General features: G+C 73.0%; 53 protein-coding genes (1 of these 53 running past the window's edge). 27 read left to right on the forward strand and 26 right to left on the reverse strand.

The features are described from left to right. Positions 1-174 precede the first annotated feature (174 nt). Complete coding sequence (locus tag ABZU25_RS23730; protein ID WP_355031562.1) at positions 175-522, reverse strand: hypothetical protein; 348 nt, start codon at positions 520-522, stop codon at positions 175-177. A 210-nt stretch (positions 523-732) separates the two neighbouring features. Between ABZU25_RS23730 and ABZU25_RS23735 the strand changes: the two genes are divergently transcribed. From ABZU25_RS23735 to ABZU25_RS23745, 3 genes are all read left to right on the forward strand, one after another. Then, a complete protein-coding gene (locus ABZU25_RS23735) occupies positions 733-948 on the forward strand; it encodes a hypothetical protein (protein ID WP_355031563.1) in 216 nt (71 codons plus the stop codon). Between the two features lie 233 nt (positions 949-1,181). Next, the gene (locus tag ABZU25_RS23740; RefSeq protein WP_355031564.1) at positions 1,182-2,441 is read left to right on the forward strand and encodes a M48 family metallopeptidase; all 1,260 of its coding nucleotides are present in this window, start codon (positions 1,182-1,184) and stop codon (positions 2,439-2,441) included. Beyond that, positions 2,438-3,562 carry a glycosyltransferase family 4 protein gene (locus ABZU25_RS23745; protein ID WP_355031565.1) on the forward strand — a complete coding sequence of 375 codons (1,125 nt, stop codon included), beginning with the start codon at positions 2,438-2,440 and terminating at the stop codon, positions 3,560-3,562. Before ABZU25_RS23740 ends, ABZU25_RS23745 begins: the two co-directional genes overlap by 4 nt. 13 nt (positions 3,563-3,575) lie before the next feature. On the opposite strand, the gene ABZU25_RS23750 is transcribed toward ABZU25_RS23745, so the two are convergent. From ABZU25_RS23750 to ABZU25_RS23780, 7 genes are all read right to left on the reverse strand, one after another. Then, positions 3,576-4,238, reverse strand: coding sequence for a lysophospholipid acyltransferase family protein (locus ABZU25_RS23750; RefSeq protein ID WP_355031566.1), 663 nt, complete (start codon positions 4,236-4,238; stop codon positions 3,576-3,578). A gap of 20 nt (positions 4,239-4,258) precedes the next feature. Next, positions 4,259-4,843: a TetR/AcrR family transcriptional regulator gene (locus ABZU25_RS23755; RefSeq protein WP_355031567.1), complete on the reverse strand. Its 585-nt coding sequence runs from the start codon at positions 4,841-4,843 to the stop codon at positions 4,259-4,261. A 123-nt stretch (positions 4,844-4,966) separates the two neighbouring features. Next, a complete protein-coding gene (locus tag ABZU25_RS23760; protein WP_355031618.1) occupies positions 4,967-6,625 on the reverse strand; it encodes a bifunctional diguanylate cyclase/phosphodiesterase in 1,659 nt (552 codons plus the stop codon). A gap of 79 nt (positions 6,626-6,704) precedes the next feature. After that, a complete protein-coding gene (locus ABZU25_RS23765; protein WP_355031568.1) occupies positions 6,705-7,514 on the reverse strand; it encodes an SAM-dependent methyltransferase in 810 nt (269 codons plus the stop codon). A gap of 188 nt (positions 7,515-7,702) precedes the next feature. Continuing rightward, positions 7,703-8,371, reverse strand: coding sequence for a response regulator transcription factor (locus ABZU25_RS23770; RefSeq protein WP_007072219.1), 669 nt, complete (start codon positions 8,369-8,371; stop codon positions 7,703-7,705). Between the two features lie 7 nt (positions 8,372-8,378). Continuing rightward, positions 8,379-10,067, reverse strand: coding sequence for a GAF domain-containing sensor histidine kinase (locus ABZU25_RS23775; protein WP_355031569.1), 1,689 nt, complete (start codon positions 10,065-10,067; stop codon positions 8,379-8,381). A 14-nt stretch (positions 10,068-10,081) separates the two neighbouring features. Further along, on the reverse strand, positions 10,082-11,896 hold the full coding sequence (locus tag ABZU25_RS23780) for a long-chain fatty acid--CoA ligase (RefSeq protein ID WP_355031570.1): 1,815 nt from the start codon (positions 11,894-11,896) through the stop codon (positions 10,082-10,084). A 186-nt stretch (positions 11,897-12,082) separates the two neighbouring features. Between ABZU25_RS23780 and ABZU25_RS23785 the strand changes: the two genes are divergently transcribed. From ABZU25_RS23785 to ABZU25_RS23810, 6 genes are all read left to right on the forward strand, one after another. Next, entirely contained in the window at positions 12,083-12,538 is a 456-nt protein-coding gene (locus ABZU25_RS23785) for an SRPBCC family protein (RefSeq protein ID WP_355031571.1), read from the forward strand. 31 nt (positions 12,539-12,569) lie between these two features. Beyond that, positions 12,570-13,274 (forward strand): hypothetical protein, encoded by a 705-nt coding sequence (locus ABZU25_RS23790; RefSeq protein ID WP_355031572.1) that lies wholly within the window; start codon positions 12,570-12,572, stop codon positions 13,272-13,274. Between the two features lie 71 nt (positions 13,275-13,345). After that, a complete protein-coding gene (locus tag ABZU25_RS23795) occupies positions 13,346-14,293 on the forward strand; it encodes an ROK family glucokinase (RefSeq protein WP_355031573.1) in 948 nt (315 codons plus the stop codon). Then, positions 14,290-14,997, forward strand: a complete 708-nt coding sequence (locus tag ABZU25_RS23800) for an endonuclease/exonuclease/phosphatase family protein (RefSeq protein WP_355031619.1) — start codon at positions 14,290-14,292, stop codon at positions 14,995-14,997. Before ABZU25_RS23795 ends, ABZU25_RS23800 begins: the two co-directional genes overlap by 4 nt. A gap of 115 nt (positions 14,998-15,112) precedes the next feature. After that, positions 15,113-16,519 carry an NAD(P)-binding domain-containing protein gene (locus tag ABZU25_RS23805; protein ID WP_355031574.1) on the forward strand — a complete coding sequence of 469 codons (1,407 nt, stop codon included), beginning with the start codon at positions 15,113-15,115 and terminating at the stop codon, positions 16,517-16,519. After that, complete coding sequence (locus ABZU25_RS23810) at positions 16,516-17,334, forward strand: alpha/beta fold hydrolase (RefSeq protein WP_355031575.1); 819 nt, start codon at positions 16,516-16,518, stop codon at positions 17,332-17,334. Before ABZU25_RS23805 ends, ABZU25_RS23810 begins: the two co-directional genes overlap by 4 nt. A 114-nt stretch (positions 17,335-17,448) precedes the next feature. Here ABZU25_RS23810 and ABZU25_RS23815 read toward each other — a convergent pair whose 3' ends face one another. The 3 genes from ABZU25_RS23815 to ABZU25_RS23825 all read right to left on the reverse strand — a co-directional run bounded on the left by ABZU25_RS23815 (position 17,449) and on the right by ABZU25_RS23825 (position 23,765). Further along, on the reverse strand, positions 17,449-18,975 hold the full coding sequence (locus tag ABZU25_RS23815) for a trehalose-6-phosphate synthase (protein ID WP_355031620.1): 1,527 nt from the start codon (positions 18,973-18,975) through the stop codon (positions 17,449-17,451). 158 nt (positions 18,976-19,133) lie between these two features. After that, a complete protein-coding gene (locus ABZU25_RS23820) occupies positions 19,134-19,985 on the reverse strand; it encodes a DUF308 domain-containing protein (protein ID WP_355031576.1) in 852 nt (283 codons plus the stop codon). A 267-nt stretch (positions 19,986-20,252) separates the two neighbouring features. Beyond that, a complete protein-coding gene (locus ABZU25_RS23825; RefSeq protein ID WP_355031621.1) occupies positions 20,253-23,765 on the reverse strand; it encodes an adenylate/guanylate cyclase domain-containing protein in 3,513 nt (1,170 codons plus the stop codon). A gap of 180 nt (positions 23,766-23,945) precedes the next feature. On the opposite strand from ABZU25_RS23825, the gene ABZU25_RS23830 reads away from it, so the two are divergent. After that, the gene (locus ABZU25_RS23830; RefSeq protein WP_355031577.1) at positions 23,946-24,143 is read left to right on the forward strand and encodes a hypothetical protein; all 198 of its coding nucleotides are present in this window, start codon (positions 23,946-23,948) and stop codon (positions 24,141-24,143) included. 73 nt (positions 24,144-24,216) lie between these two features. Here ABZU25_RS23830 and ABZU25_RS23835 read toward each other — a convergent pair whose 3' ends face one another. Beyond that, on the reverse strand, positions 24,217-24,909 hold the full coding sequence (locus tag ABZU25_RS23835) for a Crp/Fnr family transcriptional regulator (protein WP_088988366.1): 693 nt from the start codon (positions 24,907-24,909) through the stop codon (positions 24,217-24,219). A 270-nt stretch (positions 24,910-25,179) separates the two neighbouring features. Between ABZU25_RS23835 and ABZU25_RS23840 the strand changes: the two genes are divergently transcribed. The 5 genes from ABZU25_RS23840 to ABZU25_RS23860 all read left to right on the forward strand — a co-directional run bounded on the left by ABZU25_RS23840 (position 25,180) and on the right by ABZU25_RS23860 (position 28,809). Then, the gene (locus ABZU25_RS23840) at positions 25,180-25,683 is read left to right on the forward strand and encodes a polyadenylate-specific 3'-exoribonuclease AS (RefSeq protein WP_355031622.1); all 504 of its coding nucleotides are present in this window, start codon (positions 25,180-25,182) and stop codon (positions 25,681-25,683) included. A gap of 89 nt (positions 25,684-25,772) precedes the next feature. Continuing rightward, positions 25,773-26,276 carry a pyridoxamine 5'-phosphate oxidase family protein gene (locus ABZU25_RS23845; RefSeq protein ID WP_355031578.1) on the forward strand — a complete coding sequence of 168 codons (504 nt, stop codon included), beginning with the start codon at positions 25,773-25,775 and terminating at the stop codon, positions 26,274-26,276. Positions 26,277-26,447: 171 nt separating this feature from the next. Next, the gene (locus tag ABZU25_RS23850) at positions 26,448-27,476 is read left to right on the forward strand and encodes a 6-phosphofructokinase (RefSeq protein WP_355031623.1); all 1,029 of its coding nucleotides are present in this window, start codon (positions 26,448-26,450) and stop codon (positions 27,474-27,476) included. Positions 27,477-27,548: 72 nt separating this feature from the next. After that, positions 27,549-28,367 (forward strand): pyrroline-5-carboxylate reductase, encoded by an 819-nt coding sequence (proC, locus tag ABZU25_RS23855; RefSeq protein WP_355031579.1) that lies wholly within the window; start codon positions 27,549-27,551, stop codon positions 28,365-28,367. 91 nt (positions 28,368-28,458) lie between these two features. Then, the gene (locus tag ABZU25_RS23860) at positions 28,459-28,809 is read left to right on the forward strand and encodes a DUF2203 domain-containing protein (protein WP_355031580.1); all 351 of its coding nucleotides are present in this window, start codon (positions 28,459-28,461) and stop codon (positions 28,807-28,809) included. Between the two features lie 8 nt (positions 28,810-28,817). On the opposite strand, the gene ABZU25_RS23865 is transcribed toward ABZU25_RS23860, so the two are convergent. Beyond that, positions 28,818-29,489, reverse strand: a complete 672-nt coding sequence (locus tag ABZU25_RS23865) for a class F sortase (protein ID WP_355031581.1) — start codon at positions 29,487-29,489, stop codon at positions 28,818-28,820. Continuing rightward, positions 29,459-30,328, reverse strand: a complete 870-nt coding sequence (locus ABZU25_RS23870) for a DUF4397 domain-containing protein (RefSeq protein ID WP_355031582.1) — start codon at positions 30,326-30,328, stop codon at positions 29,459-29,461. Before ABZU25_RS23870 ends, ABZU25_RS23865 begins: the two co-directional genes overlap by 31 nt. A 424-nt stretch (positions 30,329-30,752) precedes the next feature. On the opposite strand from ABZU25_RS23870, the gene ABZU25_RS23875 reads away from it, so the two are divergent. Then, positions 30,753-32,354: a glycosyltransferase 87 family protein gene (locus tag ABZU25_RS23875; protein WP_355031583.1), complete on the forward strand. Its 1,602-nt coding sequence runs from the start codon at positions 30,753-30,755 to the stop codon at positions 32,352-32,354. 28 nt (positions 32,355-32,382) lie between these two features. On the opposite strand, the gene ABZU25_RS23880 is transcribed toward ABZU25_RS23875, so the two are convergent. Both ABZU25_RS23880 and ABZU25_RS23885 read right to left on the reverse strand, forming a co-directional pair. Then, positions 32,383-33,078, reverse strand: coding sequence for an NADPH-dependent F420 reductase (locus ABZU25_RS23880; RefSeq protein WP_355031584.1), 696 nt, complete (start codon positions 33,076-33,078; stop codon positions 32,383-32,385). A 147-nt stretch (positions 33,079-33,225) separates the two neighbouring features. Further along, complete coding sequence (locus ABZU25_RS23885) at positions 33,226-33,714, reverse strand: glutathione peroxidase (RefSeq protein WP_355031585.1); 489 nt, start codon at positions 33,712-33,714, stop codon at positions 33,226-33,228. A 168-nt stretch (positions 33,715-33,882) separates the two neighbouring features. Here ABZU25_RS23885 and ABZU25_RS23890 point away from each other — a divergent pair, with 168 nt between their 5' ends. From ABZU25_RS23890 to ABZU25_RS23905, 4 genes are all read left to right on the forward strand, one after another. Continuing rightward, the gene (locus ABZU25_RS23890) at positions 33,883-35,514 is read left to right on the forward strand and encodes a glycosyl hydrolase family 18 protein (RefSeq protein WP_355031586.1); all 1,632 of its coding nucleotides are present in this window, start codon (positions 33,883-33,885) and stop codon (positions 35,512-35,514) included. A gap of 182 nt (positions 35,515-35,696) precedes the next feature. Beyond that, positions 35,697-36,209 carry a hypothetical protein gene (locus tag ABZU25_RS23895; RefSeq protein WP_355031587.1) on the forward strand — a complete coding sequence of 171 codons (513 nt, stop codon included), beginning with the start codon at positions 35,697-35,699 and terminating at the stop codon, positions 36,207-36,209. A gap of 87 nt (positions 36,210-36,296) precedes the next feature. Next, positions 36,297-37,703 (forward strand): class II 3-deoxy-7-phosphoheptulonate synthase, encoded by a 1,407-nt coding sequence (locus tag ABZU25_RS23900; protein WP_355031588.1) that lies wholly within the window; start codon positions 36,297-36,299, stop codon positions 37,701-37,703. 20 nt (positions 37,704-37,723) lie between these two features. Further along, positions 37,724-38,758, forward strand: coding sequence for a GntG family PLP-dependent aldolase (locus ABZU25_RS23905; RefSeq protein ID WP_355031589.1), 1,035 nt, complete (start codon positions 37,724-37,726; stop codon positions 38,756-38,758). A gap of 110 nt (positions 38,759-38,868) precedes the next feature. Here ABZU25_RS23905 and ABZU25_RS23910 read toward each other — a convergent pair whose 3' ends face one another. Together ABZU25_RS23910 and pknB are read right to left on the reverse strand one after the other, a co-directional pair. Continuing rightward, complete coding sequence (locus ABZU25_RS23910) at positions 38,869-39,789, reverse strand: deoxyribonuclease IV (RefSeq protein ID WP_355031590.1); 921 nt, start codon at positions 39,787-39,789, stop codon at positions 38,869-38,871. Further along, positions 39,789-41,774, reverse strand: coding sequence for a Stk1 family PASTA domain-containing Ser/Thr kinase (pknB, locus tag ABZU25_RS23915; RefSeq protein ID WP_355031591.1), 1,986 nt, complete (start codon positions 41,772-41,774; stop codon positions 39,789-39,791). Before pknB ends, ABZU25_RS23910 begins: the two co-directional genes overlap by 1 nt. 189 nt (positions 41,775-41,963) lie before the next feature. On the opposite strand from pknB, the gene ABZU25_RS23920 reads away from it, so the two are divergent. Next, complete coding sequence (locus ABZU25_RS23920) at positions 41,964-42,353, forward strand: Rv2175c family DNA-binding protein (protein ID WP_355031592.1); 390 nt, start codon at positions 41,964-41,966, stop codon at positions 42,351-42,353. Positions 42,354-42,444: 91 nt separating this feature from the next. Here the strand turns inward: ABZU25_RS23920 and ABZU25_RS23925 are convergent, their stop codons facing one another. After that, positions 42,445-43,527: a polyprenyl synthetase family protein gene (locus ABZU25_RS23925; RefSeq protein WP_355031593.1), complete on the reverse strand. Its 1,083-nt coding sequence runs from the start codon at positions 43,525-43,527 to the stop codon at positions 42,445-42,447. A gap of 9 nt (positions 43,528-43,536) precedes the next feature. Further along, entirely contained in the window at positions 43,537-43,926 is a 390-nt protein-coding gene (locus ABZU25_RS23930; protein ID WP_355031594.1) for a helix-turn-helix domain-containing protein, read from the reverse strand. Between the two features lie 250 nt (positions 43,927-44,176). Here ABZU25_RS23930 and metF point away from each other — a divergent pair, with 250 nt between their 5' ends. Both metF and ABZU25_RS23940 read left to right on the forward strand, forming a co-directional pair. Next, complete coding sequence (metF, locus tag ABZU25_RS23935; RefSeq protein ID WP_355031595.1) at positions 44,177-45,094, forward strand: methylenetetrahydrofolate reductase [NAD(P)H]; 918 nt, start codon at positions 44,177-44,179, stop codon at positions 45,092-45,094. 44 nt (positions 45,095-45,138) lie between these two features. Next, entirely contained in the window at positions 45,139-45,828 is a 690-nt protein-coding gene (locus tag ABZU25_RS23940; protein WP_355031596.1) for a CDP-alcohol phosphatidyltransferase family protein, read from the forward strand. Between the two features lie 11 nt (positions 45,829-45,839). Here the strand turns inward: ABZU25_RS23940 and crtI are convergent, their stop codons facing one another. The 6 genes from crtI to ABZU25_RS23970 are packed head-to-tail and all read right to left on the reverse strand — an operon-like array spanning position 45,840 to position 51,138. Beyond that, positions 45,840-47,327 (reverse strand): phytoene desaturase family protein, encoded by a 1,488-nt coding sequence (gene crtI, locus ABZU25_RS23945; RefSeq protein WP_355031597.1) that lies wholly within the window; start codon positions 47,325-47,327, stop codon positions 45,840-45,842. Positions 47,328-47,338: 11 nt separating this feature from the next. Next, complete coding sequence (locus ABZU25_RS23950) at positions 47,339-48,466, reverse strand: glycosyltransferase family 2 protein (RefSeq protein ID WP_355031598.1); 1,128 nt, start codon at positions 48,464-48,466, stop codon at positions 47,339-47,341. Then, entirely contained in the window at positions 48,463-49,314 is an 852-nt protein-coding gene (locus ABZU25_RS23955) for a carotenoid biosynthesis protein (protein ID WP_355031599.1), read from the reverse strand. Before ABZU25_RS23955 ends, ABZU25_RS23950 begins: the two co-directional genes overlap by 4 nt. Beyond that, positions 49,311-49,862: a GNAT family N-acetyltransferase gene (locus ABZU25_RS23960; protein WP_355031600.1), complete on the reverse strand. Its 552-nt coding sequence runs from the start codon at positions 49,860-49,862 to the stop codon at positions 49,311-49,313. The genes ABZU25_RS23955 and ABZU25_RS23960 overlap by 4 nt, the downstream gene beginning before the upstream one ends. Beyond that, the gene (locus ABZU25_RS23965) at positions 49,859-50,596 is read right to left on the reverse strand and encodes a monooxygenase (RefSeq protein ID WP_355031601.1); all 738 of its coding nucleotides are present in this window, start codon (positions 50,594-50,596) and stop codon (positions 49,859-49,861) included. Before ABZU25_RS23965 ends, ABZU25_RS23960 begins: the two co-directional genes overlap by 4 nt. A 53-nt stretch (positions 50,597-50,649) precedes the next feature. Beyond that, positions 50,650-51,138 (reverse strand): YbaK/EbsC family protein, encoded by a 489-nt coding sequence (locus ABZU25_RS23970; protein ID WP_355031602.1) that lies wholly within the window; start codon positions 51,136-51,138, stop codon positions 50,650-50,652. A gap of 478 nt (positions 51,139-51,616) precedes the next feature. Between ABZU25_RS23970 and ABZU25_RS23975 the strand changes: the two genes are divergently transcribed. The 4 genes from ABZU25_RS23975 to ABZU25_RS23990 form a co-directional block, all read left to right on the forward strand. Beyond that, the gene (locus ABZU25_RS23975) at positions 51,617-52,066 is read left to right on the forward strand and encodes an SAV_6107 family HEPN domain-containing protein (protein ID WP_007463070.1); all 450 of its coding nucleotides are present in this window, start codon (positions 51,617-51,619) and stop codon (positions 52,064-52,066) included. A 102-nt stretch (positions 52,067-52,168) separates the two neighbouring features. Then, complete coding sequence (locus ABZU25_RS23980) at positions 52,169-52,894, forward strand: hypothetical protein (RefSeq protein ID WP_355031603.1); 726 nt, start codon at positions 52,169-52,171, stop codon at positions 52,892-52,894. Continuing rightward, on the forward strand, positions 52,891-54,453 hold the full coding sequence (locus tag ABZU25_RS23985) for a DNA polymerase Y family protein (RefSeq protein WP_355031604.1): 1,563 nt from the start codon (positions 52,891-52,893) through the stop codon (positions 54,451-54,453). Before ABZU25_RS23980 ends, ABZU25_RS23985 begins: the two co-directional genes overlap by 4 nt. A gap of 78 nt (positions 54,454-54,531) precedes the next feature. Continuing rightward, on the forward strand, positions 54,532-56,411 hold the 5' portion of the coding sequence (locus ABZU25_RS23990) for an error-prone DNA polymerase (protein WP_355031605.1). 1,507 nt of this gene lie beyond the right edge of the window; only the first 1,880 of its 3,387 coding nucleotides appear in the window; it begins with the start codon at positions 54,532-54,534; the stop codon falls past the right edge of the window.

The raw sequence follows: 56,411 nt of genomic DNA on the forward strand, positions 1-56,411 counted from the left end.
TGCCCGCCATCTCGATGTGCTGGTGAGCGGTATACCCCAGAGGTATAAATATGACTCAGAGGTATACCGCTCACTACCGCATCCGCCCCGACGGAGGTGACCGACGGTCACCCCCCGAGCCTGGGTGAGTAACTACACGCCTAGGGTGCGCCGGTCGACCGCGATGGGCGCGCGCTACTCCGAGAAGCGGTCACCAATCTGGATCTCGTCGTACCGAGGTTTCGGTACGCAGGAGTTCCTGCTCCCGCCGCTGTCGGTGACGTAGGTGATCCGGTAGCAGGTCCGCAGGCGGCACAGCTGGCCTTTGCGATTGCAGACGGACGTCGAGGTCGGCTCCTTGCCCGAGACGGCACCCTCGGTGTCACCGCGCGCCAACGACGCGATCAGTCCGATCGCCACGGCGAGAGCGCAGGCGATTCCCACCACCACGATGATCGGTTTTTTTGCCGACTCTCGGCGGCGGCGGGGCTGTTCCTCGCCGCCGGGATGCGCCGACGACGGACGGCCGTCTTCCTCGGTCACCTACCCACCCCCGTGTCACGGCCACCGTATAAGGACGTGGCAACGGCGGCGGGATAGCCCGATTTCGCTGAACTGGAGTCGATCTCGACCCCAAACGGTCGGTCGGACGTGGTTTCTGTCGGACCCGGTGGTTAGCGTCGATGTCACCGATGGTGCTCGGTTGGCGACGACAAGGCGCGAGCTGGCACCGCGAGCCGATCAGGAGGGGCAATGCTCATCGACTGCGACGGGTGCGCACAGCGGGCCGACGGCTGTTCCGGCTGCCCGCTGACCGCCCTGTTCGACGAGACGTCCCCGGCGGCCGGGCTGGTCGCCGCCGAGGTCGAGGCCATCGAGGTGCTCGCCCGGGCCGGCTTCGACGTGGAGGTGCTGGCCGCGCCGGCGCGCTCCGAGGCTCGCCGCCCTGCTGTCCGCCGGATCGCCTGAGCGCCACACCGCGCCCGGAAGCGGGCTCCGCGCGGGCCATAGGATGAGCGGTCACGACGGGAGGACGGCGCGATGAGCGGGACACGACGGGATGACGGCCGGCTCGTCGGCGCTGCGCTCGGCGGCGCTGCACGCGGCGGCTCGGTGTGCGGCGGCTCTGCGCGCGGCGACTCGGTGTGCGGCGGCTCGGTGTGCCGCGGCGGCGAAAAGGCGCGCCGCACGGCGGTGTCCCGTTGACCCCGCGCGGGTGGGCGCTGCTGACGCTGGCCGGGTTGACCATTGCGCTGGTCGTGGTCGCCGCGCTGTTCATCCCGTGGCACCGACCGCCGGCCCCGCGGGCCGACCAGCTCGCCGCGCTGCGTGACCTGCCGGCCGAGCAGGTGGCCAAGGGGCGGGAGTTCCGGGCCGCGCTGCGTCCGGGCGGTTACACCGCGCTCGCCGTGGGGCTGCTTGTCGCTCTCGCGCTCGGGCTGACCCCGCTGGGCAGCCGCCTGGTCGAGCTGGTGGGCCGGCCGTTCGGGGGGCACTGGGCCGCGCAGGCGGTCCTCGGCGGGCTGGCCGTGATGCTCGTCGCCGACCTGGTGACGCTTCCGTTCGCCGCCTGGCGCCAGAGCGTGCTCACCCGCTACGGGTTGAGCACCAACGGCTGGAGTGGCTGGGCGGTCGACCTGCTCAAGTCGTACGCGGTCAGTGCGGTGATCGGCGCGGTGGCGCTGGTCGGCTTCTACGCGGTGATCCGGTTCGCGCCGCGCTGGTGGTGGGCGTTCGGCGCGGCGGGTGCGGCGCTGCTGGTGGTGCTGCTGTCGTTCGTGCTGCCGGTGCTTGTGGAGCCGGTCTTCAACAAGTTCACCCCGATGGAGCAGGGCCCGCTGCGGGCCGAGCTGATGAGCATGGCCGCCCGCGACGGGGTGCCGGTGCGAGACGTGCTGGTCGCCGACGCGTCCCGGCGCACCAGGGCGGTCAACGCGTACGTCTCCGGTCTCGGACCGACCCGGCGGGTGGTCGTCTACGACACGCTGCTGCGCGAGGCGACGCCGGCCGAGGTGACCGCCGTGGTGGCCCACGAGTTGGGGCACGCGAAGGATTCCGACGTGACGGTGGGCACCCTGACCGGGGCGCTGGGTGCCGCGGCCGCCGTGGTGGCGCTCTATCTGCTCGGCTCGTGGGCGCCGCTGCTGCGGCTGGCTGGCGTCGACTCGGTCGCCCAACCACGCGCCTTTCCGTTGCTGCTGGCACTCGTCACGGTGGCCGGGCTGGTCGCCGCGCCGGTGCAGGCGCTGATGTCGCGACGGGTGGAAGCTCGGGCCGACGCACACGCGCTCGCGCTGACCCGTGATCCGCAGGCGTTCGAGTCGATGCAGCGCCGGCTCGGTTCGGTCAACCTCGGCGACCCCGATCCGCCGCGCTGGGAATATCTCTACTCGGCCTCGCATCCGTCCACCGTCGAGCGGATGGCCGCCGCCCGCGCGTACGCCCGGGAGGCCGGCCGATGAGCCGCACGCTGCTGATCACAAACGATTTTCCGCCCCGTCCGGGCGGCATCCAGTCCTTCGTGCACAACCTCGCGGTGCGACAACCGGCCGGCTCGGTGGTCGTTTACGCGTCGAGCTGGCGAGGGGCCGCGAAGTTCGACGCCGACCAGCCGTTCGAGGTGGTCCGGGAGCGCACCCGGGTGCTGCTGCCCACCCCGTTGATCGCCCGCAGGGCGGCACGGTTGGCGCGCGCGTACGACTGCGACACCGTGTGGTTCGGTGCGGCGGCCCCGTTGGGGTTGCTCGCCGCCGGCCTGCGTCGACGGGCCGGCGTCCACCGGGTGGTGGCGCAGACCCACGGCCACGAGGTTGGTTGGGCGGCGCTGCCGGCGGCCCGGCCCGCGCTGCGGCGCATCGGTCGGGGTGTGGATGTCACCACCTACCTCGGCGAGTACACCCGCAGCCGGTTGGCGCGCGTGCTGGACGGGGTGACCGAGCTGCGCCGGCTCGCACCCGGGGTCGACGTGGACACCTACCACCCGACAGTGGATGGCGAGCAGGTCCGGGCCCGGCTCGGTTTGACCGACCGTCCGGTGGTGGTCTGTGTGTCCCGGCTGGTGCCGCGCAAGGGTCAGGACATGCTGATCCGGGCACTCCCGGAGATCCGCCGCCGGGTGCCCGAGGCGGCACTGCTGATCGTCGGCGGCGGGCCGTACCGGGCGACCCTGGAGAAGCTGGCCCGTCAGACCGGTGTGGAGCGGGACGTGGTGTTCACCGGCTCGGTGCCGTCGGCCGAGCTGCCGGCGCACTACGCGGCCGGCGACGTCTACGCGATGCCGTGCCGCACCCGCAACCGTGGTCTTGACGTGGAGGGGCTGGGCATCGTCTACCTGGAGGCGTCCGCGACCGGCCTGCCGGTGGTGGCCGGTGACTCCGGGGGCGCACCGGACGCGGTCCGCGAGGGGGAGACCGGTTACGTCGTACGCGGGCGGGACGTGGCCCAGCTTGCCGACCGGGTCGCCCGGCTGCTCGCCGACCGGGACCTGGCCCGCCAACTGGGCGCTGCCGGCCGGGCCTGGGTGGAGCGGGAGTGGCGCTGGGAGGCGCAGGCGGAACGGATGAGGGCGCTGCTCGTCGGCTGAGCGCCGGCCGCGTTCAGCTCTCCCGGGCCGGCGCGTAGCGCGGCACGTACTCCTGGCCGGTGAGCTTCTGGATCTCCGCCATCACCTCGTCGGTGACCGTCCGGATGTCGCGCGGCCCGTTGATCCGGTCGGCGACCGGGATCGGCGGGCCGAACCGCAGGGTGACCGGATGTCGACGGGGCAGCCGCGCGTCGACGGACAGCACCTCGGCGGTGCCGAGCACGCCGACCGGAATGATCGGCACCCCGGCGTCGCGGGCCAGCCGGGTCATCCCGACGCGGCCCCGGTAGAGCCGCCCGTCCGGGGAGCGGGTGCCCTCCGGGTAGATGGCGACCAGGCCACCGGCGCGCAGCACGGGTATGGCGGCGTCGAGAGCGCGCAGGGCGGCCCGGCCGCCGGCGCGGTCGACCGGGATGGCGCCCATGCCGGCGACGATCCGCCGGTTGAGCCAGCCGCCCGGACCGTGGCCGTTGAAGTACTCGACCTTTGCCCAGAAGGTGACGTGTCGGGGCGTCGAGGTGACGAGAAACCACTCGTCGGCGACGGACAGGTGATTGCCGGCGAGGATCGCGCCGCCGTGTCGGGGCAGGTGCTCAAGCCCTTCCACGTGGGGTCGCCAGCCCATCCGCAGTGCGGTGCCGACGGTCAGCTTGGTGACGTCGTACAGCAGGGGCACGTGTCCTCCGGGGTCGAGTTTCAGGCCGGCGCCGGGCCGAGGTGGGCCTCCAGCGCGGCGCGCAGCAGGGTGTCGTCGTCGGTGGCGCCGGTGGCCAGCGGCAGGCTGCCCCAGGCCCAGAGCTGGGCGATGCCGTGCAGGTTTGCCCAGAGCGCGCCGGCGAGCACCGCCGCGGGCGCGTCGGTGGGCCGACGTACCTGCGCCACCAGGTCGGCCAGGACGGTGAACAGCGGCAGGCTCGTCTCGCGCAGCCGTAGCCGGCCGCTGTCCAGCAGGTCGTGGCGGAACATCAGCTCGAACATGCCGCGGTGGGCCGCCGCGAAGTCCAGGTACGTCCGGGCCAGCGCGGTCAATCGGGTACGCGGGTCCGGGTCGACGTCGCGCATCGTCTGCTCGACGCGGGCGGTGAGGTCGGCGAAGCCCTCCCGGGCGACGGCGGAGAGCAGGTCGACGTGGGTGGGGAAATAACGGCGCGGTGCGCCGTGCGAGACCCCGGCACGGCGGGCGATCTCCCGCAGTGACACCGCCGACTGGCCCTCACGCAGCACCAGGTCCACCCCGGCAGCCACCAGCCGCCCCCGTAGGCCCGTCTCATCCGCGCCCATAGACACTGTCTACCAGCGACCGTAGACGCTGTCTACCCTCGTGCGGGTCGCCCCGGCGGCGCGCGCCGTGAGGTGAACGGGCCGGAGCGCGGGCCGGGCCGGGCCGGTGGTCGGGTCGAGGATTCAGCGGATGCGGGCCAGGATCCGGTCGGCGGGGGCCGGGCGCCCGAAATGCCAGCCCTGGCCGGCGTCGCAGCCGATCGCCCGTAGCCGCTCGGCCTGCCCGGCGGTCTCCACGCCCTCGGCGGTGACCGTCAGGTCCAAGGCGTGCGCCAGGGAGACCAGCGAGGCGAGGATCCGCTCGTCGGTGCGGCCGACCGAGGGTGACCGCAGGCCGGCGACGAACTCCCCGGCGACCTTCAGTTCGGTCACCGGCAGGTCCCGTAGATAGGCCAGGTTGCTGTAGCCGGTGCCGAAGTCGTCGATGGCGATCCGTACCCCGAGGTCGGCCAGCACCCGCAGGGCGCGGACCGGCTCCTCGGCGGTGCTCATCATCGTGCTCTCGGTGATCTCCAGTTGAAGCCGCTCCGGCGGCAGGCCGGTCTGCCGCAGGAGCGCGCGAACCTCCTGCACCAGCCCGGGGCGGTGCACCTGGCGTACCGCCAGGTTGACGCTGACGAACGGTGCGGCGCCGCTACCGGGCGCCCATGCTTCCGCCTCGCGGCAGGCCTCGGCCAGCACCCAGCCGCCCAACTGGACGATCAGGCCGGTCTCCTCGGCCAACCCGATGAAGCTGTCCGGGCGCAGCACCCCCAGCTCCGGGTGCCGCCAGCGGACCAGCGCCTCGACGCCGACCAGGCTGCCGTCGCGCAGTGAGGTCAGTGGCTGGTAGTCGAGGTAGAACTCGCCCCGCTCCAGCGCGGCCGGGATGGCCGCGGAGAGCGCGTACCGGGCCAGTTCGCGTTGGTTGCGCTCGGCGTCGTAGAGCGCCCAGCGCGCACCGCCGGCGGACTTCGCCCAGTGCAGGGTGCTGTCCGCGGCCCGCATCAGGTCACTGGGATTGGCTCCGGCCACCTGACGCTCGACGATGCCGATGCTCGCCGAGATCTGCAGCTCGTGCCCGTCGACGAGCGCCGGTGTCCGGACCGCGGCAAGCGCGGTCTCGGCCAACGCCACCATGTCGTCGGTGCCGCCGCTGCGTTGCACAAGGATGACGAACTCGTCCCCGCCGAGCCGGGCCACCAGGTGTTCACCCATGGCCTCGCACAGCCGTTCGGCCACCGTGACCAGCAGCCGGTCACCGACCTGGTGCCCCAGGGTGTCGTTGACGACCTTGAAGCGGTCCAGGTCCAGGAAGCACACCCCGACGCGCTGCGCGCCCCGGCCGGGTTCGTTGAGCGCCGCGGTGAGCCGCTCGGTGAACAGCGTCCGGTTGGGCAGACCGGTGAGCGGGTCGTGGGTGGCCTGATGACGGAACCGTGCCTCGCTGGCGCGCAGCGCCCGCTCGGCCTGCGTCCGGGCCCTCATGGCGGCCCGGCGAATCGACTCCTGCTCGTCGAGAGTGCGGTCGCGCAGCGCGCGGGCGTAGCCGGTCGCCACGGCCGCCAGCAGCCGGGCCATCCGGTCCTCGACCTCCTCGGCCACCAACCCGAGGTCGCGCACCAACCGAAGCTGGATGACCTCGACGGTACGACCCAACCCCTCCGCGGAGGCGATGTGCGCGGCGACCAGCTCGGCACCGACCCGGTGCCCGGCACGCAGGTCGAACGGCTCCGTGAGCAACGCGCCGGCCAGTTGCCCGGTGAGCCGGTCCAGCATGGTTTCCAGCTGGGCCTGGGTCATCGGCAGGTAGCTGGTGCCGGAGACCGCCTTCGCCCAGGCGCGGGCGAACGTGCCCGGACGGGAGGCCGCCTCGGGCGGCTCAGCCACCGAGTCGCCCGACGCCGCCCATGAAGACCGCGCGCTCGGCGTCCTCCGCGCTCTCCGGGGTGTCCGGTCGCCACTGGGGCACCCACACCACGCCGGGGTCGAGCAGCTCGAACCCGTCGAAGAGCGCGGTCAGCTCAGCCCGACCGCGTATCCACAGGGGATTGTCGGTGCGCCGGTAGACCCGCTCCGCCTCGGCGCGTTCGTCGTCGCTGCGCCCGTCGTCGCTGGCCTGCGACAGCACCAGATAGCTGCCGGGGGCGAGAGCGTCACGCAGCGTGCGCAGCAGCTCGGCCGGTCGGTCGTCATCCGAGACGAAGTGCAGGACGGCCACGACCATCACGGCCACCGGTTGGCTCAGGTCGAGCAGCTTGCGAACATCCGGGTGGGCCAGGATCGCCTCCGGGTGCCGCAGGTCCTCCTGCACCACCACCGCCCGTTCGTTGCCGGCGAGGATCTCGCGGCTGTGCGCCACCGCCACCGGGTCGACGTCCACATAGACCACCCGCGACTGCGGGTCGAGCCCCTGGGCGATCTCGTGCACGTTGCCGACGGTCGGGATGCCCGAGCCGATGTCCAGGAACTGCCGGATCCCGGCCTCGGCGAGGTGGTGCACGGCCCGGCGCAGGAACGCCCGGTTGGCCTGGGCCATCAGCGGCGCCTCCGGCACCGCCGCGACCATCGCCTGCGCCGTGGCGCGGTCCGCGGCGAAGTTGTGCGAGCCGCCGAGGTAGTAGTCGTACATCCGCGCGACGCTCGGGCGCTCGATGTCGATCGTGTCGGGTGCCCAGTCCGGCCGCTGCATGCGATCCACCCCTCGAGTCCGCGACGCGGGCGTCGTCGCCCGCGCGGGTATTGTGCACCCGCCACGCACGCCAGACCATAGCGTGCGCGAGGTTGCCCGCCGACGTTGGTCGATGCGCGACGGTCCGCGCTGGCCGAAGCTGGCGCGGACCGTCGGTCGTGAAGTCCCGCTGCACGAGCGGGGGCAGGTCAGAACTTCGGCGCGTCCGGTGCTTCGAGCAGGCCGAGCCGCAGAGCGGTCATCAGCGCCTGGGCCCGGTTGGCAGCGCCGAGCTTCTCGTAGAGCTTGGAGATGTGCGTCTTGGCCGTGGACTCGCTGACGAACAGTTGCTTGGCGATGCCGGCCACGCTCATTCCGTCGGCGAGCAGCCGCAGCACCTGCCCCTCGCGGGGAGACAACTGCGGACCGGACGGCGCGAGCCGGCGCTTCATCGCCTCGGCCAGATCGGCGGCGGTGAACGCGCTGGGGGAGGAGGCGGCGTGCCGCGCGGCGGCCACCACCTCGTCGGCCGGGGCGGTCTTCGGCACGAAGGCGCTCGCACCGGCCTCCAGGGCACCGAAGAGCTGGTCGTCGCCGGCGTACATGGTCAGCACCACGATGCCCATCGACGCACTGGACTTGCGCAGCGCGCGGGTGGCCTCCAGGCCGCTGCCGTCGGGCAGCCGCAGATCCATGATCACCACGTCCGGCTGCAGGGCGCCGGCCTGGCGTACCCCCTCTGCCGCCGTGGCGGCCTCACCGACGACCTCGAACTGCCGGTCGCGTTCGAAGGCGTGGCGCAGGCCCTTACGAATCAGGTCATGATCGTCAACAAGGAGGACCTTGGTGCGGGTGGCCGGTGTCGGACTTGTGGTCATCCTCGGGTTACTCCCCTTCTGGTGCTGCGCTGTCGCGCACGTTATCTCGGCGGGACGAGGTGCCGACAACCACGGCCACTGTCGTGCCACTGGGTTGCCGCGGCCTGATCTCCAACCGGCCCCGGATACGTTCCGCCCTCTCGGCCATGATCGCAAGACCGTACCGTCCGTCGGGGCGCTGGTCAGCCATCCCCTGACCGTCATCCGACACTTCTATTTGCGCGTACGGGGGGTCGACCTCGCACGTGACCCACAAATTCGAGGCGCCGGCGTGCTTGCGCGCGTTGGTCACCGCCTCCTGGGCGATGCGCAGCAACTCGGCCTCGGTGGCGGCCGGCAGGCGGGCGGTGGACTCGTCCAGCGAGAGGTGCACCCGCAGCCCGCCGGACGCGCCAACGGTGCGCGCGTACTCGGCGATGGCCGCGGCCAGCCCGCCCTGCCGGTCCACCTCGCTGCGCAGCTCGAAGAGGCTCAGCCGCAGTTCCTGGATCACCCGGGTCACCTCGCCGCGCAGCGTACGCAGGGCCTCGGCGGTCTCGTCGGCGTCGTCGAAGACGGTGGCCATGGCGTTGTCGATGCCGTAGCCGACCATCACCAACTCCTGCGCCACCCCGTCGTGGATCTCCCGGGCCAACCGCTGCCGTTCCTCGTTGGTGGCCAGCGAGCGCACCTCGTCGAAGAGCAGCGCCGCCTCCAGCCGCAGCGCGGCCGGGCGGGTCAGCGCGGTCACCCGGGACACCACCGGCGGTGGGTACGCGTGCGCGGCGTCCGCCTCCAGCACCACCAGCCCCACCGTCCGCACCCCGGCGACCAGCGGAACGATCAGCGCGGACACGTCCGGGCCCCGGTGCGAGCGGGACTGCGAGCGGGCGGCCGTCGTGGCCTGCTGGCTGGCCCAGGCGTCGGCGATCGCCGAGTCCGCGTCCAGCGTCGTCTCCCAGTCCACCCGGTCGACGCCGGACTGGGCGAGCACCACGAGCCGTCCTCCGCCGCTGGCCGACAGCACCGCGCCGCGGTCCGCCTGGGCCACCGTGCGCAACTCCTCAAGCAGGTGCTCGGAGATGCCGCCCGGGTCCAGGGTGGCGCCGGGCAACTGTCGGGCCACCGTCCGCAGCTGGGTCAGCAGCCGGGTCGCCTCGGCGTACGGCTGGGGTTTGCCCTCACCGCGGACCACCATCACCCGGTGCAGGGTGCCGGCGGCGTAGAGCCCGAGCGCCGCCAGGATCAGCCACTGCGCGCAGACCGCGAGGTAACCCGGCTGGCCGAGCTGCGGCCCTCCTTCGACCTGGGTCAGCGCACCGCTGATCAGCAGGGTGGCGGCGGTGACCGCGAGCAGGGCGGCGCCTTCGCGGAAGCGGCGGCGCAGCGCGGTGACGGTCACCGGGACCGCCAGGTAGGGCAGCACCGCCGAGGCGCCGAGCCCGTCGACGGTGCCGATCGACGCCACCGCGGCCACCTGGCTCGCGGCCAGGCCCAGCACCACCACCTCGGCCACCCGACTCAGCGGGGCGATCAGCCGGTGGTGCGGGGCCAGCAGGGACGGGAGCCCGGCCACCGCCAGCAGCGCGATCCACCACAGTTGGGTGACGTCGCGGGTGGCGAAGAGGGTCAGGATGGCGATCAGCGCCAGCATCACCAGGCGGGCGGCTGCGGCGAGGGGATGCGGGTGCGGTGCGGTGGCTGTGGATGCGGGCACGTGACGGATGGTAGTCAGCCTCGGTAGATGTCGGCGATGTCCGCCGCGTACGTCTTGTGGACGACCTGGCGCTTGACCTTGAGCGACGGGGTCAGCTCGCCGGTCGCCTCGGTGAAGTCGCGGGGCAGGACCCGGAACGTCTTGATCGCCTCGGCCTTGGAGACGGCCTGGTTCGCGGTGTCGACAGCGGCCTGGATCTCCCTGCGTAGGGCCTCGTGCTCCCGCAGCTGCTCGACCGGGGTGTCGGCGGGCATCCCGGCGCCCTCCAGCCAGGCCGGCAGCGCCTCCTCGTCGATTGTGACAAGCGCCGCGATGAACGGCTTGCGGTCACCGACGACGACACACTGGCTGATCAACGGGTGCGCCCGGACCAGGTCCTCCAGCACCGCGGGGGCGACGTTCTTGCCGCTGGCGGTGACGATCAACTCCTTCTTGCGCCCGGTGATGCTCAGGTAGCCGTCGGCGTCGAGCTGGCCCAGGTCGCCGGTACGGAACCACCCGTCGGTGCTGAGCGCCTCGGCGGTCGCCGTCTCGTTGCGCCAGTACCCCTGGAAGATCAGCTCGCCGGAGATCAGGATCTCGCCGTCGTCCTCGATCCGCACTGTCACGCCGGGCAGTGGGCGGCCGACGGTGCCGATCCGGGTGCCGGTGGGCAGGTTCGCCGCGGCGGCGGGCGAGGTCTCGGTCAGGCCGTAGCCCTCCAGGACCGTCACGCCGATGCCCCGGAAGAAGTGACCGAGCCGCGCGCCGAGCGGCGCGCCGCCGGAGATGGCGTCGCGGCACCGCCCACCGAGCGCGGCGCGCAGCTTGCCGTAGACCAGCCGGTCGAAGACCACGTGCTGGGCGCGCAACGCCAGACCCGGTCCGCCCGGGGTCTCCAGAGCCTCGCTGTACGCGATGGCGACCTGCTCGGCGCGGGCGAAGATGCCGCCCTTACCGTCGGCCTCGGCCTTCTGCTTGGCCGCGTTGTAGACCTTCTCGAACACCCGGGGTACGGAGAGCACGAAGGTCGGCCGGAACGCCTGCAACTCGGCGACCAGGTTCTTGGTGTCGGCGCAGTGGGCCATGGTGGCCCGCGCCTGGACGACGCCGATCTGGATCAGCCGGGCGAAGGCGTGTGCCAGTGGGAGGAAGAGCAGGGTGGACGCGCCGGCGTTGAACAGGTTCGGCAGCACCGGCACCGCGTTGGCGATGTCGGCGTACATGTTGCGGTGGGTGAGCACGCAGCCCTTGGGGCGGCCGGTGGTGCCGCTGGTGTAGATGATGGTGGCCAGGTCGTTGGCGCCGACCGCCTTGCGTCGCCGCTCGACCTCGGCCAGCTCGACAGTGGCACCGATCCTGACCAGCTCGTCGACCCCGCCGAGGTCGATCTGCCAGACGTGGTTCAGCTCGGGCAGCCGGTGTCGGACGCCGGCGATCAGGGCGGCGTGCGCGTCGGTCTCGACCACGACGGCGACCGCGTTGGAATCCTCGATGATCCATGCGGCCTGTTCGGCGCTGGACGTCTCGTAGATCGGCACGGTGACCGCTCCGACGGTCCAGATGGCGTAGTCCAGCAGCGTCCACTCGTACCGGGTGCGGCTCATCAGCCCGACCCGGACACCGGGTTCGATGCCGGCGGCGATCAGTCCCCGGGCCACCGCGGCCACCTCGTCCCGAAACTGCCGGCAGGTCACCTCGGACCAGACGGTGACGGTGCCCTCGGCACCGGGGGTGGGGCGGGCGAACTGGACGGCGTCGGGCGCGGCCTCGGCGTTGTCCCAGACCGGATCGGTGAGGTTGGCCGCGTCGCCAACGGTGATGATCGGCGGGACGGAGAACTCGCGCACCTGCACTCCTTCGTGCTCGCACTGGCCGGGCCGGCCACCGCCGACGGACGGTGGCTGTGTCGAAACCTACCCGGTGAGCACTGGCACACTGCTAGGGCCTGCGCTGTCCCCGCCCCCTGCGGACCTCGGGCGGCGCGGCGGGGACGGCGCGGCGTGGAGGTGTGGCCCGCCGGGTAGCCTCCCCCCATGGCGGACTCCTCCACCCAGTCGATCATCATCGGCGCCGCACCAGATCGGGTGACGGCGGTCATCTGCGACTTCGCGGCCTACCCGGAGTGGACCGACGCGGTTCGCCGCGCCGAGGTCGTCGAGGAGTACGAGGACGGCTACGCCAGCCAGGTGCGCTTCACCATCGACGCCGGGGTGATGGCCGACGAGTACGTGCTCGCCTACGAGTACGCCGAGGACCTCTCCCGGATCGAGTGGCACCTTGTCGCTCCCTCGAAGATGCAGAAGTCCCAGCGCGGTTCGTACGACCTGGTGGGTAACCCGGACGGCAGTACGACGGTGACCTACACGCTGGAGGTCGACCTGTCGGTGGGGATGCTCGGGATGTTTCGGCGCAAGGCCGAGAAGATGATCATGGATACCGCGTTGAAGCAGCTCAAGCGCCGGGTAGAAGCAACCGGTGCGGCGCAGTGACGGGTCCGGTGGCACGGTAGAGGAGCCGAGGGTGGGCGGAACGGATCCGGGTTCGGCCCGGGAAGAGGCGGAGCGGCTGGTCGCCACCCTGCTCGCGGGGGCGCGACTGGCCTCCGCCGGCTCGGCGGGCGGCGCGTTCGGCTCGCTGGGCGGGGTGCTGGCCGGTGTCCTCGGTCACAGTATCGACTCGGACGGGCGTCCCGGCGCCGGCGGTGCTTTCGCCACCGGATCGGCCGAATGCTGCGTCTGCCCGGTCTGTCGGGGCATCGCCGCGTTACGCGACCCAAGTCCGGAATTCGCCGAACGCCTCGCGACCGGCGCCGGTGATCTCGCGGCGGGCGTCGCAAGCCTGCTCCGCGCGTTCTCCCCGGCGCAGACGTCCCCGACGAGCCCATCCGGTCCGACCCCCGAGCCGACCGTCGCGCCACCGTCGGCACCGGCCGCGAGCACCGACCATGTGCTCCCGGAGCCAGCCCCCGGCGACCCGTCGAGCGCAACCGGCGACGAACACGTGTGGCGCGATGCCACCCGCAGCGGGCATGATTCTCAGCCGGCGCCGGAGCGGGATGTCTGGTCGGTCGCCACCCGGACGGCGGACCCACTCGCCCCGGCCGCCGCACCACCCGTCGACGACGCCGGGACGGCGACCGTACCGGCACCGACCACTCATCCCGCGGTGCCCGCTTCGCGGGTGCCGGACGACACCGGAGCGCAAGCCCCGGGCGACGGCGCCTGAGCGCGGGACATCCCGATCCGGACCGGCATGCCGCCGGGACACGGGCCGGACAGTAGAGGGGAGCGGCAGCGGTGACGCTGACCATCGGAGTCGACGTCGGTGGCACGAAGGTGGCTGGCGGTGTTGTGGACGACACCGGCACGGTCCTCGTGCAGACCCGACGGGACACCCCCGCCGATGACGTCGGCAAGACCCGCGACGTCATCATCGAGCTGGTCGGCGAGTTGGCGGCCGGGCGGACGATCGAGGCCGTCGGCATCGGTGCGGCCGGCTGGATCGACGCCAGCCGCTCGACAGTGCTCTTCGCTCCCAACCTGGCCTGGCGGGACGAACCGCTGCGGCAGTACGTCAGCGAGGCCGTCGGCCTACCCGTGATCGTGGAGAACGACGGGAACGTGGCCGCCTGGGCCGAGTTCCGCTACGGCGCGGCCCGCGACGCCGACGACTCCATGATCATGTTCACCATCGGCACCGGTGTGGGTGGCGGCATCGTCCTCGGCGGCGACCTGATGCGCGGCGCGCACGGCATCGCCGCGGAACTGGGCCACATGCTGGCCGTGCCGGACGGGCACCAGTGCGGCTGTGGCCGGCTCGGCTGCATCGAGCAGTACGCCAGCGGCAGCGCCCTGGTGCGCTTCGCCCGAGCCGGCGCCCGGCAGGAGCCCAACCGGGCCACCGCGCTGCTCGACCTGGCCGGCGGTGAGGCCGAGGCGATCACCGGCCCGATGGTGACCGCCGCCGCGCAGGGTGGCGACCCCGTCTCCGCCGAGGCGTTCGCGCAGATCGGCCGATGGCTGGGCACCAGCCTCGCCGACATGGCGCAGATCCTCGACCCGCAGACCCTGGTGGTCGGCGGCGGTGTGATCGACGCCGGTGACCTGCTGCTCGGCCCGACGCGTCGCTCGTACCTCGACGCGCTCGCCCAGCGCGGTCGCCTGCCGGTGGCCGAGGTGCTCCCGGCCGAGCTGGGCAACAGCGCCGGGGTGATCGGCGCCGCCGACCTGGCCCGCCGGATCTGAAGCGGTCCGGGATGGGCGTGCCGCTGCGCGTGGTGTCGTACAACATCCACAGCCAGCGCGACGACACCGCCGCGCTGGCGGCGGTGGTCCGGGCCGCGCGGCCGGACGTGGTGATCGTGCAGGAGGGGCCGCGCCGGTTCCGGTGGCGGCAGAAGTCCGCCACGCTGGCCGAGTCGTTCGGTCTGGTGGTGGCCGCCGGCGGGCTGCCGGCGCTGGGTAACCTGCTGCTGACCAGCCTGCGGGTCCAGGTGCGGGGCAACCGCTGCCAACGCTTCCCGCTGACCCCCGGCCGGCACCTGCGCGGCGCCGCGTACGCCGACTGCCGGGTCGGCGACGCCCGGTTCACCCTCGCCGGCTCGCACCTGTCCACGGACCCGACCGAGCGTCCCGGGCAGGCCGCCGAGTTCAAGCGTGGCCTGGACGCGGCGACCAGCCCGGTGGTGGCCGGGGCGGACCTCAACGAGGGCCCGGACGGTCCGGCGTGGGCCACCGTGTCGCGCGGGTTGACCGACACCGCGGTGGCCGCCGACCAGGCCGACCGGCTCACCTACTCCTGCGCCGACCCGCGCCGACGCATCGACGCGCTCTTCGTCGACCCGCTGATCACCGTTGTCGACTACGACGTGGTGGACACCCCGCAGACCCGCCGGGCCAGCGACCACTTCCCGGTCCTGGTCGACCTGCTGCTACCCGCCGGCGGCTGACCCCGATCCCGGCTCGACAGTCGACGCGTCCGGCTCAGGACTGGACATCCGGCTCGGTTGTGGAGAGGATTTCGCGGCGACCGGCACGCCTGCCGTACCAAAAGGAGATGTCCCGGTGTCCACCTCCACCGACCACGGCCGGCCCGACCCGGAGGCGACCTCGTCCGCGCGCAGCGGCGACGGTCCCCCGGTCTCCGACCGGGGCGACACGGTCTGCGTCATCGGGGCCGGGGCCAGCGGCCTGACGGCCATCAAGAACCTGCGCGAACACGGCTTCGGCGTGGACTGCTACGAGCGGGAGACGGGCGTCGGCGGCGCCTGGAACTGGCGGCACGACCGCAGCCCGGTGTACGCCAGCACCCACCTGATCTCGTCGAAGCCGTTCACCCAGTTCCCGGACTTCCCGATGCCGGACTCCTGGCCGGACTACCCGCACCACGGTCAACTGCTGTCGTACTTCGAGCGGTACGCCGACCACTTCGACCTGCGCTCGCACATCTGGTTCGGCACCGAGGTGATCCGGGTCGAGCCCGCCGAGGGGGACCGGTGGGACGTGACCACCCGCTCCACCGGCGGGTACGGCCCGGAGCGCACCTCCCGGTACGCGGCTGTGGTGATCGCCAACGGCCACAACTGGTCACCGAAGCTGCCCCGCTACGAGGGCCTGGAACAGTTCCGTGGCGAGATCATGCACGCCTCGTCCTACAAGGACCCGGCGCAGCTGCGCGGTAAGCGGGTGCTTGTGGTCGGCGCCGGCAACACCGGCTGCGACATCGCCGTCGAGGCCGCCCAGCAGGCGTCGCGTTGCTGGCACTCCACCCGGCGCGGCTACTGGTACGCGCCGAAGTACGTGCTCGGCCGCCCCGCCGACCAGGTGAACGACAGCCTGCTGGCGTTGCGCGTGCCACTGCGGGTGCGGCAGTGGCTCTACCACTGGACGCTGCGGTTGACCGTCGGCGACCTGACCCGGTTCGGCCTGCCCAAGCCCGACCACCGGGTGTACGAGACGCACCCGATCGCGAACAGCCAGCTCGTCTACTACGTGGGCCACGGTGGGATCGGCCCGGTGCCGGACATCGCCCGGTTCCACCCGTACGCCGTGGAGTTGGCCGACGGCCGCGAGATCGACCCCGAGGTGGTCATCTTCGCCACCGGCTACCTGCCGCGCTTCGAGTTTCTGGACGCGTCGGTGTTCGGTGACAGCGCCGGGGCGGGCCGGCCCACGCTGTGGCTCAACGCGTTCACCCCGGGGCACCCGACGCTGGCGGTCGCCGGCCTGGTGCAGCCGGATTCCGGGTTGTTCACCCTGTCGCACTGGCAGACGGTGCTCTTCGCCCGGCTGCTGCTGGCCCGCCGGGACCGACCGGAGCGGGCCGCCGCGTTCGCGTCTCGGGTGCGTGAGCGCGCCGGGGAGCGTTACTCCGGGCAGGTCAAGGAGAGCAGCCGGCACTGGTTCGAGGTCGGCCACGCCGACTACCTGCGCGCCATCCAGCGCGCCCTGGTCGAGCTGGAGGGCAAATGAGCACGAGCGAGCTGCGGATCATGCGGGGCGGGGAGTGGTCGCGTCCGGTCCGACCGGCCCGGCGGGAGGTGCTCAGCGCGATCCCCGAGCTGGAGGAGGGGCGACCGCCGCTGCTCTTCGTTCCCGGGTTCGGGCACGGTGCGTGGGCGTTCGCCGAGCACTGGTTGGGTCACGCGGCAGGGCGGGGTTTCCCGGCGTACGCGGTGAGCCTGCGCGGGCACGGTGGCAGCGAGCCGGCGCCGGAGGCGACGCTGCGCGCGTACGCGCACGACGTGGTCCAGGTGGCCGCGAGCCTGCCGCGTCAGGCGGTGCTGGTGGGGCACGGCGCCGGGGCTCTGGTGGTGGCACACGCGTTGGCCCGTTATCCGGCTCGGGGCGCGGTGCTGGTGGCGCCGGTCTTCGGCGGCTGGGGAGTGCTGGGCGCGGCGTTGCGCCGCAACCCGGGGGGCACGGTGCCGGCGGTGTTCGGTGGGCCGTTGCGGCTCAACCGTGGGCAGTTGTTCAGCCGTGAGTTGCCCGACGAGGAGGCCCGGCGGTACGTCGGACGACTCGGCCGGGCGGGTCGGCGGGCGCAGTGGGCTCTGCTGGGTGAGCCGGAGGCCGAGCCGGCGGTGGGCGCCCCGCCCGTGCTGGTGCTGGGCAGCCCGGACGACCGGGTGGTGCCGGCGTCGACATTGACCCGGGTGGCCCGCCGGTACGGTTCGGCCCCGCTGCTCTTTCCCGGGATGGGCCACGACCTGATGCTGGACGCGCGTTGGGCGGAGCCGATCGACGCGATCCTGGACTGGCTGGAGAAGGTGCCCACGGCGCACTGAGCACCCGGGTGGGCCGCGCGCCCGCCGGGTCCTCGCCGCAGCCGTGCGCGGACGGTCGGCCGCCGGTCCTGCTGACGGGTGGGTCGCGCTCGGCGACGAACCCGGGGAGGCCGCTCAGCCGCTGGTCTGGTGGGTGACCGAGCTGGCGGTGGAGGGGGCGGGTCGCGGGACCCGCGCGTCGTCGGCGGAGGTGGCGGCGTCCGGGTTGGCGGTGCCGGGGTTGGCGTCGCTGCTGGTCAGGCGGCCGACCAGGGCGCCGCGCTCGTCCAGGGCGCTCAGGTAGGAGCGGGCCCAGGCCCGGATGTCGTGCTCCTGCAGGTGGGCACGCATGGCCCGCATCCGTTGCCTGGTGTCGGCCGGGCTGGCCCGCAGCGCGGCGCAGAGGCCCTGCTTGAGCCCCTCCAGGTCGTGCGGGTTGACCAGGTACGCCTGGGAGAGTTCGGCGGCGGTGCCGGCGAACTCGCTGAGCAGCAGGGCGCCGGTGTCGTCCACCCGGGCGGCCACGTACTCCTTGGCGACGAGGTTCATCCCGTCGCGCAGCGGAGTCACGGCCATCACGTCGGCGACCCGGTAGAGCGCGGCCAACTCGGCCCGGTCGAAGGGCTGGGTGAGGTAGTGGATCGCCGGCTCGCCGACCCGGCCGAACTCGCCGTTGATCCGGCCCACCTCGCGCTCGATCCGCTCACGCAGGATCTGGTACTGGCCGACGCGTTCCCGGCTCGGCATCGCGACCTGCACCAACACCGTGTCGCGAACCTTGACGTCGCCGCTGGCGAGCAACTCGCTGTACGCCTTGAGGCGCTGCTCGATGCCCTTCGTGTAGTCCATCCGGTCCACGCTGAGGATGACCTGCCGGGGGTCGCCGAGGTCCTGGCGTAGTCGGCGGGCTCGGGCGGCCACGTCCGGGCGGGCGGCGAGCGCGCCCATCTCGGCGGTGTCGATGGAGACCGGGAACGCGCCGATGCGCACGACCCGGTCGTTGATGCCGATCCGCCGGTCGGTGGCCGGCAACTCCAGCACCCTCGTCACCAGTTGGGCGAAGTTGTGCGCCGCCTGCACCCGCTGGAAGCCGACCAGGTCGGCGCCGAGCATCCCGCGCAGCAACTCAGCCCGGCGCGGCAACTGCATGAAAAGCTCCGGCGGTGGGAACGGCACGTGCAGGAAGAAGCCGATGCGCAGGTCCGGACGGAGCGCGCGCAGCAGGCCGGGGACCAGTTGCAGGTGGTAATCCTGCACCCAGACCACCCCGCCCTGCTCGGTGACCTTGGCGGTCGCCTCGGCGAAGCGTTGGTTGACCCGCTGGTACGCCTCCCACCACCGCCGGTGATGCTGCGGCTGCTCGACGGCGTCGTGGTAGAGCGGCCAGAGGGTGGCGTTGGCGAACCCCTCGTAGTGGTCGCGCAGGTCTTCCGGGCTGAGCGCGACGGTGTGCATCCGGACGCCGTCCACGTCCGGTAGTGCGGGGGCCGGACCGGTGCCGCCGGCCCAACCGACCCAGGTTGCCGGGGTGTGCCGCAGCAGTGGGTGCAGCGCGCTGACCAACCCACCGGGGCTGCGCCGCCACTCGCAGGCCCCGTCGGGGGCCTGGCTGTCGTCGATGGGGAGGCGGTTGGCCACCACCACGAGGGAACTCTGTCGCATCTCGGGCATTCCGATCAGCAGAGGACTGACCGCCACGAGCAAGGGAAAACCGGTCAGTCAGCGGGGGAAGTGACGTACAGCGGTATTCCTACTGACAGTAAGTTACACCACTGTTACGCCCCCGGCGGGTCGGCGTCGTCCCGGGATGCGGGCCAGGATCAGACGACGGCGCCGTTGTCCGGGTCGTCCTCGTCCTCGTCGCCGGGGCGCAGCCGCCAGATCAGCGTGACGAAACCGGCCAGGATGCCGGTGAACCCGAACAGGGTGACCGCCGAGCGGTCGATGGGGAGCAGCGACGGGAAGAGGAAGAGCACGAACCCGACGACCACCCCGAGCACACCGATCACCGCGTACTTGCTGACCCGGGGCAGCGGCGGCGGCGGGGGCGGGTGGTAGCCCTCGTCGTCCTCGTCGTCGGGCAGGTCGGCCCCGAAGGTGTCCAAGCCGTCCAGCAGCGACGGCTCGTCCGGCCGGGTGCCGCGCCCCACGGAGATCCCGGAGATGTCGGTGGCGGACGGCAGCCGGCGGATGTCGGTGGCGGTCGGACCCGGCTCGTCGGTCCCCGAGCGGGCCAGCGGGCCGGTTGCCGGTTCGTCCCGGGAGTCCCGTTCGTCCACGTCCTCCGAGGCCGGCCACGGGTGGTCGCCGACGGTGGAGGAGGTGTGGAAGCTGGCCACGATCCGCGCCCACTCGGCGTCGATGTCCGGTTCGTCGCGGGCGGGCGGCTGCTCCGGGGTGGTCTCGTCAGCGAGCTGGGTCAGATAGTCCCGTGCGGTCGTCAGGTGTGAACGGTCGACGTAGAGCCGGTCGACCGGCCGGGCCGGAACGGTGGTGGTGCGGGTGACCGGGTTGAGGTCGGCGGAGGGCTGCAGGTAGGCGGCGATCCCGCCAGCGGCCAGCACGTCGAGCAGGTGCTCGCCGACGCGCGGATCGACGTCGCCGACGACGGCGTACTCGTTCGCGTCGAGCCCGTTGTCCCGCCGTCCCCGGCGGGCACCACCCGCTGACACCCGGACATCCCCCTTAAGCGCCTCTCGGCGCGACCCTCGACGCCCGTCCGCACGCCGTGCTCTGAATCGTGACACGTCAGGGCATGGTTCCGGGAGTGCGTTGTGTCGCGTCTTCCAAAGTCACGGCTGCCGCCGCAGGTCGCGACCGGGGCTCTTTGTCCGTTCTTGCGCAACCAGCGCCATCTCGGTGACCGTTGGCATTCGGGCGGCCGATGCGGCCCCGAGTCCGGCGACCCCCACGCGCAGAGCCGGCCGCCCGATCGCGGCTCAGCAGGCCACCGCCGGCCCGGTCGGGCTGATCGGCCGCCCGGCCAGGGCGAGCAGGCCGGGGGCGTCGTTGCGCAGCGCGAAGGTGCGTACCTCCGCGCGGGTCGCCCGTGCGCCTGCCGGGTCGCCGGCGCGGGTCAGCTCCGCCGCCGCGAGCGCGAGCGCCAACACCCGGTCGCTGACGTCCGGGATCCGCTCGTAGGTCTCGGCGGCGGCCAGGTGCAGCTCGGCGGAGCGCCGATGGTCGCCGTCCGCCGCGGCCAGGGCCGCCGTCACGGTCCGCAACGCCGCCTCCGACCAGGGCGTGCGGTGCCCGACCCGGCCCAGCATCGTGCGGACCCGCACCGCCGCGCTCCGACCGCTCAGGGCGGCGGCGTACGCGGCCGCGGCGATCCACTCGCCACTGGCCAGGGCCGGCACCGCCGACCAGCGCTTATCCAGTTCCTCGATCAGCTCCGCGGCCTCGGCGTCGCGCCCCTGCAACGCCCGACACAACGCGGCCATGCTCAGCATCGTCCAGAGCAGCCGGTGGAACCCGCTGCGCCGCGCGGTGTCCAACGCGTCGGTCAGGTCGTCCGGGTCCTCGTCGTCACGAAGCACCAGCAGACAGCAGCGCAACCCGCGCACCTGCATGTCCCAACTCCCGGTGGGCGTGTCCACGAACGCCTCCGCCGCTGCGAGGAGCCGCCCGAAGTCGCCGTCGAACCAGGCGCGCATCGCCTCCGCCGAGTAGCTGGTGGTCAGGGTCTGACCGCTGGCGGTCCGCGCCGGCGCGGCCGAGAGCAGGGCGTTTGACCGCAGCCAGTCGCCCTCCTCCCGGATCGCCCAGGCGAGGTTCTGGGTGGCCCGGGGCAGCGCCAGCAGTTGACCGGCCCGGGCGAACTCGACGATCGCGTGCAGCTCGTCCAGGCCGACCCGGTCCCCGGACTGGTAGCGGGCGGTGGCCGCGGTGATCCGCGCGTTGGTGCTGGTCTCGGTCAGGCCCAACTGTTCGGCGATCTCGGCCGCAGTGTCCGCCGCTGCCACGGCCGGGTCCCGCTCGTAGTTGAGCATGTGCAGCCGGCCCATCTCGGCGTACGCGTCCGCCTTCTGCGAGGTGTCCGGAAGTGGCTCGAACAGCTGCACCGCGCGGTCCAGGCAGGCCAACGCGTCGCCGCGGTCGGCCCGCAGCCAGGCGGCCTGGCCGAGCAGCGTCCACGCCCGGGCGGCGCACGCGTTGTCACCGTGCGACAGCAGCCGGTCGGCGAGCGCGTGCACCTGCTCCGGCCCGCCGCCGGAGAGGAACGCGTTGCCGTCCCGGTAGAACGAGATCTCCGTGCTCAGCAGCTCCAACTGGAGCCGGCCCACCGGGTCGGTGTCGTCGGCCAGGCCGAGTGCCCGGCCCGCGTGGCTGGCCGCCGCGTCCAACCCGTGCAGCGCGTACGCCCGTCTGGCCGCCCGGTGCAGCGCCTGCCGCGCCGGCCCGGCGTAGCGCCGCACCTGCATGCCCAGCGAGCGGGCGATCTCGTGCGCCGCCCAGCGGTGGTGCGCGAGCACCTCGGCCAGGTCGGTGTCGCGGGAGTGCGACAGCGCGTCGAGCCAGTCGGCGGCCCGCTCGTGCCGGGCCACCCGCTCGGTGCGCGGCAACCGCTGGTAACAGACGTCGCGGACCAGCACGTGACGGAACCGGAACTCCGCCTGCCCGGCCATCGTCGACGCGGCCTGCTCGTGCACGAAGTCGCGCTGTTCGAGTCGGCGCAGCGACCGCTCGACCGACTCGACCTGTTGCCCGAGCGCGGTGGCGACCGCGCCGGGCCAGAACTGCACCCCGACCACCGACGCGGCCAGCAGCACCGCGCGGTCCTTGGCGTCCAGCAGGTCCACCCGGTTGGCGATCACCGCGTGCACGCCCTCCGGCATGGTCAGCTCAAGCTGCTTGTCCAGCGACCACCCCCGCCCCGACTGGCGCAGCGCCCCCTGCTCGATCAGCATCCGGACGTACTCGTGGGCGTAGAGCGGGTTGCCGCCGGCCACCTCGATCAACGGGGTCAGCATGTCGGCGGAGAACGCCGCCTGGCCGAACAGGTGCGCGTACAGGGCGGCGATGCCGGTGTCGCGCAGTGGCGGCAGGGTGATCGTCACCGAGCCGGTGATCGTTCCGGCCCAGCTCGGGTCCCGGTCGACCAACTCCGGGCGGGCGGTGCACAGCAGCAGCAGCGGCACGTCGCGGGCCGCCGCCCCGAGCAGCTCCACGAAACGCAGCATCGCGTCGTCGGCCCAGTGTAGGTCCTCGAAGACCAGCACGGTGGGACGCTGGGCGGCCAGCGCCAGCAGGAAGCGACGCCACGCCGACTCTGCCTCCTCGGCCGGCAGCGGCGTGCCGGGTAGCCCGACCAGCGGGCGTAGCGCGTCCACCACCCGGTCCCGTTCGCCCGGGCCGATCAGCTCGCCCACGGCAGCGGCCAGCCGCTGCGCGGCGCTGGTCGCCGGGTCGGTGTCGAGGATGCCGGCCTCGGACTTCACGATGTCGGCGAGCGCGGCGAAGGTGACGTTCTCCCCGAACGGCGGGCAGCGCCCAATGCGCCAGGTCAGCGGCTCGTCGATCAGCCGGCCGGTGTGCCGGTAGAGCTCCCGCAGCAGCCGGCTCTTGCCGATGCCGGCCCGGCCGAAGATGGTGACCACCTGCGGTCGCCGGTCGCGAAGCGACCGGTGCAGGGCGTTGACGAGCATCCCCAGCTCGTGTTCCCGGTCAACAAGCGGTGTGGTGTCCGGCTCCCGGTCGGTGGGTTGGCGACGCAGCGGGGACAGGGCGAGCCACACCTCGGTCGGCGACGACCGGCCGCGCAGGGTGACCGGGGGCTGCTCCTCGTAGCGGATCGCATCCTTGGTGAGCGCCTGGGTGGTGCCACAGACCAGCACCCCACCGGGTGGCGCGACCGACTGCATCCGGGAGGCTGTGTTCACCACGTCGCCGGCCACGATGGCCTGTCCGCCGTCGCGCGCGGCGGCCACGTCGACAAGCGCCTCGCCGGTGGCCACCCCGACCCGGAACCGCAACTCGTCGCTGCCGGTCGGCGCGAACCGGGTGAGCACCCGTTGCAGCTCCAGACCGGCCCGTACGCAGCGCAGCGCGTCGGTCTCGGTGGCGATCGGGGCACCGAAGAGCGCCATCACCGCGTCTCCGATGTACTTCTCCACCACCCCGCCGTACTGGCCGACCACGCGGCGGGCGGCGGAGAAGAACCCGGTCTGCATGCCACGGACCTGCTCCGGGTCGGTGCGCTCGACGTACGGCGTGAAGTCGATCAGGTCCACGAAGAGCACGCTCACCCGGCGGCGGTCCTCCTGTGGGGTGACCGCGGCCGGTCGGTCCGCGCCCGGTCGGGGCGACCCGCAGGACGTGCAGAACGTGACGTCCGAGGCGAGCGGGCGCAGGCAGTGCGGGCACACGGCGCCCAGCTCGGCGCCGCAGCCGCCACAGAAGCGGTCCCCGTCGGCGGCCGTGCGTCCACAGCGTCCACACTGCGCGGCGATGACATCTCCCCCCGGAGGCGAACGGGTCGACGCCGATGGCGTCGTCCCCTGACCGGGATTATCGCTCTCTTCGACCGCTGTCAGGTACTGGCCTGTTGGTTTGTGGACAGTCACCGAGGGTGCTGACCGACTACATTCAGGCGGCCGGATATCGATCAGGGACCAGAGGGGGACAGGTCAATGGTGTACGTCAAGCTGGAGAGCGACTGGACCGACGGCAACGGGGTCAGCCACGTCGCGGGCGACTCGGTGGACGTCGACGCCGCCACGCTCGCCACGCTGCAGGCCGAGGGCATCGTCAGCGAGCAGACCCACGGCCCGGGTGGTGACGGCAAGGGCCCGGACAAGTGGGCCGGGCCGGGCAGCTCCGGGGTGTGACCCCACGTCGATGACGCCGAAACGGCCGGGTCGCCCACTGGCGACCCGGCCGTTTCGTGCTGCTCGTGAGGTGTCAGCGATCGCTCATGCCGGCGCGGCGGCGTAGCGCTGCCACGTCGGTCACCACGATCCGGCGCCCCTCCGTACGCAGCCAGCCGCGGCTGGCGAACGAACCGATCGCCTGGTTGACGCTCTGCCGGGAACCACCGGCCATCTCGGCCAGTTGACTCTGGTTGAGCTCGATCGTGATCATCGGTGCCTGGCTCTCGCCGGCCAACCGGACCAGTGTCTTGGCCACCCGGCCCGGCAGGTCGAGGAAGACGTGGTCGGCGTTCTGCTCGGTCAGCCGGCGGATCAGCCCGCCCAGCGAGCGCATCACCGCGTCCAGGATGCGGGGGTTGGAGTGCACCAGCTCCATGAACGCGCCCCGCGAGAGCGCGAGCGCCGCGCAGTCCTCGATGGCCTCGGCCGAGGCGGACCGGGTGGACGCGTCGAGCAGGGAGACCTCGCCGAGCACGTCCGGTGGACGGATCACCGACAGAACGGCCCGCTCGCCGGTGGGTGCCGTGCGGAAGACGGCCACCGCGCCGCGGCGCAACACGATCAGCGACTCACCCGGGTCGTTCTCCACGAAGAGCAACTGGCCCTTGCGGTAGGTACGCGGGACGGCGGCGGCGATGACGCGCTGCCGAACCTCGGGTTCCAAACCAGCGAACATCTCAACACCCGTGAGCGCGTCACCCGGCTCCGGCAGGCGCATCTCCACGGCCCAACCCCTCCCCGGTCAAGGACCACAAACTCGCTCACCGGGTGAACCTGATGGCCCTGACAAGGTGAACTGACACCGATTCGGCATCCGGTAGCGGTACACATCAGATCATGACGGTCCGGTCGCTTGCTGTACACCCCTCGAAGCACTTCCGTGACCGTCGCGAGCTGCCGCGTACCGTCATTGAAGTGCCGCTGCGGCCCGTCACCAGCGTTGCGGCGGCCCCCGCCGGGGGCGGCCCGGCGGCGGTGGGCGAGGATGGCCGGAATGGTCTACCGCTATTTCTACGACTGCGAGTTCATCGAGGACGGCACGACCGTCGACCTCGTCTCGATCGGTGTCGTCGACGAGTACGGCCGCGAGTTCTACGCGGTCTCCACGGAGTTCGACGATTCCCGTGCCGTGCCCTGGGTCCGGCGCAACGTACTGGACAAGCTGCCGTCCCCGGCCGACCGGGCCTGGCGGTCGCGTGAGCGCATCCGCGACGACCTGTACGACTTCCTGGTCGAGCCGATTCGGGACCGGCCGGGGGAGCAGTTGGAGCTGTGGGCCTGGTACGCCGCGTACGACCATGTGGTGCTCGCCCAGCTCTGGGGTGCGATGCCGGCGCTGCCCCGGGAGATTCCCCGGTACACCAAGGAGCTGCGGCAGCTCTGGGACGACAGTGGTCGGCCGACCCTGCCGGACGCCGACGCGGCCCGGCATGACGCTCTGGTCGATGCTCGGCACAATCTGGCCCGCTGGCGGGCGATGACGGCCGGCGGGCGATGACGATCCGCCGAGCGGCGGTCGTACTGTCGTAGGTTTGGCCGGTTCTGTCCCGGGCATCGGATCGACCAGTCGATCCGAGGGAGAGTGCAATGAGCAACCAGCCGACCAGCGCCGCCGAGGCTCGGGCCCGGGTCACCGAGCTGGCCCGGGCCGCGCGGATCTGCATGCTCACCACTACTGCTCTGGACGGGCGGCAGGTGAGCCGGCCGATGGGGCTCCAGGAGGCTGAGTTCGACGGCGAGCTGTGGTTCTTCGCCCACGCCGAATCGGCCAAGGTCCGCCAGCTCCGGGTCAATCCGGAGGTCAACGTCGCCTTCTCCGACCAGAAGCACAACGCCTGGGTGTCGATCTCCGGCACCGCCACCGAGGGATTCGATCGGGCGCGGGCCGAGCGGCTGTGGAACCCGCTGCTCAAGGCGTGGTTTCCCGATGGGCTGGACACCCCGGGGCTCACCTTGATCAAGGTGCACGCCAGCTCCGCCGAGTACTGGGACTCGGCCAGCAGCGCCGTGGTCAACCTGCTCGGCTACGCGAAGGCCGCCGTCACCGGGCAGCCGCCGAAGGTCGGCGAGAACCACGAGGTGACGTTCTGAGCAGCGATCGCCGGCCCGTCGCCCCGGGGCGCGCTGTCGTCGCACCGGCGGGCCGACTACAGTTCGCAGTGACGGCCCGCCCCGGGCCGGCAACGGCGCCGATGGTCTGATCTGACACATACCCTGGGGCAATTCGGGCTTTACCTGATGCTCCAGGAGGATGTGCGGATCATGCGTATCGGCGTGCTCACCGGCGGCGGCGACTGCCCAGGTCTCAACGCGGTCATCCGGGCGGTGGTCCGCAAGGGCGTCGCCACCTACGGTCACGAGTTCGTGGGCTTCCGGGACGGCTGGAAGGGCCCGCTGGAGGGTCTGTCCCGGCCCCTCGGCATCGCTGACGTCCGTGGCATCCTGCCCCGCGGCGGCACCATCCTCGGCTCGTCCCGGACCAACCCGTTCAAGATCGAGAACGGCGTCGAGCGGATCAAGGACAACCTCGCCACCCAGGGTGTCGACGCGCTGATCGCGATCGGCGGCGAGGACACCCTCGGCGTGGCCACCAAGCTCTACGAGCTGGGCGTGCACGTGGTCGGCGTGCCGAAGACGATCGACAACGACCTCGGCGCCACCGACTACACCTTCGGCTTCGACACCGCTGTCAACATCGCGATGGAGGCCATCGACCGCCTGCACACCACCGCGGAGAGCCACCACCGCACCCTGGTCGTCGAGGTGATGGGCAGGCACGCCGGCTGGATCGCCCTGCACGCCGGCCTGGCCGGCGGCGCCAACGTGATCCTGCTCCCCGAGCGGCAGTTCGACGTCGAGCAGGTGGCCGGCTACGTCGAGAAGCGCTTCCAGCACCAGTACGCCCCGATCGTCGTGGTCGCCGAGGGCGCCCAGCCGCTGGACGGCCAGATGGTCCTCGCCAACCAGGAGCTGGACTCGTTCGGCCACGTCCGCCTCGGCGGCATCGGCCAGTGGCTCGCCGAGCAGCTGGAGGCCAAGACCGGCAAGGAGGCGCGCACCGTGGTGCTGGGCCACATCCAGCGCGGTGGCACCCCGACCGCCTTCGACCGGGTGCTCGCCACCCGCCTGGGTCTGCAGGCCATCGACGCGGTGAACGACGGTGACTGGGGCAAGATGGTCGCGATGCAGAGCACCGACATCGTCCGGGTGCCCCTCGCGGAGGCCACCCGCGAGCTGAAGACCGTGCCGCTGGAGCGGTACGCCGAGGCCGAGGTCTTCTTCGGCAGCTGATCGACTGTTGGCGGCACGGCGGGCCTGCGGGTCCGCCGTGCCGCGACCAGACGCGAGGGGGTACGGGCCGACATGTCAGCCGGGGTGCACACGGTCGCGGTCATTGGCGCGGGCAAGATCGGCGAGCTGATGCTCTCCGGGCTGCTGCGCTCGGGATGGCCGGTGGGCCGGCTGCTGGCCACCGCCCGCCGGCCGGCCCGCGCCGACGAACTGACCGCCCGCTACGGCGTACGGGTCGTCGACAACCTGACCGCTGTGGACGAGGCGGCGGTGCTCGCGGTCTCCGTGAAGCCGCAGGACGCCGCCGCGCTGCTCGACGAGATCGGCCCCAAGGTGCCTGCCGACAAGCTCGTCATCTCGCTCTGCGCCGGCCTGCCCACCAGCTTCTTCAACCGCCGGCTGCCCGAGGGCACCCCGGTGGTCCGGGTGATGACCAACACCCCGGCGCTTGTCGACGAGGCGATGACGGCGATCTCGGCGGGCGCGTACGCCACCGGGGCGCACCTGGCGTTGGCCGAGGAGATGTTCAAGCCCCTCGGCCAGACGATCCGGGTGCCCGAGTCACAGCAGGACGCGGTCACCGCGCTCTCCGGCTCCGGGCCGGCCTACTTCTACCTGCTGGTCGAGGCCATGATCGACGCGGGAATCCTGCTCGGGCTGCCCCGGCAGGTGGCGCACGAACTCATCGTGCAGACCGCCATCGGTTCCGCCGTGATGCTGCGGGACTCCGGGGAGCACCCGGTCAAGCTGCGCGAGGCGGTCACCTCGCCGGCCGGCACCACCATCTCCGCGATCCGGGAGTTGGAGAAGCACGGCGTACGGGCGGCGCTGCTCGCCGCGCTGGAGGCCGCCCGGGATCGCGCCCGGGAGCTGGCCGCCCAGGCCGACTGACCCGCTGGCCGTGTCGGGGCTGGATGGCCGCGTTCAGGGTGGGTGACAGTTGGGGTGCGTCGCGGGGCCGCGTGTGCCGCATACTGGCCCGGTGTTCACACTTGCCCAGGCCCGGCACCTGGTGGCCACCCTGCAGCCGCGCGTCGACGAGTTGATCCGGGTCCGGGCCGACCTGGCCGAGCTGCGCGCCGACCTGGCCGACCACGGTGTGAGCGCGCTCGGCGGGCTGGCCGAGGTCAAGGGTCTGGAAGCTCGACTGCATGCCATCGTCGACGAACTGCACCAGCACGACATCCAGGTCAAGGGCATCGCCCCGGTCCTGCTCGACTTTCCCGGCGAGCGCTCCGGCCGCGCCGTGCTCTGGTGCTGGTTGGAGGGCGACTCCGACGTGCGCTGGTACCACCGCGCCGAGTGCGGCTTCGCCGGCCGCCGCCCGCTCTGACCCGGTCGTCACCCCTCGGTCACCGCGAACACCACGACGTTGTCCCGGTAGTGCCCGCTGCGCCGGTCGAAGTCGCCCCCGCAGGTGACCAGCCGCAGTTCCGCGCCGGGCGTCGGCCCGTAGACCGCTTCCGTCGGAAAGCGGTCTTTGCGGGTACGCAGCGAGCCGGTCACCCGGAACGGCAGCCGCTGCCCGTCGCGCCACACCTCGACCCGGTCACCGGGGCGCAGCTCACCGAGCCGGGCGAACACCGCCGGACCGCGCCGCGAGTCCAGGTGCCCGGCGAGCACGGCCGGGCCGGTGTCGCCGGGCGCCGGGCCGCCGCCGTACCAGCCGGCGGTGCCGAAGTCGCTCGGTGGGATCAGCGCACCGGCCTGGTCCAGGCCGAGCACGGTGAGGGTGGAGTCGACACCGATGCGCGGTACGCGTACCCGCGTGGGTGGACCGTGTGGCGCGGGCGCGGCGGCCGTCGGTGGACAGTCGTCGGTGCAGCCGGGGTGCCAGGTCGCCACCGGTGGCGGCGGCTCGGCGTCGGCCAGCCCGACCCCGGCGCCGGCGGCCAGGCAGACCGCCGCGCCGGCCGCGACCAGCGCGGCCGGCAGTATCCGGCGGTCACGATGCCGCCGGATCGACGGGTCGGGCCCGGTCTTCACCAGGTGGTGCGCCGCCGCCGGCGCCACAACAGCACTGTCATCGCGACGGCCGCCGCGGCCAACCCACCGGCCACCAGGGGGTACGCGTCGAGTCCGCCGCTGGCGGTGCCGCCAGCGCCGGTGTCCACCCCGCCGGCGGGAACGACGGTGCCGCCCTCGGCGTCGCGGCGCAGTTCAGCGGTGAGCCCGCCCTGCTTCGCGTCCAGCACCAGCAGCGAGTAGACCGCACCGCCGGTGAGCCGCACCTCGGCGTTGGTGCTCGGCCCGTCGGCACCCGCCAGCCGCAGCCGCCAACTGCCCGGCTCGACCTGCTCGTACTCGGTCGTGGACGCGAACTGCACGTCGTTGGCGATCATCGGACCGCCCGCGGCGGCCACGTCCAGCACCGGGGTGCGCACGGAAGCCTGCACGACACGGACCTTGGCGCGGCCCTGCGTGGGCGCGCTGAGGTCATCGTTGAGCACCCGCAAACCCAGGTCCGCGTGTCGGCCGACACCGGCGACAGTGAACGCGTCGCCGCTGGTGACCGCGACTTCGGTGGTGAGCACCGGGGGGTCGCTGGCGGGAGCGCCGGCCTCCCGCATCGCCACCGCGTACCGGCCGGGCGCCAGCTTGAGATAGTCGGAGACCACGCCGTAGCCGACCCCGGGGAAGACCTTCGGTTTCGCGGCGTCCGGCGCGGCCAGGTAGACGTCGACGGCCGGGGTGTCCGGGGAGAGGTGGGCGAGCCGGACGTATCCGACGGTGTCCGGGCCGGTCGCGGCGCTGGCCGGAATGGGCGTGCCGGCGGCGGCGAGGGCGGTGGTGATCAGGAGCGCGCCCGAGCCGGCCAGTAGCCGGCGGGGGAGGGTACGGAGCGTGTACATGTCGCCTCCGGAAGCACTTTCGGTGAGCGGGCGGCAACCCAGAGAACAGGGTCCCGTGCGCGGGACTGCAACGCAAGTTGCCGAGGAGATGTTTCTCGACGTGTCCCCGCGCCCGCCCCTCCTCGCCCGTCGCCCCCGCCCCTCTTCGCAAGATCCGCGCAACTTCGGCGAAACTGCTGCCTCATTCCGTGCTGAGGCAGCAACTTCGCCGGAGTTGCGCGGATCTTGGCTTCTCGACATGGGCGCGAGGGCGAGCGACAGATCGCTACCGCTCCCGGACGGCGAGGAGGCCGAACAGGTCGGGGACTCCGCCCGGGCCTGCCTCGGCGACCCGGACCAGCCGCAGACCGGCGGTCCAGGGCAGAGGGGTCGACGTCTGCGACCAGGGGCCGCCGGGGCGGTCGTACTCCCTTATTCTCGGTCGATGCGGGATCGCCGGGTGGCGCTGGTGTGGACGGCCTTCGTCGTCGTCGCGCTGGTGTCCTGCGTGCTCGTCCTGCGGCGCGAAGACCGCCTCTCCGACCTGCACATCTACTACGGCGCACTGTCCGATCTGCACGCTGGTCGCCCGCTGTACGAGTTCCGGGCGGCCAACGGCGGGCCGTTCACGTATCCGCCGTTCGCCGCGCTCGTGCTGGGTCCGATCACCGGCGTGCCTGAGGGCGTACTGCAGGGGATCTGGCTGGTGGCGACGTGCGCGGCGGTCGTCGCCATCGCCGGGGCGGTCGGTGTCGCGCTGACCACCCGGCGGTCCCGGCGGCCGTTTGTGGTGGCGGTGGCCGCCACGGTGCTGATGCTCTCCGCGCCGGTGCAGAGCAACCTGCGCTTCGGTCAGGTCAGCGTCTTCATCGTGCTGATGGCCCTGCTCGACGGGATGGGCGTCGTTCCGCCCCGGCTGCGCGGGACGCTGGTGGGGGTCGCCGCGGCGATCAAGCTGACCCCGCTGCTGTTCGTTGTCTACTTCCTCGCCACGGGTCGCTATCGCGACGCCGCCCGCGCGGCGGCGACGTTCCTGGCCTGCGCGGGTCTCGCCGCGATGGTGCTGCCCGGTGAGAGCTGGACGTACTGGACCGAGGCCGTGCGGCAGACCTCGCGGATCGGCAACCTCGCCTCGCTGGGCAATCAGTCCCTGCACGGGATGTTGCTGCGCGTCGGCGTCGACGAGGCGACGTTGCCAGTGCTCTGGGCCGGTCTGGTGGCACTCGTGTGCGCGGCGGCGCTGCTGCGGGCCCGACAGTTGACGGTGCGGGGCCGCCCGGGGCACGCGGCGGTGCTTGTCGGCTGCGCCACCGTCGCCGCGTCCCCGGTGTCCTGGACCCACCACCAGGTGTGGCCGGTGCTCGCCGCGATGCTGCTGATCGGCGCGTCCGGTGTCACCCAGCGGGCCGCCGGCGTGGCGCTGCTCGCCGCCATGGTCGTCTCGTTGGGTGCGGTCCTCAGCCCGGTGTCCACGCGGCCGGGTGTGCAGTTCCTCTTCGAGAACGCCCGGGCGATCGGGGTGAGCCTGCTGTGCCTTGTCGGCTTCGGCGGTGTCGCGGTCGCCGCCAGCCGGACGTCTCGCCGGCCGGCCGGCGGGCGGGGCTGGTTGCGGGTGGGCGTCACGGCCACGGTGGCTGTCGCGTTCTTCGCCGTGCAGCCGCTGCCCGCCGGGGCGGACCCCACCTTCAAGGCGTACGCCCTCGACGACGTGGTCAATCCGCGCTACTTCTTCGTCTGCCGTGGCCCGGTCGAGTGCGCCGCCTATGGCACCGGCGCGCCGGTCACCTTCGGCACCCGCGCCGAGAAGACCAAGGTCCGGGTCAACGGGGTGGTCTCCCCGCAGGTGAGCCGCCTGGAATACTATTCCGCGCCCGGCGGAGCGCCCCGGGCCATTCCGCTGCTCGACGCGTACCCGGGAAGTCGCACGTTCTCGTTCCGTTCGGCGAACATGGCGCAGGGCCGGCTGGTCGCGTACGCCTCGGACGGCCAGCCGATCGCCAGCTACGACGAGGAACTCGCCGCCGCCCTCCGGACGGCCACCCGGTAGGTGGTCGCGGGGAGGGCGGCGGCGTGGCTCAGCGGGTCGCGGCGGCCAGGGCGGCGCGCAGCTTGTCGGCGTCGGCCGGTGCCGGGTGCTCCCAGTCGGTGGGGCTGGCGGAGTAGAGCGTGCCGTACGCCGGGGTGTCCGGCTGGTAGCGCCACCCCTCGGCGAGCGCGCCGACGTCCACTGCGTCGTAGCCGATCCGGTCCAGGAAGGCCGTCACCTCGGCCTTCGCGGCGGCGTCGTCACCGGCGATCGCGAGGGCGCTGCGGTCGGCGGCACCGGACGGCCGGGGGAGCGCGGCCAGGCCCTTGAAGTTGATGTTGTTGAAGACCTTGACGACCCGGGAGCCGGGCAGGTGTCGCTGGAGCAGCTCGCTGCTTGTGGTCTCGCCCGAGTCCAGTTCCGGGAAGGTCCCGTCGCGCTGCGGGTAGTAGTTGTTGGTGTCGATGACGACCTTGCCGGCCAGCGGCTCCACGGGCACCGCGCGGTACGCCTTCAGCGGCACGGTGACCACCACCAGGTCGCCGACCTGCGCCGCGTCCTGTGCCGTGCCGGCGCTGGCGTGCTCGCCCAGCTCGTCAACCAGGTCCTTCAGCGTCTCCGGGCCGCGTGAGTTGCTCAGCACCACGTCGTAGCCGGCGTCCACGGCCAGCCGGGCCACCGTGCTGCCGATGTTGCCGCTGCCGATCAGTCCCACAGTTGTCATGCTCGTCCCAACTCCGTCCACCCACGCGTGTTCCGACAGTGGTGGTGGTCACCCCGGTTGCCCGGCTGCGCCGCGAGCCCGTCCTGCCCAACGTACTGCTCACCCCTGTCGCCGACCGGCTCTCCGGGGACGTTGCCACTCTCCGGTGACGAGCGGTCGCCCGCCCTCTCAGGCAGGGAGGACCTTGGTGATCGCTGCCTGGAGGTCGGTGGACTCGGGGGTGACAGTGGGGGCGAAGCGGGCGGCGACCGTGCCGTCCGGGGCCACCAGGAACTTCTCGAAGTTCCACCGGACGTCCCCGGCGTGCCCGTCGGCGTCCGGAGTGTCCACCAGCGCGGTGTAGAGCGGGTGCCGGTTCGGACCGTTGACGTCGACCTTCTCGGTCAGCGGGAAGGTCACCCCGTAGTTGACCTGGCAGAAGTCGCTGATCTCGGCGGCGCTGCCCGGCTCCTGCCCGGCGAACTGGTTACACGGCACGCCGAGCACCACCAGGCCGCGCTCGGCGTAGGAGTCGGCGAGCGTCTGAAGGCCGGCGTACTGCGGGGTGAGGCCGCAGCGGGAGGCCACGTTGACGACCAGCAGCGCCTTGCCGCGGTAGCTGGCCAGTTCGGCGGGGCCGCCGTTGAGGGCGTCGATCGGGATGTCGAAGACGGTCATGGCCCGAGGCTACGCGCCGACCGGGCAGCGGCCCGGAGGCGGGCGGAGCGGGGGCAATCCACGCATCAGGGGAAATCGAAACATGCACATCTTGACGAAGTGATGACGCCGTGAGTACCGTCTCACCATCTCTTTTGGAAAGTTTCCTAACAGTTCGGGAGACGCCTCATGAAAAGATCGCTCCGCCGGGCCCTCTGGGCCGGTGCCGTGGTCGCCGTGACCGTCGCAGCGGTGCCGATGACCACCGCGTTCGGCGCCGGCAGTGTCACCACCACGTTCACCAGAGCACAGGACTGGGGGACCGGTCACGAGACCAAGGTGACCGTCACCAACGGGTCGAGTGCCACCGTCAGCACCTGGCGCGTCGAGTTCGACCTGCCGTCGGGTACCACCATCAGCAGCGCCTGGGACGCCGACGTGACAAGCAGCGGCAACCACTACGTCGCGGTCAAGAAGAGCTGGGCCGGGGGCCTCGCCCCGGGTGCCTCGTTCAGCTGGGGTTACAACGGCACCGGCGCCTACAAGGCGCCGCTGAACTGCACCGTCAACGGCGCACCCTGCGGCGGCGGCACCCCGACCAGCCCGCCGACCACGAGCGCACCGACCACCGCCCCGCCCACCACGGCGCCGCCCACCACCGCACCACCCACCACGCCACCCCCGACCACCACCCCGCCCAACCCGGGCGGCAAGAAGGTCGTCGGCTACTTCGCCGAGTGGGGCGTCTACGGACGCAACTACCACGTCAAGAACATCCAGACCAGCGGCTCGGCCGCCAAGCTGACCCACATCCTGTACGCCTTCGGCAACACCACCGGCGGCCGCTGCGCCATCGGTGACAGCTACGCCGACTACGAGAAGGCGTACACGGCGGCGGAGAGCGTGGACGGCGTCGCCGACACCTGGGACCAGCCGCTGCGCGGCAGCTTCAACCAGCTCCGCAAGCTCAAGCAGATGAACCCGCACCTCAAGGTGATCTGGTCGTTCGGTGGCTGGACCTGGTCCGGCGGCTTCACCCAGGCCGCGCAGAACCCGGCCGCGTTCGCCGAGAGCTGCCACAACCTGGTCGAGGACCCGCGCTGGGCGGACGTCTTCGACGGCATCGACGTCGACTGGGAGTACCCGAACGCCTGTGGCCTGACCTGCGACACCAGCGGTCCGAACGCGTTCAAGAACGTGATCGGCGCGCTGCGGTCGAGGTTCGGGTCCAGCGCCCTGGTCACCGCCGCCATCACCGCGGACGGCAGCAACGGCGGCAAGATCGACGCCACCGACTACGCCGGCGCCATCGGCAACCTCAACTGGCTGATGCCGATGACCTACGACTACTTCGGAGCGTTCGCCGCCCAGGGTCCGACGGCACCGCACTCCCCGCTCACCTCGTACACCGGCATCCCGCAGCAGGGCTTCAACTCCGACGCGGCGATCCAGAAGCTCAAGAGCAAGGGCGTCCCGGCCAGCAAGTTGCTGCTCGGCATCGGCTTCTACGGTCGCGGCTGGACCGGTGTCACCCAGGCCGCACCGGGTGGCAGCGCCACCGGGGCGGCACCGGGCACCTACGAGGCGGGCATCGAGGACTACAAGGTCCTCAAGAACACCTGCCCGGTCACCGGCACGATCGCCGGCACCGCGTACGCCAAGTGCGGCAGCAACTGGTGGAGCTACGACACCCCGTCGACCATCAACGGCAAGATGACGTACGCGAACAACCAGGGCCTCGGTGGCGCGTTCTTCTGGGAGCTCTCCGGTGACACGAGCAACGGCGAGCTCATCGGCGCCATCAAGGGCGGTCTCGGCTGAGTCGGAGACCGGCGCACCACCCACACGGCGGGGAGGGGCCCGCACCGCTCCTCCCCGCCCGTGACCCGACGGCCCGGTCGACGCCCAGCGTCGGCCGGGCCGCCGTCGGTGGGGTCGGGTCAGCTCGATGTGGCAGACTCGCGGCTCGGCAGGTCTCGATCTCACAGTCGACGGAGGTGGTCATGCGTCCGACCCACCGCAGGCTGGCGGCAACCGCCGCCGGGCTGGTGCTGCTGCCGGTCGCCCTGGCCGGCTGCGGGATCGGCGACGACGCCAAGGACGAGCCGCCCGCCAAACCCGCGCGCGCCCCCGCCGAGGAGGCCGCCGCCCGCTCCCGGGAGCGCGTGCAGGCGTACCTCGACGCGATGACCGCGAAGGACGTCGCCGCCGGCCGCAGCCAGCTCTGCGCTCTCCTGCACGACGGCTTCGACCTGGCCGCCACCGGCCCCAACGGCGACTTCGCCGATCACTTCCAGGTGCCCGAGGCGGCCATCACCGACATCCGGTCCGGTCCGCTCGGGCAGGAGGTCAGCGTCTCGGTCTCGGTCAGCACCGGCAAGCGCACCGTCGCCCGGCCGCTGGTGTTCACGGTGACCCGGCAGGGCAGCGACTGGTGCATCGCCGGGGAGTCGCCGGGCGGCGGCCCGGCCGCCAACCCGACGCCGACCGAGGTCGTCCCCACCCGCGCGTCCTGACCAGCGTCCGGCGGGTTGATCTCCCATCTGCCGGAACCGTCCCCCTCGCCCCCCGGGCACCCCGACCGTCGCCGTACGCTTCCTGTCATGCGCCATGAGTGGCATCAGCTGAGCCATCCCGCGGTGGGCAGCCCGGGCCTGCAGACCAGCCGACCGACAGTCGACTCCGCCGAGGACGCCGCGCTCGGCCTGGACCGATGGCGGGAGCTGCCCCGCGAGCAGGTCCCGCCGTGGTCCGACCCGGCAGCCGTCGCGGCGGTCTGCAAGGTCCTCGACACCGTGCCGTCGGTCGTCGCGCCCTACGAGGTGGACCAGCTCCGGCAGAAGCTCGCCCTGGTCTGCGAGGGCAAGGCGTTCCTGCTCCAGGGCGGTGACTGCGCGGAGACGTTCGTCGACAACACCGAGAGCCACCTGCTGGCCAACGCCCGCACCCTGCTCCAGATGGCGATCGTGCTCACCTACGGCGCGTCCCTGCCGGTGGTCAAGGTCGCCCGGGTCGCCGGGCAGTACACCAAGCCCCGCTCACTGCCCACCGACGCGCGCGGCCTGCCCGCCTACCGTGGGGACATGATCAATTCGCTGGAGGCCGACCCCGTCGCCCGGATCGCCGACCCGCAGCGCATGATCCGGGCGTACGCCAACTCGGCGGCGGCGATGAACATGCTCCGGGCGTACCTCGCCGGTGGGCTCGCCGACCTGCACGCAGTGCACGACTGGAACAAGGGCTTCGTGCGGACCTCCCCGGCGGGGGAGCGCTACGAGGCGATCGCCCGGGAGATCGACCGGGCGCTGGCCTTCATCCGGGCCTGCGGGATGACCGACGACGAGGCGTTGCGGACCGTCACGCTCTACTGCTCCCACGAGGCGCTCGCCCTGGAGTACGACCGGGCGCTCACCCGGGTCTCCGACCGCCGGGCGTACGGGCTGTCCGGACACTTCCTCTGGATCGGCGAGCGCACCCGGCAGATCAGCGGCGCGCACATCGACTTCATCTCCCGGATCGCCAACCCGATCGGCGTCAAGCTCGGCCCGAGCACCTCCCCGGACGAGGCGATCGAGCTGTGCGAGAAGCTCAACCCGGACAACATCCCCGGCCGGCTCACCCTGATCAGCCGGATGGGCAACCATCGGGTGCGCGACGCCCTGCCGCCGATCGTCGCCAAGGTCACCGCCGCTGGCGCGAAGGTGGTCTGGCAGTGCGACCCGATGCACGGCAACACGCACGAGTCGTCAAACGGCTACAAGACCCGGCACTTCGACCGCATCGTCGATGAGGTGCTCGGCTACTTCGAGGTGCACCGGGGGCTGGACACCCACCCCGGTGGCCTGCACGTCGAGTTGACCGGCGAGGACGTCACCGAGTGCCTCGGCGGCGCCCAGGGCATCGAGGACCTCGACCTGCCCGACCGGTACGAAACCGCCTGCGACCCCCGACTGAACACCCAGCAGTCGTTGGAGTTGGCGTTCCTGGTCGCGGAGATGCTCCGTGGCTGACGCGAAAAGTGAGGACGACAGTGGCTGACCTGTTCGTGGACCTGCGCTCCGACACGGTGACCCGACCCACCGCCGGGATGCGGGAGGCGATGGCCACCGCCGAGGTCGGTGACGACGTCTACGGCGAGGACCCGACCGTCAACGCGCTGGAGGCCGAGGTCGCCGCGCTGTTCGGGCACGAGGCGGCGCTGTTCGCCCCGAGCGGGTCGATGGCCAACCAGATCGCCCTGCAACTGCTGGTGTCGCCCGGCGACGAGCTGCTCTGCGACGCCGACGCGCACGTGGTCACGTACGAGATCGGCGCCGCTGCCGCGTACGGCGGCATCTCCTCGCGGACCTGGCCCGCGGTCGGCGCGGACATCGACCCGGAGAGGGTGGCCGCGATGATCCGGCCGGACGGCTACTTCGCCGTGCCCACCCGCGCGATCGCCGTCGAACAGACCCACAATCGCGGCGGTGGCGGGGTGATTCCGCTGGCCACCCTGCGGGATCTGCGCGGAGTCGCCGACGACGCGGGCGTCGCGTTGCACTGCGACGGCGCCCGGATCTGGCACGCGCACGTCGCCGACGGGGTGCCCCTGATCGAGTACGGCCGGCTCTTCGACACCCTGTCGGTGTGTCTCTCCAAGGGCCTCGGCGCGCCGGTCGGTTCGCTGGTGGTGGGCAGCGCGGAGAAGATCGAACGGGCCCGGATGATCCGTAAGCGGATGGGTGGCGGCATGCGTCAGGCTGGCATCCTCGCCGCCGCCGGCCGGTACGCGCTCGCGCACCACGTCGACCGCCTGGCCGATGACCACGCGAGGGCGGCCCGGCTGGCCGAGGCCGTCGCGCCGTTCGGCGTGCTGGCCACCACGGTCCGCACCAACCTGGTCGCACTCGACCTGACGAAGCACGCACTGGACGCGCGTGCCCTGGCCGTCGCCGCGCGGGCCGAGGGCGTACTCGTCTCGGTGCTCGGCCCGCGCACCGCCCGCCTCGTCACCCACCTGGGCGTCGGCGACGCGGACATCGACCGCGCGGTCGCGGCCCTGCCCCGCATCCTCGCCGCGTCCTGACCTCCGGCCGGCACCCTGCCACGACCCGGTGATCAAGAGGTTCGCGTCAGATTCCGGCCCCCGGATGACGCAAACCTCTTGATCACCGAGGTGGGGTCTGCGGGGTGGGGTCACCGAGGTGGGGTCTGCGGGGTGGGGTCACCGAGGTGGGGTCTGCGGGGTGGGGCAGGGGTCAGGCGGGTGAGGGTCTGGATGTCGGCGGTGTGGCCCAGCTGCTTCTCGCTCGGGGTCTCCACGACGATCGGGATGCCGGCGGTGGCGGGGTGGGCCATCAGTTCGGCGAAGGCGGGCTCGCCGATGGTGCCCTTGCCGATGTTCTCGTGCCGGTCCCGGGTGGAACCGCACAGATCCTTCGAGTCGTTGGCGTGGACCAGCCGCAGCCGGTCCGCGCCGACAGTGGCCACCAGGGTGTCCAGGGTCGCCGTCATGCCACCCTCGGCTGCCAGGTCGTGGCCGGCCGCCCAGGCGTGGCAGGTGTCGAAGCAGACCCCGAGCATGGGGTGTCGGTCCACCGCGTCCAGGTAGGGGCCGAGCTGCTCCACCCGGGAGGCGAGGGACCGGCCGCCGCCGGCGCTCGGCTCGACAAGCAGCATCGGCCCGCCGGCGTCGGCGGCCCAGTCGAGCAGCGGCAGCAACTCCCGGCGGACCTGTCGCATCGCCGCCTCGGCGTACCCCTCGTCCACCGAACTGCCAGCGTGGAACACCACCGCCTGGGCGCCGATCGCGACGCCCCGACGAAGGGCGTGGGCCAGGGTCTGCGCCGACTTCTCGACAGTGGCCGGGGTGGGCGAGCCGAGGTTGACAAGCAGCGAGGCGTGGATGAACGCCGGAATGCCCCGCTCGGCGCAGCCGTCGCGGAACAGGGCGTCCTGCACCGGGTCACCGCTGGGCAGCGCCCAGCCCCGCGAGTTGGAGACGTAGACCTGCACCACCTGGGCACCGGTCGCGTCGGCGTACGGCAGGGCGGCCTTGGCCAGCCCACCCGAGGTCGGAGTGTGCGCGCCCACCGGACGCGAGGTGACCGCCGGCATCAGAAGCACGTGAGGGTGACCGGGGTGCCCGGCGGCACCTGCGTATTCTCGCCCGGGATCTGGATCCGGACCACGGCGTTCGGGTTGACCGCGACCGTCACCGGGAAGCCCTGGCCCTCCAACGCCTGCTTGGCCTGCTGACACGGCAGGTCGATCACCCGGGGCACGACGACCGCCGCCGGGCCCTTGCTGACGTCCAGCTTGACCTGGGTGCCCTTCTCCACGCCGGCACCATCGGCGGGGCTCTGGCCGAGGACCTCGTCCCTGGGCTTGTCGGAGTCCTTGTAGGTCTCCACAAGCACCAGGTTGAGCTGGGCCAGGGCGGCGCGAGCGTCGTTGAGGTTCTTGCCGACCAGGTTCGGCACCGTCACCGGCGCCCTGCCCCGGCTCAGAATGAGGGTGATCTTCGCGCCCGGTTTGACCTCGTCGCCCACCTTGGGGGAGGTGTCCAGTACGACCCCGGCCGGCAGGCTGTCGTCGTAGCGGGGGGTGCCCTTCGCCACCACCAGCTTCACGTTGACCAGGTCCGCCTCGGCGAGCTCGAACTCCTTGCCGATCACGTCCGGCACGGGGAAGCGTTCCGGGCCGAGGGAGAGGGTCAGGGTGATCGCGCCACCCTTGACGATCTTGGTGGCGGACGCCGGGCTCTGCCCCAGCACGCTGTCCTTCGGGGCCTGCTCGTCGAAGCGCGGCGCACCGTACTTCAGTGTGAGCCCGGCGCGGTCGGCCTGCGCCTGCGCCTCGGCCTTGCTCAGGCTCACCAGTTGCGGGGCGTCCGTGTAGCGGCCGACGCCGAACCACCAACCCCCGATCGCGGCCACCAGGCCCAGCGTCACCACCACGGCCGCGACGGCCAGCCGGCCGCGCGGGCTCGCCAGCAGCGTGCTGCGCAGCGCCGCGAGCCGGGACCCCAGGCCCTCCGCGGGGTCCGGGGCGGCCCGACGTCGACCCGGCCCCTGGCTGCTGGCCCCCTCGGGCAGCCGCGCCCAGGACGGGCGGTTGGAGGGGCGGACCGTGGCGACCACCATTGTCGGCTGGGAGAGTGGCTCGCCGCTCACCGGGCGAAGCACTGCGGTGTGGCTGTTGGCGTCACCCAGGCGATCCCGGGCGACCTGCACCTCGGCCAGCAGCGCGCCGGCGTCGGCGGGCCGCGCGCCGGGGTCGCGCCGGGTCGCCCGTTGCACCAGTTCGTCGAGGACCGGCGGCAGGCCGGGCACCAGCGTCGAGGGCGCTGGCACGTCCCGGTCGACGTGCTGCCAGGCGACGTCCACTGGACGGTCCCCGTCGTACGGCACCCGGCCGGCGAGCATCTCGAACAGCACGATGCCGGCCGAGTAGACGTCGGTGCGGGGGTCGGCGCGGCCCTCGGTGACCAGCTCCGGGGCGACGTACGCCACGGTGGCCATCAGCTGGTTGCCCTGTTCCTCGTCGGCGCTCGCCTCGACCGCCCGGGCCAGCCCGAAGTCGGCCACCTTGACGACGCTGTCGACCAGATTGGCGACACCGCCGGTGGGTGCCTCGGCGACCAGCACGTTCTCCGGCTTGACGTCGCGGTGCACCAGGCCGGACCGGTGCGCGGCGGCGATCGCGGCGAGCATCTGCTCGGCGATGGCCAGCGCCTCGTCCGGGTTGAGCCGGCGTCGCTCGGCCAGCACGTCGCGCAGCGTACGGCCGCGCACGTACTCCATCACCAGGTACGGCAGACCGGCGTGCGTGCCCTGGTCGTAGACCGCCACCACGTTCGGGTGGGTCAGCCGGGCGATGGTCTTCGCCTCGTCGGTGAACCGAGCCACGAAGTTGGCGATCCGGGCCCGGGCCTCGGGAGCCTGGGTCGGATGGATGATCTTGACAGCGACGGTGCGCTCAAGGCGTTCGTCGGTGGCGGTGTACACGGTCGCCATGCCACCACGGGCCACGCGACCGCGAATGCGGTAGCGCCCGTCGATCAGCGAGCCCAGCAACGTGTCGGCGACCTGAGTGTCCATCGGCAGGGAGTCTATGTGTCCAGGGGGTGAAGGTTGAACAGGATGCTACAGCCGGACGCCGAACGAGTCCGTCCCGCTGCGCTCACCGCCGCCTCATCCGCAGGTCATTGGCGCTCGGGAGAGCGGACTCCGCTCGGTCGTCCGGGGTGCCGGTGGCCCGTCGCGACGGTGGCGTGGCAGGGTGGTCGGGTGACCGAACCCGTACCCGACCAGGCCGTGCCCAGCCTGGAGCTCGCCGGACCCGCCGATCCGGCCGGCTGGCTGACCCTGCCCGACGTCGCCGAGCGCCTCGACGTGTCGATCAGCAAGGTGCACCAGATGATCCGTGACCGGGAGTTGCTGACCGTCCGCCGCGACGGCATCCGCCGCATCCCGGCGGACCTGGTCGCCAACCAGACAGTGCTCAAGCACCTGCCCGGCGTGCTCAACCTGCTCACCGACAACGGCTACGACGACGAGGCCGCCCTGCGCTGGCTGTACGAGCCGGACGACACCCTCCCCGGTGGCACCCCGGCCACAGCCCTCTCCGGCGACCAGGCCCGCGAGGTGAAACGCCGAGCCCAGGCCCTGGGCTTCTGACCTCCGGCCCACCCCGTTGATCGTGAAGTTGGGGCCGCGACCCGCCGTCGCGGACCCCGCCACCTTCATGATCAACGGGGGAGGGTGAGGGTCAGTCGGCTCGGCGGGTTGCGGCGATGGCCAGGTCCACCAGGGCCTGGCGGGCCTCGGTGTCGAGATCGACAGCGGCCAGCGCCGCCAGCGCGGCGTCGGTGAGCGTGACGATCCGCTGCTCGGTGCGGGCCAACGCCCCGCTCGCGGAGATCAGCTCGCGGAGCCGAGCCACACCCCGCTCGTCCAGCCCAGGGTCGCCGAGTTGGTTGAGCAGCAGCTCACGGCCGGCGTCGTCGGTGCTTTCCATGGCCGCCGCCACCAGGTAGGTGCGCTTGCCCTCGCGCAGGTCGTCCCCGGCCGGCTTGCCGGTCAGCGCCGGGTCACCGAAGACACCCAGCACGTCGTCACGCAGTTGGAACGCCTCACCCAGCGGCAGCCCGTACGCCGAGTAGGCCGCCCGGACGTCGGACGTCGCGTCGGCCAGCGCGGCGCCCAGCAGCAGCGGACGCTCGACGGTGTACTTCGCCGACTTGTACCGGGCGACCTTGCTGGCCCGTTCCACCGAGGTGTCGCCGGTGACCTGCGTCAGCACGTCGAGGTACTGCCCGACGGTGACCTCGGTGCGCATCTCGTCGAAGACCGGTCGGGCCCGCGCCAACGACCACAGGTCCAGCCCCGCGGAGTGCAGCAGCTCGTCGGACCAGACCAGGCACAGGTCGCCGAGCAGGATGGCGGCGGCGTCGCCGAAACCGTCCGGGTCACCGCCCCAGCCGGCCTCCCGGTGCCGTGCGGCGAACCGCCGGTGCACCGCGGGCTCGCCGCGTCGGGTGTCGGAGCGGTCCATCAGGTCGTCATGGATCAGTGCGCTGGCCTGGACGAACTCCAGCGCGGCCAGGGCGGTGAGCACCTGGTCGCCGTCGAGCCCGCCCGCGCCCCGGAACCCCCAGTACGCGAATGCCGGGCGGAGCCGCTTGCCACCGCCGAGCACGAAAGCCTCGATCGCCTCGGCCACCGGCGCCAGGGCGTCATCCACGGCGGCGAGCCGAACCCGTTGGCCGGTCAGGAAGTCGCTGAGGGCTTTGTCGACCCGCTGCCGTAGGCCAGCACGGTCGACGGGAGAGACGGGGGCAGCGTGGGTCACGCACCGACGCTAGCGGGTTGCCGCGGTCCGCGCCCTACCGCCACGCGTAGTCCCGTCGGCGCGGCCGGGACCGGTGCGCCCCGCCGGTCGCGTGCCGGCCGCCGCCGTGCGGCCCGGTCCGGGGGCTCGCGTCGAGCCGGCCCGGCGGGTGGCCGCGGCGGCCTCGGCGAGCGTCACCAGCGGCACGTCCAGGACGACGGCGAGCCAGCCGAGCCAGAACCCGCCGGGAACACGACGCTGTCGTTCCCACCGGGACACCTCGTGCCGGCTCACCGTCGGCACCCCGGCGGCGGCGCACAACTCGGCGGCGGCGCGCTGCTGGCTCCAGCCACGGGCCAGCCGGCACCGGGCCAGCAGCGGACCGAGCTGCGCCGGGCGCGGCGATCGGGGCGGGGTCATGGGTCCTCCTGGCGGGCGTCGGCGCGGTGCCGACCCGCCCGCCCAGAACCCGGACCGGACCGGCGTCACCGCGTGTTGCTGACCCCCGCGCGGGACCCGGGCGCCGCCCCCGCCGCCCCTCCCACGCCACCCATTTCTACCTCCGGGGTACGACGCCCTTCCGCCCGTCGGACCCGGCGGGCGGTGCGGTAGGTGACCGCGCTGTGGAAAGCGCCTGGGCCGTTGTGGCGTCGCCCGCTAGAGTCGGGTCGTGGCGCTCGGTCTTCCCTCGGTACTCCCCAACCCGCAACCGGCGATCGGGGAGCTCATTCGTGAGCGCCAACCGACCTTCTCGTTCGAGTTCTTTCCGCCCAAGACGGACGCGGGCGAGACGCTGCTCTGGCAGGCCATCCGCGAGCTGGAGTCGCTGCGCCCGTCGTTCGTGTCGATCACCTACGGTGCGGGCGGTTCGACCCGGGACACCACAGTGGCGGTGACCGAACGGATCGCCACCGACACCACCCTGCTGCCGATGGCCCACCTGACCGCTGTCAACCACTCCGTCGCCGAGCTGCGGCACGTGATCGGCCGGCTCGCCGGGGTGGGGGTGCGCAACGTGCTGGCGGTGCGCGGTGACCCGCCGGGCAACCCGGGCGGGGAGTGGATCCGCCACGCCGAGGGCGTGGACTACGCCGAGGACCTGGTCCGCCTGGTCCGCGACGCCGGTGACTTCAGCGTGGGCGTGGCGGCCTTCCCGTACAAGCACCCCCGCTCACCCGACGTGGCCAGCGACACCGCGCACTTCGTCCGCAAGTGCCGGGCCGGCGCCGAGTTCGCGATCACGCAGATGTTCTTCGACGCCGACGACTACCTGCGGCTGCGGGACCGGGTGGCCGCCGCCGGCTGCGACACCCCGATCCTGGCCGGGGTGATGCCGGTGACCCAGATCGGCACCATCGAGCGGTCCGTGCAGCTGTCCGGTGCGCCCTTCCCACCGGCGCTGGCGGCCCGCTTCGAGCGGGTCGCCGACGACCCGGAGGCCGTCCGCAGGCTCGGTGTCGAGCAGGCCAGCGAGATGAGCCGCCGACTGCTGGACGAGGGTGTGCCGGGCATCCACTTCATCACCCTCAACCGGTCCACCGCGACCCGCGAGGTCTGGCAGAACCTGAAGGCCGGCGCGCGGGTGTGAATGCCCAGCCCGCGATACCTGATGCCCGGCACGACGGTTGATCCGTGGTGGGCACACAGCTGAACTGGGACCAGTACGCCACGGCATGGGCACGGTTGCACGGCGGGTTCGACCCGCGGGTCGCGGCGCCGGTGGTACGCGCCTGGCTGCGGTTCGCGTACCACGTCGGGTACGTGCTGGGGCGGCTGCGGGTCAGCCCCACCGCGGTCACCGTGGCCGGGGTGCTGCTCTGTTTCTGCGTACCGTTGCTGGTGACCCGGCCGGGAGACGGGCCGTTCCTCGGCGCGTTGTTCGTGCTGCTCGCCGCCGTGGCGGACAGCGTGGACGGTGCGGTGGCGGTCGCCACCGGCCGCACCACGCGGCTCGGCTACGTCTACGACTCGGTCGCCGACCGGCTCGGTGAGGTGGCCTGGTTGCTGGCGTTCTGGCTGGTCGGCGCGCCGGGCGCGCTTGTCGTCGCGGGCGGCGCGCTGTCCTGGCTGCACGAGTACGTGCGGGCTCGGGCGGTCGCCGCCGGCATGCGCGACATCGGCGCGGTCACCGTCGGGGAACGCCCCACCCGGGTCTCGGTGGCGCTGGCGGGCCTGGTGGTCGCCGGGCTGGCCGGGCTGATCGAGGCGGACCTGGCCGCCGGCACCATCACCATGGCGACCGCGGTGTGGGTGCTGCTGGCCGGCTTCGGCCTCGGGCAACTGCTCTCCAGCATCCGGCGCGCCCTGCTCGACATCGGCTGAGCGGCCGGGCCCTACCAGGCGGGGCCGATCTCGTCGGCGACGATCTGCGCGGAGAGGGTCACCATCGGCAACCCGCCGCCCGGGTGGGTGGAGCCGCCCACCAGCCACAACCCGTTCGCCGGGCCCCGATTGGCGGGGCGGAGCAACCCGCCGGCGGTGCCGTAGATCGAGCCACCCGGCGCGCCGGTCGCCGCGCCCAGGTCGGCGGGGGTGCGGATCTCGCGGAACAGCAGCCGGTCGCGCACGTCCACGCCGCGCCGCGCCAGCACCTCCAGGATCCGGTCGGCGTACGCGTCGGCCAGCCCCGGGCGTCGCCAGTCGACAGCGCCCGCCGCGCTGCCGTGGCGGGGTGCGTTGACCAGCACGAACCACGCCTCGTGTCCGGCCGGACGGACCATCGGGTCGTCGGCCACTGTGACGAACACCGTCGGGTCGACCGCCGGCCGGGCCCGTACGCCACGCCCGGGGTTTCCGAAGACCGCGTCGAACTCCGCGTCGTAGTCGTGCGGGAAGAAGACGTTGTGGTGGGCCAGCCCGGTGCTGCCGGAGACACCGAGCAGCAGCACGAAACCGGCGAGACTGCGGTCGGTCAGCCCGGCCAGCCGACGCGGGTGCGGCAGCAGGTCACGGTAGACGGTCAGCGCGTCCACGTTGGCCACCACCACGTCGGCGGGCACCGGCGCGGTGACGCCGGCGAGGCGTACCCCGTGCACCCGGCCACCGGTGGCGTCGATCCGGGTGACAGTGGCGTCGGTCTGCACCACCACGCCGAGATCGAGGCAGCGGGTGAGCAGCGCGTCGGCGAGTGTGCCCAGCCCACCGCGCAGGTACCAGCCGCCGAAGGTCAACTCGGCGTACGGGACCGCGACCAGCGCCGCCGGCGCCCGACGCGGGTCGGCGCCGGTGTAGGTGGCGTACCGGTCCAGCAGCATCCGCAGCCGCGGGTCGGACAGGTGCCCGCGGCCCAACCCGCGCAGGGTGCGACCCGGGGCGATGGCGGCCAGGTCGCCGAGCCGCCAGGCCAGCGACGCGAGATCGCGGGGGGAATCGACGGTACGGCGCAGAATGTCGCGCTCGGAGGCCCGCCACACCCGTTCGGCGCGGCGCCACAGCCGCTGCCAGTCGGCCGCCGCCCGGTCGCCGAGGGCGGCCCCGATCCGGGTGGTGAACTCCACCGGGTCGGCGCACGAGTCCAGGGTCGGCCCGCCGCCGGGGAAGACGTGCCGGACGATCGGGTCCAGCCCGACCAGGTCCAGGTATTCGTCGAGCTTCGCCCCGGTCGCCTCGAACAGGTCGTGGAAGACCTGGGGCAGGGTGAGCAGGCTCGGCCCGGTGTCGAAGTGGAACGAACCGGCCGGGGTGTCGTGCGCGTACCGACCGAGCTTGCCACCGACCGTGTCGGCGGCCTCGAAGACGGTCACCTGGTGCCCGGTGGCGGCCAGCCGGGCGGCGGTGGCGAGGCCACCCACCCCGGCGCCGACGACCACGATCCGCGCCATGCCGCGCCCTCCTAGCTGACCGGGCGGCCCCGCCAGGTCAGGCGGCGTCGCTTTCGCAGATGGTACGACCGCAGAGTCAACCAACCGAGGACCACGACCGACACGGGGTGTGCGAGCGCGTCGGGCCACCACCGGCCTCCGGTCGCGCGGGCGGTGAGCGCCCGTCCGGCCACCCCGAGCAGGTAGCCGGCCAGGCCCACGGCGGCCACCCCCGGCGCGCCGGCCGCCACACCCGCCAGCGCGACCAGCGGCGGGGCGGTGTACAGCAGCAGCAGCGCCGCCACCACGACCGCCGCCGCGCCCGGGTGCCCGAACGACGCCCAGAGTGACTTCGAGTACCCGTCGCGCAGCTGCGGCCAGTCGTCGTACATCCGGCAGGTGGCCAGCCGGGAGCCGTCGGCCAGGGCGATCCGCCCACCGGCCCGCTTGACCGCCCGGGCCAACTCGACGTCCTCCAGGATCTTGTCGGCGACCGCGGCGTGCCCGCCGGCGGCGGTGTAGCCGGCCCGGTCCAGCACCAGGAACTGGCCGCCCGCCGCGGCCAGCGACGGCCGCGGCGAGCGTTCCATCGCACGCAGCGGCAGGAACGTCAACCAGAGCCACTGCAGCAGCGGCTGCACCAGCCGGTCGGCCGCCGTCGCCACCACGATCCGGGGGTACGGCGACAGCAGCGTCACGCGGGCGGCGCGCAACTCGGTGACGGCCGCCGCGACCGCGTGCGGGGCGAGCACCACGTCGGCGTCGACGAAGACCAGCGCGGTGGCGTCCGAGTCGGCCCGGGTGGCCAACTGCCAACAGGCGTGCGGCTTGCCCAGCCAGCCCGGCGGCGGGGCGACCCCGGTGAGCAGCGTGACCCGGGGGTCGTCGCCGGCCACCGCGCGGACCACGTCGGCGGTGCCGTCGGTGGACCCGTCGTCGAGAACCACGACGCGCAGCCCCGGCACACCGCGTTGGGCGAGCAGGGCGCGCAGGCAGGGCGTGACCCGGGTGGCCTCGTCGCGCAGCGGCAGCAGCACGGCGACCGGCTCGTCGACCTCGTCGGGTCGGTCCGTGGGCCGGCGCAGCCATCCGGCGGCGTTGAGCCAGGTGTGCCCGGTCAGCGCGGCGACGGCGATCAGCAGGGCGAGCAGGACGGTCATCGGGTCGCGTCGACGCCGGGGCGGTGCGGCTGGTGGTCCTCCCGGCGGGTGTCACGGCCCCGGCGGGCACGCAGCAGGGTCACCGCCAGCGGGACGGCGGTCACCGACATGCCGGCGGCCCCCCAGAGCGCCGACGCGGGCAGGTCGAGGAAGACCGCGTGGGCCAGGATGCTGGAGAAGTACGTCCACAGGTAGAGCCCGACCATCGGGTCGTCCCGCCGGTCGGTGTGCTCGGCGGCCGGCCCGGCCAGCGGACGCAGGGCGCTCATCATCAGCACCGCGAAGAGCAGCCAGCCCAGGTAGTTGCTGACCGGAACGCCGGCCAGGCCGGGCAACGCCGGGGTGGCGTCCCGCCACAGCCAGTACCCCTCGGCCACCATCTGCGGGTCGAGGAAGAGGTCCCAGGCGGCCAGCCCCACCGTGGCCAGCGCGATCCTCCCCACCCAGCGGCCGGCGCTCGCCCCACCGCCGGCCGGTGTGCCGCCGCCGGTCAGCCGGACCGCCGCCAGCCAGGCCGGCCAGGCCATCCAGGTCCAGGCCAGCGGAATGATCAGCGGCACTCCGGCCAGCTTGGGACCCAGCTCGCCGGAGTAGTCGTAGCTGCCGAACGGCACACCGGTGGCCACCCCGATCGCCTCGATCGCGAACCCACCGCCGGTGGCCACCGCTACCAGCGCCGTCGCGACCCGTGGACCCCGGCTGAGCAGCGCGTGGCCCACCGAGAGCAGCCACCCGAGCACGACGGTGGCCACGGTGAGCCCGGCCCTGGTGGCGCCGGTGGTGAGCGGGTAGCAGATCTGGGCGAGCACCAGGACGGCGAGCAGTGTCCAGGAGATCCGCCGGGTCATGACGCCGGTGGCTCGAGCGGCAGATCCCGACCGAGTACGCCGAACGGTCGCTCGTCGCCGGGGAAGTGGAAGTCGCGCAGCACGTCGACGAAGCCGAAGCGCCGGTACAACCGCCAGGCCCGCGAGGTCTGCTCGTCGGCCTCCGGGGTGGACAACAGCGTGGTGTCGCCCTCGGCCATGCCGAGCAGCGCGCGCAGTTGGCCGGTGCCCAGGCCGTGTCCCTGGGCCGGTGGCCGGACGTGCAGCTCGACCACCTCGAAGCAGTGGGTGAGCCAGCGCTGGCGGGTCGGGGCGTCCAGTGCCCGGTGCACCTGGTCGTGCCACCACTGACCGGAGGCGCCCAGGTAGCCGTAGCCGAAGCCGGCGAGGTGCCCCTCGCTGGTCAGGCTGGCGACCGCCCGGAAACCCGGCCGGCGGACGTGGGTGGCGATGTAGCCGCGTCGGGCCTCCAGCAGGTCGGTGCGGTATCCCATCGCCTCGCCGTAGACGGCCACCACGTCGTCCAGCCGCCGGACGAGATCGTCCGGCGTCCAGCGCACCAACCTCATGCCCGTCCACCCTTCACCGTTTCGGGGCCACCGTCGGCGACCCACCCGAGCACCGTCCGGTCGCCGACCACGTCGCGCACCTCGAACCGGGCGAACAGCTCCTCGGCGTACCAGCCCGCGGTGGGGGTTCGCATGATCGCCGCCCGGTGCTCCGGGTGACGGTACGCGAACGCCACCAGGTCTGTCGGGTCGCGCCACACGCTCACCGTGCCCTGCCAACCCAGCGGTGCCTCCCCGACCCCGAACCGGGCCAGCAACCCGGGCGCGTCGCGCAGGGCGGCGGCCACCGGCGGGATCGCCCGCCAGAAGGTGGCCGCCCGGCGGACCCGCAACCGGGCCCGGGTCAGCGCCAGCACCGGGCCGGTGACCCGGCCGCCTGCGGGCTCGCCGAACGGTCGTTGGCCGGACCACTCGCCCCGGCTGGTCAGCGGACGCAGGTCGACCCGGGCCTGGGCGCGGGCGATGCGGGCCCAGGCGCGGCCGACCGGCGAGTCGTCGAAGCCGGCCGCCGCGGCGGGAGAGTCCCAGACGGTCAGCGCCGCCCACCGGGTCAGGTCGGCGTCGCCGGGCCCGAAGCCGGTGCCGGTCCCGGTGCCCAGCAGCTTGCCGAACCGGACGCCCGGGAGGGTCCGCAGCCGGCGCGGGTCCACCGCCATCCGGGTCAGCGCCCGGGGCAGCGCGCCGGGGGAGGTCCGCCAGACGTGCAGGGTGACCAGCTCCGGCGCCGTGCTCACGCCACCGCTTCGCGGCGCGGGCGCCGCGCTGCTGTCCCTGCTGGTCGGCTCGCTCACGCCACCTCGGCCGGGGTGCCGGCGGTGACCCGCAGCAGTTCGGCGTAGGTGGTCGGGAAGACCGCCTGCGGTACGCCGCCCGCGGCCCAGATCTCGGGGTACGTCGCGAGCGCCGTGTCCACCAGGGTGCGCAGCGGGTGCGGGTGCCCGAGCGGGGCGACCCCGCCGATCGGCTGCCCGGTGTGCGCCTGGACGAACTTCGGGGTGGCCCGGCGCAGTCGGGTGACCCCGATCGACGCGGCCAGGCCGGCGGTGTCCACCCGGTGCGCGCCGGAGGTGAGCACGAGTAGCGGCGCGTCGTCCGCGTCGAAGATCAACGAGTTGGCGATCTGGCCGACCTCGACGCCGAGCGCCTCGGCGGCGGCTGCCGCGGTGGGCACCGCGTCGGGCAGCAGGCGGATCGTGCTGGGCTCACCGGCGCCGTCGAGCGCGCCGGCGGCGGTGAGCGCGTCCTGCACCGCCCGTACGTTCGGGTGTGGCTGCATCCTGCCATTCTTCCCGGCCCGCTGGCGCTCGGTTCAGCCGGCCACGCGGTTTCCGCCGCGTGGAGCGCATCCTCCGGTGCGCGGCCGGCGCGTCACACGTTGCATTTTCGTCGGGGGGGAGGTGTACTGTCAGCAGCAGTTAGAACGAGTGTTCGATTGTCTCGAACGCCCGTTCCAACCAGCCGGAGTGCGGCGTTTCGCGGCGCCAACTCCGGGCGGTGCGGCTCCGCGGGCCGCACCTGGGTTTCCGGGCAGTCGCGAGCCTGGTCCCGACAGGCAGGAGCGTCGCCCGCCGCCCACGACCCCCGGGCAGCGGGCGACGCACCCGCCGGTACGCCGGCCGGGTGTGGTGTGGGGAAGCGTCCACACCCGGCCGGCCACACCCGGTGCGTCTTCCTCCGCACCACCCGACCTCGGCGTCTCGCCGGCGGCACCAACGCGCCGAGGCGACGCCCGGCCACGTGGAGGAGACACACCCATGCCGACCAACCCGGCTCAGGCACCGACGGTGCCGGCGCACGTGCTGCCGCACCGCACCCCCGCCCAACTCCTCACGTTGGCTCGGCGCGGGCTGGTCGAGGCCGGCCAGACCCGACCTGACGGCCTGCGCTACGCGGCTGCCCACCTGGCGGCGCTGCGGGCGGCGGCTGCCCTGCTCGCCGCCCGGGCCCGGCCCGCGCCGAGTCGGCGCAACCGGATCACCAGCGTCTGGGTCCTCCTCTGCGCCGTCGCTCCGGAGCTCGACGAGTGGTCCCGATTCTTCGCCGCCGGAGCCAGCAAGCGCGCTGCCGCCGAGGCCGGCATCCCCCGGGTGGTCAGCGCCCGGGAGGCCGACGACCTGCTCCGCGCCGCCGAACAGTTCGTCACGGTGGTGGAGACCGCGCTGGGCGTGGCCCACCAACCGGCCCTGGACGGCCTCGCCGCATGATCCCGCCGTGCCACCGACCGCCCCGCGGGGGGAGCCGGGCGGCCGGTGGCACGGCGTGCCGGTCCTGAATGTGATCCACAGCAATGACGGGGGGTTGGTCCAATGGCGGGCCGCATGGTGGTCGGTTCCGCCGCACTGGCCGATCTGGTGCGCCCGGCGAGCGCACCCGACCCGGTCGGTGGCCATCGGGTGCTGCCGGTGGCACCCGAGCTGACCGGTCTGCTGCCCAACCGAGGCCTGCGCCGGGGGAGCACCATCGCGGTTGCCGCCGGCCAGCCCCAGCGCAGCGGCGGCACCTCGCTGATGCTGGCCCTGCTCGCTGAGGCGTCCCGGGCCGGCTCGTGGTGCGCCGTGGTCGGTGTGCCGACGTTCGGCGCGGGTGCGGCGGCTGAGCTGGGCATCGCCCTGGACCGGTTGGCCCTGGTGCCGAATCCCGGCCCCGAGTGGGCCACCGTGGTCGCCGCGCTGATCGACGGGGTGGACGTCGTGGTCACCACAGTGCCGGCCACGGTCTCCGCCTCGGTCGCCACCCGGTTGGCCGCCCGGGCCCGACAGCGCGGCAGCGTGCTCGTCCCGTATGGCCGGTGGGACGGCGCGGACGTGACACTGCGGGTGGTCCGTGGAGTGTGGGAAGGGCTCGGGCAGGGCCGGGGGCGGCTGCGCCGCCGGGAGGTCACCGTCTCGGCGCGCGGGCGCGGGGCGGCCGCCCGACCCAAGGAGATCAAGGTCTGGCTCCCGGGTGACGAGCTGACCCGGGTCATTCCTCGCACGGTGCCGTCGATCGTGGGTCGACCGGCCGCGCCGCTTGCCCTGGTCGGCCGGGGGTGACCGGTTCTCCGGCACGCACTCTGTTGTTGTGGTGCCCAGACTGGCCGGTGCTCGCCGCCGAGATCGTCGACGGGGTGCCGGCGACCGGCCCGGTTGCCGTGCTGCACGCCAACCGCGTGGTCGCCTGCTCCGAGCGGGCCCGCGCCGAGGGGGTACGCCGAGGTCTGCGTAAGCGGGAGGCGCAGGGTCGTTGCCCGCAACTCACCGTCGTGGAGTACGACCCAGGCCGGGACGCCCGGGCGTTCGAGCCGGTGGTCGCCGCGGTGGAGGAGTTGGTCGCCGGCGTGGAGGTGGTCCGTCCGGGCGCCTGCGCGGTGGCCGCCCGGGGACCGGGCCGTTACCTCGGCGGCGAGGAGACGGCCGCCGAGCGGATCATCGAGCATGTCGCCCAGTCGTGCCTGGTGGAGAGTCAGGTCGGCATCGCCGACGGGGTGTTCGCGGCCGGGTTGGCCGCCCGCGCCGGCCGGGTGGTGGCACCGGGCGGGACACCGGAGTTCCTGGCCGGGTTGCCGGTCGAGGCGCTCGGCCGGTCGGCGCTGGCCGACCTGCTGCGCCGGCTGGGGGTGCGGACCCTCGGCGACTTCGCCGCGTTGCCGGCCGGCGACGTGTTGGCCCGGTTCGGGTTCGACGGAGCGTTGGCCCACCGGCTCGCGGCCGGGCGCGACCACCGCCCGCTCGCGGTCCGGCAGCCACCGGCCGACCTGACGGTGACAGCGGGGTACGACGAACCGATCGACCGGGTCGACGCGGCGGCGTTCGCGGCCCGCGCGCTGGCCGAGCAGTTGCACGAGGGGCTGGCCGGGCACGGGTTGGCCTGCACCCGGCTCGGCATCGAGGCGGTCACCGAGCACGGTCAGGAGCTGCACCGGGTGTGGCGGCACGACGGCCTGCTCACCGCCGCGGCCATCGCCGACCGGGTGCGTTGGCAGCTCGACGGCTGGCTCTCCGGCAGCAACGGCCGTACCGGCGCCCGACCGGCCCGGCCGACGGCCGGCATCATCCGGTTGCGGCTGGTCCCGGACGGGGTGATCGCCCAGGCCGGTCTACAGGCCGGCCTGTGGGGGGAGGCCGGCGAGGAGCGGGAACGGGCACACCGGGCGTTGAGCCGCGTGCAGGGCATCCTCGGCCCGGAGGCGGTGGTCACCGCGGTGCTCGGCGGTGGTCGTTCCCCGGCCGACCAGGTGCGACTGGTGCCGTGGGGCGACGAACGCCTCCCCGCCCGCCCCGGAGTTCCGCCGTGGCCAGGTCGGCTGCCGGCGCCCGCGCCGGCGGTGGTGCTGCCCAGCCCGCTCGCCGCGACAGTGCACGACGCCGTCGGCGAGGCGGTGGCGATCAGCGCGCGGCTGGCGGTGAGCGCTCCGCCCACCCGGCTGGTGGTCGGCACCGGCCAGCCGGCGGAGATCGTCGGCTGGGCCGGCCCGTGGCCGGTGGACGAGCGGTGGTGGTCCCCGGCGGAGGCTCGGCGGCGGGCACGGTTCCAGGTCTGCCTGGCCGATGGCACCGCCCTGCTGCTCGCCGTGGAGGCCGGGCAGTGGTTGGTGGAGGCGATCTATGACTGAGCCGGTGCTCCCCAGGCCGGAGGTCCTCTCGCCGGCGCATCCGGCCGTCGGGATCCGGCCACCCGTGCGGGCGGCCCGATGAGCTTTCACAACCCGAAGATGCCCTGGTCGGAACTGGAGCGGGTGCTCTCCGGTCGGGCCAGTGGCGGCTCCGGCCGGTCGGGCGGCGGGCGGTCGCGCGAGGAGCGGCACCTGCACGTGGTGGACCCGCTCGCCGTGGACGCCGACGGGGGCGACTCCCCGGCCTGGAGCCGTCGGCGCGAGCAGTACCAGCCACCGGAGCTGACCCGCCCGGACGGGGTGGTGCCCTACGCGGAGCTGCACGCGCACACCAACTTCAGCTTCCTCGACGGTGCCAGTCACCCGGAGGAGTTGGCCGAGGAGGCGGCCCGGCTGGGGCTCACCGCGCTCGCCGTCACCGACCACGACGGCTTCTACGGGGTGGTCCGGTTCGCCGAGGCGGCTCGCACGCTGGGCCTGCCGACCATCTTCGGCGCGGAGCTGTCCCTCGGACTGCCCGGCCCGCAGAACGGTGAACCCGACCCGCACGGCGCGCACCTGCTGGTCCTCGCGCACGGCCACGAGGGGTACGCCCGGCTGGCCACCACCATCGCCCGCGCCCAGCTACGCGGCGGGGAGAAGGGCCGCCCGGTCTACGGGGACCTGGAGGAGGTCGCCGCCGAGCTGCGCGACCACGTGCTGGTGTTGACCGGCTGCCGCAAGGGGCACGTGCCGGGGGCGCTGCTCACCGAGGGGGTGGACGCGGCGGCCCGCGAGTTGGACCGGCTGACCGCGCTCTTCGGTGCGGAGACGGTCGCGGTGGAGCTGACCGACCACGGTCATCCCGTCGACGCCGACCGCAACGACGCGCTCGCCGAGCTGGCCGCCACGGCCGGGCTGCCGACGGTGGCCAGCAACAACGTGCACTACGCCAGCCCCGGCCGGCGTCGGCTGGCCACCACCGTCGCCGCCGTCCGGGCCCGCCGCAGCCTGGACGAGATCGACGGCTGGCTGCCCGCCGCGGCCACCGCCCACCTGCGCAGCGGCGCGGAGATGGCGGCCCGGTTCGCCGCGTACCCGGGTGCGGTGGCTCGGGCTGCCGAGTTCGGCGCCGAGTTGGCCTTCGACCTCCAGCTCGTCGCGCCGCAGCTGCCGGCGTACCCGGTGCCGCCGGGGCACACCGAGATGAGCTGGCTGCGCAAGCTGACCGCCGACGGTGCGCACGAGCGCTACGGGCCGCCGCAGGCGCACCCGGCGGCGTACGCGCAGCTCGACCACGAGCTCAACATGATCGAGGAGCTGGGCTTCCCCGGCTACTTCCTGGTGGTCTACGACATCGTCACGTTCTGCCGTGACAAGGACATCTACTGCCAGGGTCGGGGGTCGGCGGCCAATTCGGCGGTCTGCTACGCGCTGCGCATCACCAACGTGGACGCCGTCCGGCACCGGCTGCTCTTCGAGCGGTTCCTCGCCCCGGAGCGGGACGGCCCACCGGACATCGACGTGGACATCGAGTCCGACCGCCGGGAGGAGGTGATCCAGCACGTCTACACCCGTTACGGCCGGGAACACGCCGCCCAGGTCGCCAACGTCATCTCCTACCGGCCCCGATCGGCGGTGCGGGACGTGGCCAAGGCGTTCGGCTTCTCACCCGGGCAGCAGGACGCCTGGAGCAAGCAGATCGACAGGTGGGGCTCGGTCGCCACTGTCGACGTCGAGAACATCCCCGAGCAGGTGGTGGAGTACGCCAACGAGTTGCAGACGTTCCCCCGGCACCTGGGCATCCACTCCGGCGGCATGGTGATCTGCGACCGGCCGGTGATCGAGGTCTGCCCGGTGGAGTGGGGGCGGATGCCCGGGCGCAGCGTGCTCCAGTGGGACAAGGACGACTGCGCCGCGGTCGGCCTGGTCAAGTTCGACCTGCTCGGCCTCGGCATGCTCTCCGCCCTGCACTACGG

The sequence above is a fragment of the Micromonospora sp. NPDC005215 genome (assembly GCF_040607915.1).
Taxonomy (GTDB): Bacteria; Actinomycetota; Actinomycetes; order Mycobacteriales; family Micromonosporaceae; genus Micromonospora.

What these genes read in the sequence shown, in the direction of transcription:
- ABZU25_RS23735 (WP_355031563.1), top strand. Translation starts at nt 733, where the DNA reads ATGCTCATCGACTGCGACGGGTGCGCACAGCGGGCCGACGGCTGTTCC.
- ABZU25_RS23745 (WP_355031565.1), top strand. Translation starts at nt 2,438, where the DNA reads ATGAGCCGCACGCTGCTGATCACAAACGATTTTCCGCCCCGTCCGGGC.
- ABZU25_RS23755 (WP_355031567.1), bottom strand. Translation starts at nt 4,843, where the DNA reads ATGGGCGCGGATGAGACGGGCCTACGGGGGCGGCTGGTGGCTGCCGGG.
- ABZU25_RS23760 (WP_355031618.1), bottom strand. Translation starts at nt 6,625, where the DNA reads ATGACCCAGGCCCAGCTGGAAACCATGCTGGACCGGCTCACCGGGCAA.
- ABZU25_RS23765 (WP_355031568.1), bottom strand. Translation starts at nt 7,514, where the DNA reads ATGCAGCGGCCGGACTGGGCACCCGACACGATCGACATCGAGCGCCCG.
- ABZU25_RS23770 (WP_007072219.1), bottom strand. Translation starts at nt 8,371, where the DNA reads ATGACCACAAGTCCGACACCGGCCACCCGCACCAAGGTCCTCCTTGTT.
- ABZU25_RS23785 (WP_355031571.1), top strand. Translation starts at nt 12,083, where the DNA reads ATGGCGGACTCCTCCACCCAGTCGATCATCATCGGCGCCGCACCAGAT.
- ABZU25_RS23810 (WP_355031575.1), top strand. Translation starts at nt 16,516, where the DNA reads ATGAGCACGAGCGAGCTGCGGATCATGCGGGGCGGGGAGTGGTCGCGT.
- ABZU25_RS23815 (WP_355031620.1), bottom strand. Translation starts at nt 18,975, where the DNA reads ATGCGACAGAGTTCCCTCGTGGTGGTGGCCAACCGCCTCCCCATCGAC.
- ABZU25_RS23830 (WP_355031577.1), top strand. Translation starts at nt 23,946, where the DNA reads ATGGTGTACGTCAAGCTGGAGAGCGACTGGACCGACGGCAACGGGGTC.
- ABZU25_RS23840 (WP_355031622.1), top strand. Translation starts at nt 25,180, where the DNA reads ATGGTCTACCGCTATTTCTACGACTGCGAGTTCATCGAGGACGGCACG.
- ABZU25_RS23845 (WP_355031578.1), top strand. Translation starts at nt 25,773, where the DNA reads ATGAGCAACCAGCCGACCAGCGCCGCCGAGGCTCGGGCCCGGGTCACC.
- ABZU25_RS23850 (WP_355031623.1), top strand. Translation starts at nt 26,448, where the DNA reads ATGCGTATCGGCGTGCTCACCGGCGGCGGCGACTGCCCAGGTCTCAAC.
- proC (WP_355031579.1), top strand. Translation starts at nt 27,549, where the DNA reads ATGTCAGCCGGGGTGCACACGGTCGCGGTCATTGGCGCGGGCAAGATC.
- ABZU25_RS23870 (WP_355031582.1), bottom strand. Translation starts at nt 30,328, where the DNA reads ATGTACACGCTCCGTACCCTCCCCCGCCGGCTACTGGCCGGCTCGGGC.
- ABZU25_RS23875 (WP_355031583.1), top strand. Translation starts at nt 30,753, where the DNA reads ATGCGGGATCGCCGGGTGGCGCTGGTGTGGACGGCCTTCGTCGTCGTC.
- ABZU25_RS23885 (WP_355031585.1), bottom strand. Translation starts at nt 33,714, where the DNA reads ATGACCGTCTTCGACATCCCGATCGACGCCCTCAACGGCGGCCCCGCC.
- ABZU25_RS23890 (WP_355031586.1), top strand. Translation starts at nt 33,883, where the DNA reads ATGAAAAGATCGCTCCGCCGGGCCCTCTGGGCCGGTGCCGTGGTCGCC.
- ABZU25_RS23895 (WP_355031587.1), top strand. Translation starts at nt 35,697, where the DNA reads ATGCGTCCGACCCACCGCAGGCTGGCGGCAACCGCCGCCGGGCTGGTG.
- ABZU25_RS23900 (WP_355031588.1), top strand. Translation starts at nt 36,297, where the DNA reads ATGCGCCATGAGTGGCATCAGCTGAGCCATCCCGCGGTGGGCAGCCCG.
- ABZU25_RS23910 (WP_355031590.1), bottom strand. Translation starts at nt 39,789, where the DNA reads ATGCCGGCGGTCACCTCGCGTCCGGTGGGCGCGCACACTCCGACCTCG.
- pknB (WP_355031591.1), bottom strand. Translation starts at nt 41,774, where the DNA reads ATGGACACTCAGGTCGCCGACACGTTGCTGGGCTCGCTGATCGACGGG.
- ABZU25_RS23930 (WP_355031594.1), bottom strand. Translation starts at nt 43,926, where the DNA reads ATGACCCCGCCCCGATCGCCGCGCCCGGCGCAGCTCGGTCCGCTGCTG.
- crtI (WP_355031597.1), bottom strand. Translation starts at nt 47,327, where the DNA reads ATGGCGCGGATCGTGGTCGTCGGCGCCGGGGTGGGTGGCCTCGCCACC.
- ABZU25_RS23950 (WP_355031598.1), bottom strand. Translation starts at nt 48,466, where the DNA reads ATGACCGTCCTGCTCGCCCTGCTGATCGCCGTCGCCGCGCTGACCGGG.
- ABZU25_RS23955 (WP_355031599.1), bottom strand. Translation starts at nt 49,314, where the DNA reads ATGACCCGGCGGATCTCCTGGACACTGCTCGCCGTCCTGGTGCTCGCC.
- ABZU25_RS23960 (WP_355031600.1), bottom strand. Translation starts at nt 49,862, where the DNA reads ATGAGGTTGGTGCGCTGGACGCCGGACGATCTCGTCCGGCGGCTGGAC.
- ABZU25_RS23970 (WP_355031602.1), bottom strand. Translation starts at nt 51,138, where the DNA reads ATGCAGCCACACCCGAACGTACGGGCGGTGCAGGACGCGCTCACCGCC.
- ABZU25_RS23975 (WP_007463070.1), top strand. Translation starts at nt 51,617, where the DNA reads ATGCCGACCAACCCGGCTCAGGCACCGACGGTGCCGGCGCACGTGCTG.
- ABZU25_RS23980 (WP_355031603.1), top strand. Translation starts at nt 52,169, where the DNA reads ATGGCGGGCCGCATGGTGGTCGGTTCCGCCGCACTGGCCGATCTGGTG.